This window comes from Variovorax sp. 10L426 (genome assembly GCF_056395305.1).
On record NZ_JBFTJF010000007.1, the window covers coordinates 1 to 57,077 of the forward strand.

General features: G+C 65.7%; 46 protein-coding genes (1 of these 46 running past the window's edge). 10 read left to right on the forward strand and 36 right to left on the reverse strand.

What is annotated here, in order from left to right; genetic code table 11:
- Positions 1-113: 113 nt before the first annotated feature.
- Positions 114-1,145: an L-idonate 5-dehydrogenase gene (locus tag AC1DHL_RS11835; protein ID WP_478162100.1), complete on the forward strand. Its 1,032-nt coding sequence runs from the start codon at positions 114-116 to the stop codon at positions 1,143-1,145.
- A 153-nt stretch (positions 1,146-1,298) separates the two neighbouring features.
- On the opposite strand, the gene AC1DHL_RS11840 is transcribed toward AC1DHL_RS11835, so the two are convergent.
- From AC1DHL_RS11840 to AC1DHL_RS11905, 14 genes are all read right to left on the reverse strand, one after another.
- Positions 1,299-2,441, reverse strand: a complete 1,143-nt coding sequence (locus AC1DHL_RS11840) for an acyl-CoA dehydrogenase family protein (RefSeq protein WP_478103203.1) — start codon at positions 2,439-2,441, stop codon at positions 1,299-1,301.
- Positions 2,442-2,526: 85 nt separating this feature from the next.
- A complete protein-coding gene (locus AC1DHL_RS11845) occupies positions 2,527-4,974 on the reverse strand; it encodes an efflux RND transporter permease subunit (RefSeq protein WP_478103209.1) in 2,448 nt (815 codons plus the stop codon).
- 16 nt (positions 4,975-4,990) lie between these two features.
- Entirely contained in the window at positions 4,991-6,085 is a 1,095-nt protein-coding gene (locus AC1DHL_RS11850; protein ID WP_478103201.1) for a WD40/YVTN/BNR-like repeat-containing protein, read from the reverse strand.
- Positions 6,086-6,183: 98 nt separating this feature from the next.
- Entirely contained in the window at positions 6,184-7,539 is a 1,356-nt protein-coding gene (locus AC1DHL_RS11855) for a DUF1329 domain-containing protein (protein WP_478103199.1), read from the reverse strand.
- Positions 7,540-7,555: 16 nt separating this feature from the next.
- Positions 7,556-9,235 carry a DUF1302 domain-containing protein gene (locus tag AC1DHL_RS11860; RefSeq protein ID WP_478103198.1) on the reverse strand — a complete coding sequence of 560 codons (1,680 nt, stop codon included), beginning with the start codon at positions 9,233-9,235 and terminating at the stop codon, positions 7,556-7,558.
- 99 nt (positions 9,236-9,334) lie between these two features.
- Positions 9,335-10,246 carry an SDR family NAD(P)-dependent oxidoreductase gene (locus AC1DHL_RS11865; RefSeq protein ID WP_478103197.1) on the reverse strand — a complete coding sequence of 304 codons (912 nt, stop codon included), beginning with the start codon at positions 10,244-10,246 and terminating at the stop codon, positions 9,335-9,337.
- A gap of 103 nt (positions 10,247-10,349) precedes the next feature.
- Positions 10,350-10,802, reverse strand: coding sequence for a MaoC family dehydratase (locus AC1DHL_RS11870; RefSeq protein WP_478103195.1), 453 nt, complete (start codon positions 10,800-10,802; stop codon positions 10,350-10,352).
- Positions 10,803-10,815: 13 nt separating this feature from the next.
- Positions 10,816-11,586 carry an enoyl-CoA hydratase/isomerase family protein gene (locus tag AC1DHL_RS11875; protein ID WP_478103194.1) on the reverse strand — a complete coding sequence of 257 codons (771 nt, stop codon included), beginning with the start codon at positions 11,584-11,586 and terminating at the stop codon, positions 10,816-10,818.
- Between the two features lie 107 nt (positions 11,587-11,693).
- Positions 11,694-14,402: a winged helix-turn-helix domain-containing protein gene (locus AC1DHL_RS11880; protein ID WP_478103192.1), complete on the reverse strand. Its 2,709-nt coding sequence runs from the start codon at positions 14,400-14,402 to the stop codon at positions 11,694-11,696.
- A 78-nt stretch (positions 14,403-14,480) separates the two neighbouring features.
- Positions 14,481-15,602, reverse strand: a complete 1,122-nt coding sequence (locus AC1DHL_RS11885; protein WP_478103191.1) for an acyl-CoA dehydrogenase family protein — start codon at positions 15,600-15,602, stop codon at positions 14,481-14,483.
- 10 nt (positions 15,603-15,612) lie between these two features.
- Positions 15,613-16,827, reverse strand: coding sequence for an acyl-CoA dehydrogenase family protein (locus tag AC1DHL_RS11890; protein WP_478103190.1), 1,215 nt, complete (start codon positions 16,825-16,827; stop codon positions 15,613-15,615).
- Positions 16,828-16,841: 14 nt separating this feature from the next.
- Positions 16,842-18,023 (reverse strand): lipid-transfer protein, encoded by a 1,182-nt coding sequence (locus tag AC1DHL_RS11895; RefSeq protein WP_478103188.1) that lies wholly within the window; start codon positions 18,021-18,023, stop codon positions 16,842-16,844.
- A gap of 34 nt (positions 18,024-18,057) precedes the next feature.
- The gene (locus AC1DHL_RS11900) at positions 18,058-19,299 is read right to left on the reverse strand and encodes a thiolase family protein (protein WP_478103187.1); all 1,242 of its coding nucleotides are present in this window, start codon (positions 19,297-19,299) and stop codon (positions 18,058-18,060) included.
- Positions 19,300-19,397: 98 nt separating this feature from the next.
- Positions 19,398-20,540 carry an acyl-CoA dehydrogenase family protein gene (locus AC1DHL_RS11905; RefSeq protein WP_478103185.1) on the reverse strand — a complete coding sequence of 381 codons (1,143 nt, stop codon included), beginning with the start codon at positions 20,538-20,540 and terminating at the stop codon, positions 19,398-19,400.
- A 220-nt stretch (positions 20,541-20,760) separates the two neighbouring features.
- On the opposite strand from AC1DHL_RS11905, the gene AC1DHL_RS11910 reads away from it, so the two are divergent.
- Positions 20,761-22,332, forward strand: a complete 1,572-nt coding sequence (locus AC1DHL_RS11910) for a class I adenylate-forming enzyme family protein (RefSeq protein WP_478103184.1) — start codon at positions 20,761-20,763, stop codon at positions 22,330-22,332.
- A 100-nt stretch (positions 22,333-22,432) separates the two neighbouring features.
- On the opposite strand, the gene AC1DHL_RS11915 is transcribed toward AC1DHL_RS11910, so the two are convergent.
- From AC1DHL_RS11915 to AC1DHL_RS11940, 6 genes are all read right to left on the reverse strand, one after another.
- The gene (locus tag AC1DHL_RS11915; protein WP_478103182.1) at positions 22,433-23,773 is read right to left on the reverse strand and encodes a DUF1214 domain-containing protein; all 1,341 of its coding nucleotides are present in this window, start codon (positions 23,771-23,773) and stop codon (positions 22,433-22,435) included.
- Positions 23,774-23,785: 12 nt separating this feature from the next.
- The gene (locus AC1DHL_RS11920) at positions 23,786-25,258 is read right to left on the reverse strand and encodes a DUF1254 domain-containing protein (RefSeq protein WP_478103181.1); all 1,473 of its coding nucleotides are present in this window, start codon (positions 25,256-25,258) and stop codon (positions 23,786-23,788) included.
- 149 nt (positions 25,259-25,407) lie between these two features.
- On the reverse strand, positions 25,408-26,256 hold the full coding sequence (locus tag AC1DHL_RS11925; protein ID WP_478162101.1) for an acid phosphatase: 849 nt from the start codon (positions 26,254-26,256) through the stop codon (positions 25,408-25,410).
- Positions 26,226-26,504, reverse strand: coding sequence for a hypothetical protein (locus AC1DHL_RS11930; protein ID WP_478103178.1), 279 nt, complete (start codon positions 26,502-26,504; stop codon positions 26,226-26,228). The genes AC1DHL_RS11925 and AC1DHL_RS11930 overlap by 31 nt, the downstream gene beginning before the upstream one ends.
- A 118-nt stretch (positions 26,505-26,622) precedes the next feature.
- On the reverse strand, positions 26,623-27,393 hold the full coding sequence (locus tag AC1DHL_RS11935) for an SDR family NAD(P)-dependent oxidoreductase (protein ID WP_478103177.1): 771 nt from the start codon (positions 27,391-27,393) through the stop codon (positions 26,623-26,625).
- A 14-nt stretch (positions 27,394-27,407) separates the two neighbouring features.
- Positions 27,408-29,018 carry a wax ester/triacylglycerol synthase family O-acyltransferase gene (locus tag AC1DHL_RS11940; protein ID WP_478103175.1) on the reverse strand — a complete coding sequence of 537 codons (1,611 nt, stop codon included), beginning with the start codon at positions 29,016-29,018 and terminating at the stop codon, positions 27,408-27,410.
- A 208-nt stretch (positions 29,019-29,226) separates the two neighbouring features.
- Between AC1DHL_RS11940 and AC1DHL_RS11945 the strand changes: the two genes are divergently transcribed.
- Entirely contained in the window at positions 29,227-30,408 is a 1,182-nt protein-coding gene (locus AC1DHL_RS11945) for an alpha/beta hydrolase family protein (protein WP_478103174.1), read from the forward strand.
- A 136-nt stretch (positions 30,409-30,544) separates the two neighbouring features.
- Positions 30,545-32,023: a patatin-like phospholipase family protein gene (locus AC1DHL_RS11950; RefSeq protein WP_478103173.1), complete on the forward strand. Its 1,479-nt coding sequence runs from the start codon at positions 30,545-30,547 to the stop codon at positions 32,021-32,023.
- A 157-nt stretch (positions 32,024-32,180) separates the two neighbouring features.
- On the opposite strand, the gene AC1DHL_RS11955 is transcribed toward AC1DHL_RS11950, so the two are convergent.
- The 10 genes from AC1DHL_RS11955 to AC1DHL_RS12000 all read right to left on the reverse strand — a co-directional run bounded on the left by AC1DHL_RS11955 (position 32,181) and on the right by AC1DHL_RS12000 (position 44,341).
- Positions 32,181-32,657, reverse strand: a complete 477-nt coding sequence (locus AC1DHL_RS11955) for a hypothetical protein (protein WP_478103171.1) — start codon at positions 32,655-32,657, stop codon at positions 32,181-32,183.
- A gap of 119 nt (positions 32,658-32,776) precedes the next feature.
- Complete coding sequence (locus tag AC1DHL_RS11960) at positions 32,777-33,838, reverse strand: NAD(P)-dependent alcohol dehydrogenase (RefSeq protein WP_478103170.1); 1,062 nt, start codon at positions 33,836-33,838, stop codon at positions 32,777-32,779.
- 24 nt (positions 33,839-33,862) lie between these two features.
- Positions 33,863-35,341, reverse strand: a complete 1,479-nt coding sequence (locus AC1DHL_RS11965; protein ID WP_478103169.1) for an acyl-CoA reductase — start codon at positions 35,339-35,341, stop codon at positions 33,863-33,865.
- Between the two features lie 5 nt (positions 35,342-35,346).
- Positions 35,347-36,786: a phenylacetate--CoA ligase family protein gene (locus AC1DHL_RS11970; protein ID WP_478103167.1), complete on the reverse strand. Its 1,440-nt coding sequence runs from the start codon at positions 36,784-36,786 to the stop codon at positions 35,347-35,349.
- 146 nt (positions 36,787-36,932) lie between these two features.
- Complete coding sequence (locus AC1DHL_RS11975; protein WP_478103166.1) at positions 36,933-37,625, reverse strand: TetR/AcrR family transcriptional regulator; 693 nt, start codon at positions 37,623-37,625, stop codon at positions 36,933-36,935.
- Positions 37,626-37,631: 6 nt separating this feature from the next.
- Positions 37,632-39,614 carry an alkyl/aryl-sulfatase gene (locus tag AC1DHL_RS11980; protein WP_478103164.1) on the reverse strand — a complete coding sequence of 661 codons (1,983 nt, stop codon included), beginning with the start codon at positions 39,612-39,614 and terminating at the stop codon, positions 37,632-37,634.
- A 7-nt stretch (positions 39,615-39,621) separates the two neighbouring features.
- On the reverse strand, positions 39,622-41,058 hold the full coding sequence (locus AC1DHL_RS11985) for a DUF1254 domain-containing protein (RefSeq protein ID WP_478103163.1): 1,437 nt from the start codon (positions 41,056-41,058) through the stop codon (positions 39,622-39,624).
- A 28-nt stretch (positions 41,059-41,086) separates the two neighbouring features.
- Entirely contained in the window at positions 41,087-42,145 is a 1,059-nt protein-coding gene (locus tag AC1DHL_RS11990; protein ID WP_478103161.1) for a DUF1214 domain-containing protein, read from the reverse strand.
- A gap of 149 nt (positions 42,146-42,294) precedes the next feature.
- Complete coding sequence (locus tag AC1DHL_RS11995; protein ID WP_478103160.1) at positions 42,295-43,473, reverse strand: lipid-transfer protein; 1,179 nt, start codon at positions 43,471-43,473, stop codon at positions 42,295-42,297.
- Between the two features lie 28 nt (positions 43,474-43,501).
- On the reverse strand, positions 43,502-44,341 hold the full coding sequence (locus AC1DHL_RS12000; RefSeq protein WP_478103159.1) for an enoyl-CoA hydratase/isomerase family protein: 840 nt from the start codon (positions 44,339-44,341) through the stop codon (positions 43,502-43,504).
- 242 nt (positions 44,342-44,583) lie between these two features.
- Between AC1DHL_RS12000 and AC1DHL_RS12005 the strand changes: the two genes are divergently transcribed.
- Positions 44,584-46,407: an acyl-CoA dehydrogenase gene (locus AC1DHL_RS12005; RefSeq protein ID WP_478103157.1), complete on the forward strand. Its 1,824-nt coding sequence runs from the start codon at positions 44,584-44,586 to the stop codon at positions 46,405-46,407.
- Between the two features lie 66 nt (positions 46,408-46,473).
- Here AC1DHL_RS12005 and glmS read toward each other — a convergent pair whose 3' ends face one another.
- The gene (gene glmS / locus AC1DHL_RS12010; RefSeq protein WP_478162102.1) at positions 46,474-48,354 is read right to left on the reverse strand and encodes a glutamine--fructose-6-phosphate transaminase (isomerizing); all 1,881 of its coding nucleotides are present in this window, start codon (positions 48,352-48,354) and stop codon (positions 46,474-46,476) included.
- Between the two features lie 139 nt (positions 48,355-48,493).
- Here glmS and AC1DHL_RS12015 point away from each other — a divergent pair, with 139 nt between their 5' ends.
- The gene (locus AC1DHL_RS12015) at positions 48,494-48,985 is read left to right on the forward strand and encodes an Lrp/AsnC family transcriptional regulator (protein WP_478103154.1); all 492 of its coding nucleotides are present in this window, start codon (positions 48,494-48,496) and stop codon (positions 48,983-48,985) included.
- 17 nt (positions 48,986-49,002) lie between these two features.
- Here the strand turns inward: AC1DHL_RS12015 and glmU are convergent, their stop codons facing one another.
- Positions 49,003-50,436 carry a bifunctional UDP-N-acetylglucosamine diphosphorylase/glucosamine-1-phosphate N-acetyltransferase GlmU gene (glmU, locus tag AC1DHL_RS12020; protein ID WP_478103152.1) on the reverse strand — a complete coding sequence of 478 codons (1,434 nt, stop codon included), beginning with the start codon at positions 50,434-50,436 and terminating at the stop codon, positions 49,003-49,005.
- 144 nt (positions 50,437-50,580) lie between these two features.
- On the opposite strand from glmU, the gene AC1DHL_RS12025 reads away from it, so the two are divergent.
- Positions 50,581-51,513: a glycosyltransferase family protein gene (locus tag AC1DHL_RS12025; protein ID WP_478103151.1), complete on the forward strand. Its 933-nt coding sequence runs from the start codon at positions 50,581-50,583 to the stop codon at positions 51,511-51,513.
- Here AC1DHL_RS12025 and AC1DHL_RS12030 read toward each other — a convergent pair.
- Both AC1DHL_RS12030 and AC1DHL_RS12035 read right to left on the reverse strand, forming a co-directional pair.
- Positions 51,498-52,787 (reverse strand): hypothetical protein, encoded by a 1,290-nt coding sequence (locus tag AC1DHL_RS12030; RefSeq protein ID WP_478103149.1) that lies wholly within the window; start codon positions 52,785-52,787, stop codon positions 51,498-51,500. The genes AC1DHL_RS12025 and AC1DHL_RS12030 overlap by 16 nt on opposite strands.
- A gap of 116 nt (positions 52,788-52,903) precedes the next feature.
- Positions 52,904-53,674: a Crp/Fnr family transcriptional regulator gene (locus tag AC1DHL_RS12035; RefSeq protein WP_478103148.1), complete on the reverse strand. Its 771-nt coding sequence runs from the start codon at positions 53,672-53,674 to the stop codon at positions 52,904-52,906.
- A 107-nt stretch (positions 53,675-53,781) separates the two neighbouring features.
- Here AC1DHL_RS12035 and AC1DHL_RS12040 point away from each other — a divergent pair, with 107 nt between their 5' ends.
- Positions 53,782-54,174 (forward strand): BLUF domain-containing protein, encoded by a 393-nt coding sequence (locus AC1DHL_RS12040; RefSeq protein WP_478162103.1) that lies wholly within the window; start codon positions 53,782-53,784, stop codon positions 54,172-54,174.
- A gap of 5 nt (positions 54,175-54,179) precedes the next feature.
- Here the strand turns inward: AC1DHL_RS12040 and AC1DHL_RS12045 are convergent, their stop codons facing one another.
- Positions 54,180-54,509 (reverse strand): DUF2917 domain-containing protein, encoded by a 330-nt coding sequence (locus AC1DHL_RS12045; RefSeq protein WP_478103146.1) that lies wholly within the window; start codon positions 54,507-54,509, stop codon positions 54,180-54,182.
- A gap of 144 nt (positions 54,510-54,653) precedes the next feature.
- Between AC1DHL_RS12045 and AC1DHL_RS12050 the strand changes: the two genes are divergently transcribed.
- Complete coding sequence (locus tag AC1DHL_RS12050; RefSeq protein ID WP_478162104.1) at positions 54,654-55,637, forward strand: LysR substrate-binding domain-containing protein; 984 nt, start codon at positions 54,654-54,656, stop codon at positions 55,635-55,637.
- A 16-nt stretch (positions 55,638-55,653) separates the two neighbouring features.
- Here the strand turns inward: AC1DHL_RS12050 and AC1DHL_RS12055 are convergent, their stop codons facing one another.
- Positions 55,654-56,271 carry a 5-formyltetrahydrofolate cyclo-ligase gene (locus AC1DHL_RS12055; protein WP_478103143.1) on the reverse strand — a complete coding sequence of 206 codons (618 nt, stop codon included), beginning with the start codon at positions 56,269-56,271 and terminating at the stop codon, positions 55,654-55,656.
- A gap of 9 nt (positions 56,272-56,280) precedes the next feature.
- Between AC1DHL_RS12055 and AC1DHL_RS12060 the strand changes: the two genes are divergently transcribed.
- Positions 56,281-57,077, forward strand: the start of a protein-coding gene (locus tag AC1DHL_RS12060) for a lytic transglycosylase domain-containing protein (protein WP_478162105.1). 1,222 nt of this gene lie beyond the right edge of the window; the window shows 797 of its 2,019 coding nt (coding positions 1-797); the start codon lies at positions 56,281-56,283; its stop codon lies beyond the right edge, outside the window.

Consider the following 57,077-nt stretch of genomic DNA (forward strand, 5'->3'; position numbering starts at 1 on the left):
CCGCCCACCCCCTTGCAGGGGGCAACACCAGCGGCCCGGCTGAGCCGGTTCCGCGGTGTTTCGCGAAGGGGTTCGTGAACTGTCATCAGATTGAGGAAGAAGGAGAAAAGCCCATGGAAGCCCTCGTCATTCATGCCCCCGGCGACTTGCGCGTCGAGGAAGTCCCGACGCCCGAACTCGAAGCCGGCCAACTGCTCGTGCGGGTGCGCTGCGGCGGCATCTGCGGTTCGGACCTGCACTACTACCAGCAYGGCGGYTTCGGCACGGTTCGCATCCAGGAGCCGATGGTGCTGGGCCATGAGGTGGCCGGAATGATCGAAACGGTCGGCCCCGGCACTTCGTTCAAGGCGGGCGAGCGCGTGGCGATCAGCCCGAGCCGGCCCTGCGGGCGCTGCCAGTACTGCCAGCAGGGCCTGCAGAACCATTGCCTGGACATGCGCTACTACGGCAGCGCGATGCGCACGCCGCACGTGCAGGGCGCGTTCMGGCAGCAGATCGTGGTCGAGCAATGGCAGGCCCACCGGCTGGCCGATTCGCTCAGCGATGGCGAAGGCGCGATGGCCGAGCCGCTGTCGGTCGCGCTGCATGCGGTGCGCCGCGCGGGCTCGCTGCTGGGCAAGCGCGTGCTGGTGACCGGCTGCGGGCCGATCGGCGCGCTCGCGATCATTGCGGCGCGGCGCGCGGGCGCGACGCATATCGTGGCGACCGATGTCGGCAACCACACGCTGGGCAAGGCGCTCAAGGTCGGTGCGGACGAGGTCATCAACGTGGCGGAGCAGCCCGACGGCCTCGCGCGCTTTGCGGCCGACAAGGGGAGCTTCGATGTGCTGTTCGAGGCCAGCGGCAACGAGCGTGCCCTGCGCGGCGCCTTTGATGCGATCAGGCCGCGCGGGATCATCGTGCAGTTGGGCCTGGGTGGAGAGATGAGCTTGCCGATCAATACCATCGTCGCCAAGGAGTTCGATCTGCGCGGGGCCTTCCGCTTCCATGAGGARTTCGCGATGGCGGTCGAGTTGCTCAACAAGGGGCTGGTGGACGTGAAGCCGCTGATTTCCGCGACGCTGTCATACCGCGATTCGGCCCGCGCCTTTGCGCTGGCGGCCGATCGGACGCAGGCGATGAAGGTGCTGCTGAACTTCGAGTGAACGCGGCACCCTGCGCCACCCGGCTGCCTCGGTGGAAACTTCTTGAACGTCTCCATGAACGCGCCGACGATGCCCTGCGCGGCGAAGAGCCGATAGCCTCGATGCGCTGGATCACCAACTCGGTGTCGATGGTTGGCGGGCGGGCGTCGCGGCTCAGAGGCTGCGCCCGATGATCAGCTTCTGGATGTGGCTCGTGCCCTCGTAGATCCTGGTCACGCGCACGTCCCGGTAATAGCGTTCCACCGGGAAATCGGTGAGGTAGCCGTAGCCGCCGTGGATCTGCAGCGCATCGGAACACACCTTCTCTGCCATCTCGCTGGCGAACAGCTTGGCCATCGAAGCCTCCTTCGCGCAAGGGATGCCGGTCTCGCACAGGCGCGCCGCATGCAGCACGAACTGATGCGCCACCTCGACCTTGGTCGCCATGTCCGCGAGGTCAAAGCTCACGCCCTGCAGTCTGATGATGGGCGCACCGTAGGCCTCGCGCTCCTTGGCGTACTTCACCGCCGCATCGAGCGCGGCGCGCGCGGTGCCGATGGCCACGGCCGCGATGGCCACACGCCCTTCCGAGAGCGAGGCCATGATGCGCCTGTAGCCCGAGCCCTCCTCGCCGAGAACGTCCTCCAGCGGGACGCGGCAGTCATCGAGCTGGATCTGCGCCACGTGCGCCGAGCGCTGGCCGAGCTTGTGCTCCACACGCGCTACCTTGTAGCCCGCGGCCTTGCCGTCGACGATCAACAGGCTGCTGCCGTTCTTGCCCGCGGCCTTGTCGGTCACGGCCAGCACCAGTCCCACCGCCGCCTCGCTGCCGTTGGAGATGAATTGCTTGCTGCCGTTGAGCACATAGTGCGACCCGTCCCGGCGCGCGAAGGTGCGGAAGGCTGCCGTGTCCGAGCCGGCATGCGGCTCGCTCAACAGGAACGCGCCGATGTGTTCGCCGCTCGCGAGCCTGGCGAGGTACTTGCGCTTCTGCGCCTCGGTTCCGGCCTTCGAGATCGTGAATCCGACCGAGTTGTGCACGTGCATCAGCGTCGCGAAGCCGGCATCGGCCGCCGCGAACTCCTCGATCGCCAGGCAGTACTCGACAAAGCTCGCGCCGGAGCCGCCATAGGCCTCGGGCGTGAGCATGCCCATGAAGCCGAGCTTGCCGACCGTCTTCAACTCATCGTGCGGCCACGCGCCGGTGCGGTCGCGCTCGGCGGCGGTCGCGGCCACGACTTCCTGCGCCACCTTGCGGGCGCTGTCGCGGATCATGGTTTCCTGTTCGCTCAAGAATGCGGTCGAGGTGTCTGTCATTGCAATGTTTCCGCTCGGATGGTGACGGTGGCGACCCTGTCGCGCACGTCGAGCAGGAGGTATTGGTATGTCATCTGGTTCGCTCTCATGGCTGCGCTGCCGTGGGGGCGCATGCTTCTGCGTGAAGGGTTCCCGGCCGTGCTGCGACATGACGATCGCGGTCGGCGTGCGCTCTCGCGCCGACATCTCGCAACAGGAAGTGCGACAGCGCCGGAATCAGCACCAGTGCGCCCAGCATGTTCCAGAGGAACATGAACGTCAGCAGGATCCCCATGTCCGCCTGGAACTTGATCGGCGACCATGCCCAGGTGACCACGCCCGCCGCCAAGGTCACGCCCACCAGCGCCACCACCTTGCCGGTGAAGCGCAGGGCCTCGCGGTAGGCCTCGGCCAGCGAGCCGCCCGCGCGCTGCCGCGCCAGCTGGATGCTCAACAGGTACAGCGCGTAGTCCACGCCGATGCCCACCCCCAGGGCGATCACCGGCAACGTGGCCACTTTCACACCCATGCCGAGCATGACCATCAGCGCCTCGCACAGGATGGACGTGACGGCCAGCGGCAGCACCGCGACCACCACCGCACGCCAGGACCGGAACGTGATGAAGCACAGCACGATCACGGCCGCATACACGTAGATCAGCATGCTCACGTTGGCCTGCTTGACCACGATGTTGGTCGCGGCCTCGATGCCGGCGCTGCCGGCCGCCAGCAGGAACTGGTGCTCGGGCGTGCTGTGCGCCTCGGCGAAGGTCGCGGCCGCTTTCACGACGCGCTCCAGCGTGTCGGCCTTGTGGTCGGCCAGGTAGGCGATCACCGGCATCACGGAGCATTCGGTGTTGAACAGCTCGGGGTTGCTCGTGATGGCGGTGCGTGCGGCGTAGTTCAGCACGTCCTGGTTGGGCGAGATGCTCAGCCACTTGGGATTGCCCTCGTACGAGCCGGCGGTGATCTTGCGCACCGCATCGGCCAGCGACACCGTGCTCTGCACACCCGGCACCTGCTGCAGCGCCCAGCCCAGGCGGTCGGATTCCATCAGCGTCTGGTAGGTGAGGCACCCTTCGGGCGGCGTCTTGACGATCACCGCGAACTGGTCGCTCGACAGGGAGTACTTGGCGTTGATGTAGGCGTTGTCGAGGTTGTAGCGCGAATGGGGGCGCAGCTCGGACGCACCTGGGTCGAGATCGCCCACGCGCAGCTGAGTGCTGACGGCAAATCCGGCCACGGCCAGCAAGGCGGTCACAGCCAGCGCCGCCGAGGCCCAGCGCCGCTGCGCAAAGCGCTCCAGCCAGCGCCACAGGCCGCCCGATTCGCGCTGCTCGGCACGCAGGCTGCGCGCGGCCGCCTTCGGGCTCACGCCGGTGTACGACAGCATCACGGGGAGCAGGACCAGGTTCGTGACCACCAGCAGCGCCACGCCGAGGCTGGCCGTGATCGCCAGCTCCTGGATCACGGGGATGTCGATCAGCATCAGCACCGCGAAGCCCACCGCATCGGCCACCAATGCCGTGAGGCCCGCGAGGAACAGGCGCCGGAAGGTGTAGCGCGCCGCCACCAGCCGGTGCGTGCCGCGCGCCACGTCCTGCATGATGCCGTTCATCTTCTGCGCGCCATGGCTCACGCCGATGGCAAACACGAGAAAGGGCACCAGGATCGAGTACGGGTCGAGCTCGTAGCCCAGCAGCGTGACCAGCCCGAGCTGCCACAGCACCGCCACCAGCGAGCAGCCCAGCACCAGCGCCGTGCTGCGCACGCAGCGCGTCCAGCCGTAGAGGATGGCTGCGGCGATCACGGCCGCCACGGCGAAGTAGCCCATCACCTCCGCGAGACCATCGAGCAGATCGCCCACGACCTTGGCGAAACCGACGATGCGGATGTCGACGTCGGCGCCGCCGGACTGCGCGAAGCGGTTGCGGATGTCCTCCAGGCGCTGCGAAAGCGCGTGGTAGTCCAGGGGCTCGCCGGTGCGCGGATCCTTGTCGAGCAGCGGCACGAAGATCATGCTGGAGCGCCAATCGGTCCCGACCAGGCTGCCCAGGATCTGCGCGCGCGCGATGTTCTGCCGCAGCTGCTCGGTGCTGGCCGGCGAGCCGTCGTAGCGGTCGGGCATCACGGGCGCACCGGTGAAGCCCTCCTCCGTCACCTCGTTCCAGCGCACCACCGGCATCCACAGCGACTTCACGTTGGCGCGGTCGACGCCCGGCGTGAGAAAGAGTTCGTCGTTGATCTGCTTGAGCGCCTGCAGGTAGGCGGGATCGAAGATGTCGCCACGCTTGTTCTCGACCACCACGCGCACCGCGTTGCCCAACCCCTTGAGCTCGGCGCGGTTGTCCAGGAAGTTGCGGATATAGGGCTGGTGATGGGGAATGGTCTTCTCGAAGGCCGCGTTGAGCGCGAGCCGGGTCGACTGCCAGCCCAGCAGCACCGTGGCCAGCACGCACAGCACGACCACCATCCGGCGGTGATTGAAGATGAGCCGCTCGAAGAGGCTCCCGCTGCGCGCGTCGAAGTCCTTCAGGTCCCGGATCACCGGCATGGCCTGGATGTTGTTGTCACTGAGCACGGTTTGCCTCCTTGTTTTTCAGCGATTCAATGCGCACGCCGTCCGGTCCGCCCAGGGCCACGGCCTGCGCGGTCGAAGCGGCGAGCGCGAACACCGGCGCCACGCGGCCCAGCGCCACGCGCTCGAAGCTGGCGCCCTCGTCCGTGCTGCGCAGCAGTTGCCCGGCCTGGCTGGCCAGGAGAATCGAGCCGTCGCTGCGCACCGTGCCGCCGGCCAGGCCCGCGTTCACGCCGGTGTTCGTTCGCGTCCAGCTCGCGCCGCCGTCGGTGCTGCGCCAGGCATTGCCGCGCAATCCATACGCCATCACCATCTGCGGCGTGCCGATGACGCCGAACAGCGTCCCCTTGTAGGGAAGCGCCACACGGACGAATTGGCGCCGCTCGCGATCCAGCTTGAGCACCAGGCCCTGCTCGCCCACCATGAAGAGCGTGCCCGCGGCGGGCCGCATCGCGTACAGGTGCAAGGCGTCGGGGTTGTCGACGCGGTCCAGCCACGGGGTCCAGCTTCGGCCCCCGTCCTCGGTATGCAGGATCAGGTTGAAGGCGCCGATGGCAAAGCCTTCGCGTTCGTTCTCGAAATACAGGTCCAGGAATGGCTTGTCCGCGCCCTGCGCGGCGAAGGTGGCCGCGTCGCGCGCCAGGCGTTGGGCCGCGGCGTTGGCGTGCTGCGAGGGTTGCCCGTACTGGCGCAGGATCAGCTGGGCAGCCTGCTGGCCGTCGAGTTGCAGCTGCCAGGTTGCGCCGCCGTCGGCGGTGTGAAGGATCACGCCTTCATGGCCGGCGGCCCAGCCCTGGCGGGCATCGACGAAGAAGACGGTCGTCAGGTCCGAGCTGACGGGTACCACGGCTTGCGTCCAGGTCTTGCCCTCGTCGTCGGAGAACAGGATGTGGCCGCGTTGGCCGGCGGACACCAGTCGCGTGCCGGCCACGGCCAATGCGTTGACAGGCGCGCGGCTGGCCAGGGCGCTGGGCGCCGAAGGCAGGGTCAAGGGCAACTGGAAGGCGGACTGGCCCAGGGCCGCGCCCGCGACCAGGACCATGCCGGCCAGCGGCCATCGAATCAGTTTGGGGATGTGCAACAACACGGGTTGCTCCGGGAAAGAGGGGGGCCGGAGCGCAGGTGGTCTGGCCGCGCCCCCCGGATGAAATCGGTAAGGGCACGGACGCGCCGTGCCCCGCGGGTTCAGCGGACCCCTTGCGACGCCAGGGCGTCGGAAGTCCACTGCGAATCGGACTGCATGGTGTCCAGCACCTTGATGCCGTAGGCACCCGGCCACTGGTTGATGTAGTAGGTACCTGCGTTCAGGTCATAGTGGCCCGACACCGCATTGCTCGGCACTGCCGCGTCATAGTGCTGCGTGAGATAGGCGAAGCCCGGGCGCCAGAGCTGGCCGCGGCCGTCGTACTGGTCGGAGGCCAGGATCATCCAGCTGTCCTCGTCCACATAGAAGGTGCGGCGCGAATAGATGTGGCGCGCGCCCTCCTTCAGCGTGGCTTCCACCACCCACATGCGGTGCAGCTCCCAGCGCACGAAGTCCGGGTTGATGAACTTCGGCTTGAACAGATCTTCCGGCTTGTCGTGGTAGACGAAGCGGTAGTCGTTGTAGGGAACGTAGATCTCCTTCTTGCCCACGAGCTTGAAGTTGAAGCGATCCTGATTGCCGTTGAACAGGTAGATGTCGTCGATGGTCGACATGCCCCCGGTGCTGGAGTTGGGCGTGTCGTAGGCCAAGTCGGGCGCCAGGCGCACTCGGCGCTGGCCGGGCAAGTACTGGTAGGCACGACGGCCCTTGCCTTCCTCGACGTAGTCGTTGGTCATCACCGCTTCCCCGGCCCGGCGCGCGGGCCCGGTGTAGTTGGCCTTGGCGCGCGTGATGAGGGTGGGATACGCGGCATTGCTGTCGTCGTAGAAGGGAAGCTCCACCGTCCACACGCCCTGCGTGCTCAACACCAGTTTGCCCGCCGCATCGACGTTGTAGGCCGAGTACTTGGGCATGACGGTGGACAGGCCCTGCCAGCGGGCGACGTGGTTGAACATCACCTCGTTGCCGTTCTTCGGAATGGGGAAGGGAATGCCGCCGCGCGCGCCGGTGATGCCCAGGCCGTTGTCCGAAAGCTTGCCGCGCGTGGCGTTCTTCAGCGTGTTGTCCAGCACGAACTTCGGGAATGCGACGGTGCGGTGCGTCGGAAAGACGTCGATACGGAAGTCGGCATTGGCCTTCATCAGCGCCTTGGTGCCTTCGGTCAGCTTGTCGGCGTACTTGTCGACGTTCTTCGCGTCGATCTGCACCACGGGCTTCTCGCCGGCGAACGGATCGGGGCGGACGCCCTTGTCCTTGTCGAAGCCGGCCGGCGGCGTGGTGAGCCCCCCCGTGTATGCGGGAATGGTGCCCTCCTTGTTGCCCGCCTTCTCGGCGCCGACCTCGGTGAGTTCGGTGCCCAGTTTCTTGGCTTCGTCCGCGGACACCGCCGCGAGCGCCGCACCCCATGGCGCGGACAGCAGCCCCGCGCAGAGCAATGCTGCAGTGAGTTTTTTCATGATGAATGTCTCCGTTCTAGAACGTGGTCTTGAAAGTGAAGAAGACGGCGCCGCGGTCCTTGAGCAAGGCCTGGGTGCCGTTGGCGGCCGAAACCACCGTGCCGGCAGGGTTGAGCGCGAGATCGCCGAAGTAGCCGACATACTTCAGGTCGAACCGGTACTTGCTGTACACATCCAGTCCGAGGCCCACGCCGAAACTGCCGGCGTTCTTGCTGCCACCCGTCGCCACGGCCGAGTTGCCGGACAGACCGAGCGAATAGCTCAGCGGCATCAACAGGTCCATGCCCGGGAAGACCTGGTACCAGGTGGGCGTGAAATTCAGCGCGAGTTGAGTGGCATTCTTGGAGACCCGATCGATGCCCACATAGCTGTCGCGTCCCTTGAAGTACTGGGCGCCCTGGGTCACCGAGAGCCATTGACTGAACGTCAACTCGGTGGACCACGTGGCGCTGCCGAAGAGCGGCGTTCTGCCGATGGAGCCGATCGCATTGAGCACGACGTGCGCCGTGTTGCCTCGCGCACCCAGCGTGTCGCCCTGGGCCGGCAACTGGCTCGCGGACCTGACCGACACGATGTCGCTGACCAGTGGCATGTTGCGGCGGTAGTTCACGTCCAGGCCGAAGCTGATGCCGGCAATCTGCTTCGACAGGCTCATGCCGTACATGTCGATGTCAGACGCGTAGTTGAAGAAGTACTGGCTCCTTGCACCGGGCAGCAAGATCACCTGCGGGATGGTGTCGGAGAAGTTACGGGCGTAGAAGCCCATCGTCCCGTCGAGCCACTGCGGACTCCAGCGCGACATCAAGCCCCAGTCGCCGGTTTCCTTTGGCGTGATGTCCGAGCCGCGATAGGCGCGTCCGCCGGGCAGCGCCGGGTTGATCAGCGACTGGCCGCCGGACAGGTAGAAGTCGGCAAAGCCCAGGTAGGTCCCCGACTCGGGGACGCGGGTGTTTCGCCACTCCAGGAAGTATTGCGCACCGAAGCTCAGTTCCGGCGTGGCCTGCAGCGTCGCGGAAAGCTGTTCGCGCGGCATGTACAGCTCCTTGGCCTCGACGCCGGGAACGGACAGTGCCTTGCCCTGATCGAGCGGGGCCTGACCATAGGAGATGCCGTGGATGGCGCCGAGGCCGAGCAACGATTCACCCCAGTTCACGGTCGTGCGGCCCAGGCGCGCGGTGAGCGGCATGGTGCCGAGGTCGACGGTCCCGAAGACGAATGCATCCAGGAATTCGCCGGACGGGCCTTCGTAGTAGCGCTTGGCGTAGTCGCTCAGGCCGAACGCAGGTTTGCCATCGACGAGGTGGTTCTGGGTGGCCAGGCTGGTGTTGGAAAAGGTACCCGAGTAGGCAGCGTCATACCACGAGGCGGCGCTCACGCGCGCGCCGAATTGCCTTTTATAGACAACATCGAATTCGGTCAGCAGATCGACGCGGTTGTTGATCGTGTTGCCCTGGGCGAAATTGCGGTTGCCGTCGTCGTAGTTGGGGTTGTTGATGATGACGCGGCTTTGCTCCTGGGTGCGCTGTCCGTAGTTGTAGCGGACCGTGTTGTCCAGGCGCATCTGGACATCGTCGTTCCCCGTGTCGATCTCGAACGCGCCGGCCGTGCCGCATGCCACTGCGCAGACGGTGAGCGCGGCGATGCTCAATGCGTGGCGACGCAAGCTCGGTCGGCCTGCCGGTGTGAAACGATCCATGTGTTTATCTCCTCGGTTGGTTTTTTGATGACGGGATCTGTTGACTGGGAATGCCATTGCTGCGCGAGTGCAGGGCCGCAGGCCGCGGCCCTGCGTCCATCAGGCCTTGAGGCCTTTCATGACTGCTTCCATCAGGGCCTGCACCTGCCCGTTCGAATGCTCGTAGGCGCGCTGCGTGTCCCAATCGGTGATGGCGGCGAAGTGCTCGGCAACGCCTTCGACCGAGCACTCGCTGCCCGCGAGGTACACCGGCTCGGTGTCCACGATGCGTGCCGAGGTGAAGGCGCCGCCGCCGGCGGACAGCGTGATCCGGGAGGGCGCGTCTTCGCTCACGAGGAACAGCGCCGCAGGCGTCACCTTCTCGGGCTGCACCGCGGCGAGCATCTCCGGCGGCATCACGTCCTCGGTCATGCGTGTCGCTCCGATCGGTGCGATGGTGTTGACCCGGATGTTGTTCTTGGCGCCCTCGACGTGCAGCATGTGCATCAGGCCCACCAGCGCCATCTTGGCGGCGCCATAGTTCGACTGCCCGAAGTTGCCGAACAGGCCCGAGGCCGAGGTCGTCATCAGGATGCGGCCGTAGTTCTGCTCGCGCATCGTCTCCCACACGGCCTTGGTGCAATTGGCCGAGCCCATGAGGTGCACGTCCACGACGGCCTGGAAGTCCGCCATCTCCATCTTCGAGAAGGTCTTGTCGCGCAGGATGCCGGCGTTGTTGACGAGCACGTCCACGCGGCCCCACTCGGCCTTGGTCTGCGCCACCATCGCCTGCACCTGCTCGAAGTCGCAGACGTTCGCACCGTTGGAAATGGCCTCTCCGCCCGCAGCGCGGATTTCCTCCACGACCTTCTGCGCGGCCTCGGAAGAGCCGCCCTTGCCGTCACGGCTGCCGCCGAAGTCGTTGATCACGACCTTGGCGCCGCGCCGGGCGAGTTCCAATGCATGCACGCGGCCCAGGCCGTTGCCGGCACCCGTCACGATGGCCACGCGGCCGTCAAATCGAATCGTCATTTCGTTACCCTCAAGAACTTGAAAAAAAGAAATCCCCTGCCGGCCGATCGATGCGATCGCCGGACAAACCGGAGGAAGGCGCAAGGCGCCTGGTGAAAGAAAACTAGTAGCGCCGGGTGATGGACTCGGCCACGCACACGGGCTTGTCCGAACCTTCCAGCTCCATCGACACCTCGATCGCGAGTTGAGCGCCGCCGTTGTCGATCGGCTCCCAGCCCACAAGCTTGAAATGGCCGCGCACGCGGCTGTTCACAGGCACCGGCTTGATGAAGCGAACCTTGTTGAGCCCGTAGTTCACGCCCATCTTGCTGTTGCGGATGTCGAAGGCCGTGCCCATGAAGGCCGACATCAGGCTCAGCGTCAGGAAGCCGTGCGCGATCGGTGTGCCGAACGGGCCGCTCTTCGCGCGCTCCGGATCGACGTGGATCCACTGCAGGTCGCCGGTGCATTCGGCGAACATGTTGATGCGCTGCTGGTCGACGACGATCCAGTCGCTGGTGCCGATGACCTCGCCCACCAGGGGCTTCAAGTCGGCAAGGGTTTCGTAGCTCTTCATTTTTCGGATCGCCTCAATAACCTTTGAACTGCGGCTCGCGCTTCTCCACGAAGGCGCGCAGGCCTTCCTGGATGTCCCATGAGCGCTGGTGGTCACGCAACTCGTGCAGCTCATGGCGCAGCGCATCGGCCGTGGACTTGTCGGCCGCTTCGTTGGCGACCTTCTTCATGCGGGCCAGCACGAGCGGGCTCTTCTTGGCGAACTTCTCGCCCAGCGCCTGCGCGCGATCGGCCAGCTCGGCGTCGGCAACAACTTCGTTGACGAGGCCGCAGGCCTTCATCTCGTCGGCGGAGATCGCGTCGCCGCTGAACAGCAGGTACTTGGCCACGTTGGCCGGCACCTTGCGAGGCAGGATCGCCGCGCCGCCGCCGCCGGGGAACACGCCGAAGTTGGAATGGCCGTCGCCCAGGCGCGCACTCTTGGCGGCCAGGACGATGTCGCAGGCCAGCACGGCTTCGAGGCCGCCGGCCAGGGTCAGGCCATTGACGGCCGCGATGGTCGGCTTGGGAAAGGCGCGCAGCGTGTCGAAGAAGATGACGATGTGGTCGAGGAAGTCCTTCTCACCGGGCGCCACGGCGGCGCTGGCCGTCTTCAGGTCGGCGCCGGCGCAGAACGCCGGACCGGTGCCGGTCATCACCACGGTGCGGACTTCGGGATCGTTCGTCCACGCCTGCAGGGTGGCGGTCATGCCTTCGATCATCTCGCGGCTCAAGGCGTTCATCGCCTTGGGACGCTCGAGCGTGATCCAGCCGACCATGCCCTTCTTTGCTTGCGAAAAGCTCATCTAGTACCTCCAAGTCTCTGTCGATTGCTTGGAGGTGAGATTAGGGGGTCGGGTCTTGCAAGCCCCCCTTACTTTGGAGTGGGTGAGTGGTGTGGGGCTCGTAAACCCTATTCGATCAATCCCTGCTTGCGCGCCCAGGTCATCGCGTCGTACCGGCTCGACAGGTCAAGCTTCGTCAGGATGTTGCGCACGTTCCACTTCACCGTGTCCACCGAGATGTTGAGCGTGAGTGCGATCCGCTTGTTCGACATCGCCTGCGCGACCAGGGCCAGGATCTCCAGCTCGCGCGGCGTGAGGTTGACACCTTCGGGCGCGCTGGTGCCGCTGCGGCTCGGCGCAGCCGTTCGCGAGCCGTCGGCCTTGCCGAATCGCGTGAGCAGGTCTTCGAGGTGGGCGGCGGCCGCCTTGTCCAGCCGTATGTCGTCCCTCACGGTCGCAAGCAGCGCACCGGCACGCGGGCCTTCGTCCAGCAGGGTCCGCAGCAGGCCGAAGCGCGATGCGATCTGCACCGCCTCCACGAGGCGGGTGGCCGTCTCGTCCACGCGCTTGAGTTCGTCCAGCGCGAATGCTGCCAGCAGGTTCTCCAGCACCTGCATGCGCGCACGCCCGTACTGCAGCGCAAGCTCGCGCGCGACCGGCAGGGCCGCCAAGGCCTCGTGGGGGTCGTTGCTCGCGAGCGCGACGCGGGCGCGTGCCAGCGCCGCCACGGCGGGAATCTCGGCGCGCACGCCGTCCGCGTTGCGATGGAGCGCGCCCAGCTCACTCAAGCGCGCCGAGACGCCTGCCGCTCGAGCCTTCTGCCCCAGTTTCAGCAGGATCCGCACCTGTTCCGCGTGCATGCAGGCCACCAGCCGATGCAGCCCCAGCCCCTGGTAGTGGGCCGCCTGCGACTCGAGGAAGCTCAGCACGGCCTCCGATGGAGCGTGCAGCGAGTCCAGCCGGGCCGTGACCAGTGCGGCGCTCAGCATCACCGGAGGCATGGAGGCCTGCATCACCAGACGCGCGCGGTTGGCGAGAAGTTCGCGCGCTTCGTCGATACGGTCGAGCTCGTAGTAGGAGTCACCGAGCGTAGTGGCAGTGACCGACGCGCTGACCGAGCGCCGCCCGTGCAGCGCCTCGGCCGCCGCGACCAACTCGTTGCCGATGCGCGCTGCCTCCCTGACCTTGCCCTCCGTCAGCAACAGCAGCCCGCGCGAACCCTCGGCGACCAGGGCGATGTCGTTCTTGCGCTCGGCGGGGTCGATGGGGTTGGCGTCCAGCAGCCGGTGCGCATCGGCATAGCGGCCGACCGAGGCGTAGGCGTACCCGAGCAGGCAGAGATAGAAGTGAAGCAGGTACGGGCTCTCGGACACGATGCCGTGCAAGGGCTCGAGCAAGTCGATGCAACGCTGGGTGTCGTCGCGCTGCATCGCCACCGCCGCATCCGCCAGCGGCAGCTTCGATGAGATCGCGGGGTTCTTCGCCGCCCCGCTCTCGCGGACCTGCGCGAGCCAGCGTTCCGCCTTGGCATACCGCGCTGTCATCGACAAGGTCAGGCAACCAAGGAAGAAGAGACGCGGATGCGCGAACAGCGTCTCCTGCGGCAGACGGTCCAGCAAATTCAGCATCAGGCTGATGAAGCTCAGGCTCCAGGTGTCCTTGGCCGCCTGGTCGATCGCCTCGGCGGCGAATTCGAGCTCACCGCCCCACACGGCATGGCGCACTGCCTCGACCAGCAGGCCATGCCCCGCGAACCACTGGCTGGCGCGCCGGTGCAGCGCGTTGACATCCGCCGTGCCTCGCCGCGCCACGCGCGTGGCGAGGAACTCGCCGAACAGCGGATGGAAGCGATACCAAGGCAGCCGGTCGTCCGACTCGACGCGGTACATCAGCAGGTTCTCGTCTTCCGCGCGCTGAAGCAGCGCCGCCGCATCGGCGCTGCCCGTGACTGCCGCCGCCAGCTCGACGTTGAAGCGCCGGCACACCGACACCTGCTCCATGAAGTCGATCATCTCCGTCGGCAGATGGGCCACGACTTCTTCCGCGAGGTAGGCCTGCAGGTCGGCCGAGCTCCAGCCGAGCTCGCGCAGGCGGGCGCGGGTTTCGGGCCGCGAGCGCAGCATGATCGCCATCAGCTCGAGGCTCGCCGGCCAGCCGCCGGTCTTGTCGTGGATCAGGCGCACCTCCTCGGCATTGAGCTTGACCGTGCCGAGGTTCTGCTCGAGGAAGCTGCGCGTTTCCTCCGCATTGAAGGGCAGTTCGCCAAAGCCGATCTCGGTGACGCGACCTAGCACACGCAGGCGGCTGATGAGCAGCGGCGGCGCCGCCCGCGAAGCGATGGCGATGTGCAGGTTGCCGGGGCAGTGGTCGATCAGCTTCTGCACCAGCAGGTGCGCCCGCTGGTCATCGACGTGGTGGTAGTCGTCGATGATCAGGTACAGATCCTTCGGAATGACGGCGGCCGCGTTCACGGTGGCGGCCACGACGTTGTCCATGGCCTTGGCGATTTCACCGTCGAGGCCGTCGAGCAGCATCTCGTCCTCGACCGGAATGCCCAGGCGACGCAAGGCGGCGGTCAGGTAGGTGGCGAAGCTGCCGAGCTGTTTGTCGTCATGGCTCAGGGACAGCCATGAAACCTCGTCGCCGGCCTTCATCAGCTCCAGGCGCCACTGGGCCAGCAGGATGGTCTTGCCGAAGCCGGCGCCGCCGGTCACCAGCACGAAGCCGCAGCGCTGCCCGTCGCGCAGCTGGTCGAGCAGGTGCATGCGCGGAATGAAGCGCGAGCCGATGTGCGGCGGCGCGAACTTCGTGGAGACGAGCAGCTTGTCGAAGTCCATGTCGAGCGATGTGCGGCTTGGGCACCGCCGAGTCAAGACTGCGGATTATCGGCCATGCCCCCGCTGCGCCGTGGCGTTTCAGGCCGCACACGCAGCCTCGTGCCGGTCGATGCTGCCCAGTTGCAGCTCGGCGACCACGGCACGCTTGAAGTAGTGGCCGACCTGGTACTCCTCGGTGACGCCGATGCCGCCGTGGAGCTGGATGCCCTGTCCGCACACGAACTTGGCCGCGCGCGCGATCAGCGCCTTGGCGGCCGACAGCGTGCGCTGCCGTGCCGCAGCGTCGTCGTTCTCCATCGAGGCCAGCGCCGCATACAGCATGGAGCGCGCGGTCTCCATCTCGGTCGCCATGTCGGCCATGCGATGCTGCAGCGCCTGGAAGCTGCCGATCGGGACGCCGAACTGCTGGCGCGTCTTGAGGTATTCGGCGCTCTGCTCGATCACCTTTTCCATGACGCCCACCAGCTCGGCGCCGAGCGCGATGATGCCGTGCGCGAGGCCAGACCGCAGCGCCGGCAGTCCCCTGCCCGGCTCGCCCAGCACGGCATCGGCCGCGACTTGCACGCCCTCCAGCACCAGCTCCTCGGCCCAGGTGCCATCGTGCAGCGGCAGCGCCTGGCGCTGCATGCCAACCGCATCGGCGTCGACGAGAAACAGGCTGATCTCGTCGGCCGGCGCGCCTTCGATGCGCGCGGAGACGATGTATTGCTGCGCGAGCAGCCCGCTCAGCACGAGCGTCTTGCGACCGCTCAGCAGATAGCCGCCGTTGCGCGGCTGCGCCGAGGCCGCCACGGGCAGGGGCATGCCGCGAGAGGCCGGCTCGCTGTAGGCGAGCGCGATGCGGAGCGACCCGTCGGCCAGCGCGGGTAACAGACGCTCCTTCTGCGTCGTGGTGCCGGCGGCTGCCAGCGTCTGCGCCGCCATCACGGCACAGCCGAGATACGGCTCCAGCACGAGGCCGCGTCCGAACTCATGCGCGATGAGCGCAGTGTCGACGAGGCCGCCGCCCAGGCCGCCGTGCGCCTCGGGCAGCGCAGCGGCCAGCCAGCCGTTGTCGGCAAAGGTGCCCCAATGATCCAGGCCGCCCCCCCGGCGCGCCTTCAACGTCGCCGTGCGAGCTTCGAATGCGTACGCCTTGTCGATGTAGCGGCGCATGCTGTCCTGCAGCATTTGCTGCTCCGAATTCAGTCTGAAATCCATGTACTCGTACTCACAGTCCGAAGAGCAGCTTGGCAACGATGCCGCGCTGCACTTCGCTCGTTCCGCCGTAGATGGTCGAGGCGCGGCGGAAGAACATCTCGTTGGCCAGTCCGCGCGCCAGGCCCTGCAGCGGGAGGGGCGCACCCGGCAGTTCGGCCGCCTCGGACGGATGCGGATAGGCCACCGCGCCGTGGTCGCCGAGCGCCTCCACGTGCGCTTCCGTGATGCGCTGCTGCAGTTCGGTGGCGCGCACCTTGAGCATCGAGCCCATGGGATGGGCCAGAGGGTTGTGCTCCATGTCCAGCGCCGCGACGCGCTGCACGAACATGCCGACGGCGGTGACCTCGGCTTCCAGGCGCCCCAGCTTCAGCGCGAACTCCGGCCGATCGCGCAGGCGCCCGCCGCCCATGAGGGGCGTATCGGCCAGCGCATGAAGCTGCCGCAGGTAGTGCTTGAGCATCGGCAGGTCGGCCGTGGTCGCGTGCTCGTTGTTGAGCAGGAACTTCGTGATCGCCCAGCCCTGCCCTGCCTCGCCGACGCGGTTGGCCACGGGCACGCGCACGTTGTCGAAGAAGGTCTCGTTCAGGTGGTGTGCATCGTCGATGCTGCGGATCGGCCGTACCGTGATGCCGGGCGTCTTCATGTCGACCAGCAGGAAGCTGATGCCGGCCTGCTTCTTGGCGCCGGCGTCGGTGCGCACCAGCATGAAGATCCAGTCGGACTCGTGGCCGTGGCTGGTCCAGATCTTCTGTCCGTTGACGACGTAGTGGTCGCCCTTCTCGTCATGCTTCAGCTCTGCGCGGGTGCGCAGCGAGGCCAGGTCCGAGCCCGAGCCGGGCTCCGAGAAGCCCTGGCACCACAGCCGCTCGCCGTTGAAGAAGGCCGGCAGGTGCTCTGCCTTCTGCTCCGGCGTCGCGAACTCGTTGAGCACCGGGCCAAGCAGCTTGTGCACCATGCCGTCCACCGTCGGCGCGCCGGCGGCCACACATTCCTCGTCGAACACGAGGATCTCCTGCATCGTCCAGCCGGTGCCTCCATGCGCCTTGGACCAGTAGGGCGCGCCCCAGCCGTGCGCGTGGAGAATCTTCTGCCAGCGCGCGACCGCCTCCGGCTTCGAGCGCGAGAACGTAGGCGTCACGCGGAGGTCGGCCGGCAGGCATTCCTTCAGGAAATGGCGGACCTCCTGACGGAATGCGTCGAGTCCGGGATCGGGACGAAAGTCCATGTCAATCTTGCTTTTCAGTTTCTGTACATCGTGACGACGGCGGCGCCGCCGATGCCGACGTTGTGCTGCAGGGCGATGCGTGCGCCCTCCACCTGGCGCTTGTGGGCCTGGCCACGGAGCTGCTGCACGAGCTCGAAGCACTGCGCGAGGCCCGTGGCGCCGATCGGGTGCCCCTTGGAAAGCAGCCCGCCGGAGGGATTGACCACGTAGCGCCCGCCGTAGGTGTTGTTGCCCGCATCGACGAGCTTCTGCCCGTCGCCCTCGGCGCAAAGCCCCAGCGATTCATAGGTCAGCAGCTCGTTGTGCGCGAAGCAGTCGTGCAGTTCGACGACATCCACCTCCTCCGCGCCGATGCCGGCCTGCTCATAGACCTTGCGGGCGGCGGCACGCGACATGGTGTAGCCGGCGCCGTCGCGCAGGTCGCCGGAATGGAAGCTCTCCGGGCCGTCGCTGGTCATGGCCTGCCCGGCGATCCACACCCGGGCGTCGAGGTCGTGCTTCTTCGCGTAGTCCTCGCTGCACAGCACGGCCGCGGCGGCACCGCAGGTCGGCGGGCAGGCCATCAGGCGCGTCATCACGCCGGGCCACACCGGCGTATCGGCCAGCACCTGTTGCGCAGTGACGACCTTGCGGAACACCGCCAGGGGGTTGTTCGCCGCATGGCGGCTGGCTTTGGCGCGGATCTTGGCGAAGGTCTCCAGCGGCGTGTCGAAGCGCTTCATGTGCTCGAGGCCGGCGGCCCCGAAGATGCGCACCGCGGGCAGGATGTCGGCGTCGCCAACCACGGGGTCGCACTGCGCGACGAAGCGCTCCAGGGGGCTGGGGCGGTCGGTGAACTGCGTCTGCGGCGCGCCGGCGCTCTTCTGCTCGAAGCCAAGCGCGAGCACGATGTCGGCCTCGCCGCTGGCGATGGCCTGGCGAGCCAGGTACAAGGCCGACGAACCACTCGCGCAGTTGTTGTGGGTGTTGAAGATCGGGATGCCCGTGAAGCCCAGGTCGTACAGCACGCGCTGGCCGGCCGTGGAGTCGCCGTAGACGTAGCTCACGAAGGCCTGCTGCACCGACTCGTAGCCGGCGCGCGCATCGGCCAGCGCAAGGCGCGCGGCCTGTGCGCCCATCACGGCGTAGCTGGCACCCGCCCCGGGCTTGCAGAACGGAATCATGCCGACCCCGGCCACCACGATCTTCCTCGTCATGATCCCCATGATCCCGCTTACCCCGGTCCGTCGATCAGGCGCTGGCAAAGATACCGATGTGCTCGGTCGCTTCTTCCACACGCCAGAGGCCGCCGCCATTGCCCTGAACGGCAAAGCGCGCGCCTTCCACCTGGCGCTGGCCGCATTCGCCGCGCAGCTGGCTCACCAGTTCGAAGATCTGGCCGATGCCGGTGGCGCCGATCGGGTGACCCTTCGACTCGAGGCCGCCGGACGGGTTGACCGGGATGGAGCCGCCGATGGTCGTCTCGCCGCGCTCGGCCAGGATGCCGCTCATGCCGGGCTCGCGCAGGCCGAGGCTTTCGAAGGTCAGCAGCTCGCCGATGGCGGTGGCGTCGTGCACCTCGACCACGTCGATCTCGCTCGGGGCGATGCCGGCCTGCTCGAAGGCGTCCTTCGCGGCCTGCTTGGTGCAGCCGTTGTCGTAGTCGAGTGCATCGCGTGCCGAGGCCGAGCGCACGACGGTGGCGAGCACCTTGACCGCGCGATGGCGGTCGAAGCCGTACTTCTTCAGGGCCGACTCGGTGCAGACGATGACCGCGGCAGCGCCGTCGGAGATCGGCGAGCACATCGGCATCGTGAGCGGATAGGTGATCGCGGGAGCGGCCAGGATCTCCTCGATGCTCATCGGCTTGCGGTACTGCGAGCGCTCGTTGTGCACCGAGTGGCCGTGGTTCTTCGAGGACACCGCAGCGAGTTGGCGCTGGGTGATGCCAAAGCGCTCCATCAGGCCGCGGCCGAGCGCGGCATACACGTCCATGAAGGGGCTGTAGGGCTTTTCGGACTGCGAGCCGGCGGGCGGCACGATGGTCTTGCCCATCGCGGAGAGGTAGCCCTTGTTGGCCTCGAAGGTCTCGATGTCCCAGGCCGACTCGAAGCACGAGAACATCTTGGCCTTGTCGTTCGTGTACATCTTCTCGGCGCCCACTGCGAGTGCCACGTCGGCGGCGCCAGCACGCAGCTGCATGACGGCGAGATTGAAGGCGTGGCTGGAGGATGCGCATGCGCCTTCGAGGTTGTAGATCGGGATGCCCTCGATGCCGAGCGGCAGCAGCGCGACCTGCCCGCGGATCATGTGCTGGCCGTCGAAATGGCCTTGCGTGGTGTTGCCGAAGAAGGCCGCGCGGATGGCCTTGCGGTCGCAGTTGGCGTCCTTGAGCGCGTCTTCGACCGCCCAGGCGGTGAGCTGCTTCACGCTCTTGTCCATGTGGCGGCCGAAGGGCGTCATGCCGGCGCCGACGATATAAATGTTTTCCATGACGGTCTCGATTTCCTTGTTGAGCAGGTGATGAGGTCGAACTTACGTGAGGCGAAACGGCGATTCCCCCCCACTTTGGGATGGGGGATTCGGCGGCTTCACAGGCTGCGGCCGATGATCAGCTGCTGGATGTGGCTGGTGCCTTCGTAAATCTTGGTAACGCGGGCGTCGCGGTAATAGCGCTCGACCGGGAAATCGGTGAGGTAGCCGTAGCCGCCGTGGATCTGTAGCGCGTCGGAACAGACCTTCTCGGCCATCTCGCTGGCGAACAGCTTGGCCATCGAGGCCTCCTTCGCGCAGGGGATGCCGGCCTGATGCAGGCGCGCGGCATGCACCACGAACTGGTGCGCCACTTCCACCTGCGTGGCCATGTCGGCCAGGTCGAAGCTCACGCCTTGCAGCTTGATGATGGGGGCGCCGTAGGCTTCGCGCTCCTTGGCGTACTTGACGGCAGCCTCGAGCGCGGCACGTGCCACGCCCACCGCCACGGCGGCGATGCCGATGCGGCCTTCCGACATGCCGGACAGCATGCGGGCATAGGCGCTGCCCTCTTCGCCGAGCAGGTTCTCGGCCGGCACGCGGTGATCCTCGAGCACGATCTGGGCGACGTGCGCGGAGCGCTGCCCCAGTTTCTCCTCAACGCGAGCGATCTTGTAGCCAGGCCCCTTGGGATCGACGATGAACAGGCTCGCGCCGCGCTTGCCCGCGTTCTTGTCGGTGATGGCCAGGGCGAAGGCGAAGCCGGCTTCGCTACCGTTGGAGATGAACTGCTTGGTGCCGTTGAGGATGTAGTCGGATCCCTCGCGGCGCGCCGTGGTGCGGAAGTTGCCCGTGTCGGAGCCGGCCTGGGGCTCGGTCAACAGGCCGCAGGCGATCGTCTCGCCGCTGGCGATGCCGGGCAGGTACCGGCGCTTCTGCGCCTCGGTACCGTAGCGGTTGACCCAGTCTCCCATGCCGTTGTGCACGTGCATGATGGTCGCGAAGCCGGCGTCCGCGGCGGCGAATTCCTCGATCGCGAGGCAGTACTCGACGAAGCCGAGCTTGCTGCCGCCGTATTCCTCGGGGATGTGCATCCCGAGGAAGCCGAGCTCGGCTACGGCCTTGAGCTCATTGCGCGGCCACGCGCCGGTGCGATCGCGCTCCGCGGCTGTCGCGGCGACCACTTCCTGCGCCACCTTGCGAGCCGAGTCGCGGATCATGTTTTCCTGTTCGCTCAGGAATGCGCCCGAGTTGTCTTGCATCGTCAGTCTCCTTGAAGCTTGTGAACGGGCGCCATCGGCATCGCCGGTGCGCCTTCTCTCGGGGACTGACTATGGCGGAGGGCATCTTCCGCGGGCCCCTCACTTTGGAGTGGGCACGAGCCGCCGGGATAAAACCCTCCCCATCCCGTTGGAGTGGGGCAGGCGGTGACAAGCGCCGAAATAATCCGGCATCCGCATAGCTCAAATTGGAGACAGAACGATGATGACGAATTTCGCGCGCGTGATGGGCCAGCTGGCCCTGCGCTTCACCGACCAGGAAGCCGTGGTCAACATCGAGCGCAAGCGCCGCTACACCTACCGCGAGCTGCACCTACTGACCAACCGCATCGTGAACATGATGCGCGAGCGCCTGCAGCTCGGGCGCGGCGACGTCTACATGTGCATCCTGGAGAACGACAACCTGTCTCTGCTGCACGCCTGGACGGCTTTCAAGGGCGAGGCCGCCGTGGCCTACACGAACTACCGGGACTCGATCGACGAGCACCGCTGGCAGGTCGAGTTCATCAAGCCCAAGGTCGTGTTCATCGAGAACGCGCTGCTGGACAGCCATTTCGACATGCTGCGCGAGCGCGGCACGACCGTCGTCTGCATGGACCGCCCGGCCACGCCGCGCGATGGCCTGCTCGCCTTCGAGGACCTGCTCGAGGGCATGTCCGATGCCAATCCCGAGGTCGAGAACGACACGATGAAGGACATCGTGATCTACCGCTTCACCGGAGGCACGACGGGCAAGAGCAAGTGCGCGCAGTACACCATGGACAACTGGCTGGCGCTGCGCGACTCGCTCTATACCGAAGCCGAGCAGATCTACGACGCCGACCAGCGCTACCTCCACATGGCGCCCTTGAGCCATGGTTCGGGGCTCGGCGTGCTGGCGACGCTGTTCCGCGGCGGCTGCACCGTCACGCAGAACGTGCCGGACCTCAAGACGTGGTGCCGAAACGTCGAGGCCGAGCGCGCCACGACCACCCTGATGCTGCCGACGCTGGTCTACCGACTTCTCGACCTGCCCGAGGCGAAGCAGCATGACCTCTCCAGCCTGCGCACCATCGTGTACGGCGGCGCGCCGATGAGCCCGTCCAAGCTGCGCCAGGCGCAGGAGCGCTTCGGCAACATCTTCGTGCAGGTCTACGGCGCGACCGAGTGCCTGACGACGGCGGCGATGCTGACCAAGGCCGACCACCTGGCGGCAGGCGATGAGAAGCACCTGTCTTCCGCCGGGCGCGTATCCACTGTCGTGGAGCTGAAGATCGTCGACGATGCAGGCAATGAAATGAAGCAGGGCGAGACCGGAGAAATCTGGCTGCGGTCACGCGGCACGATCACCGGCTATCTGAACAATCCCGACGGCACCGCAGCGGAGTTCCAGGACGGCTTCTGGAAATCCGGCGACCTCGGCTACCTCGACGATCGGGGCTTCCTGTACCTGGTGGACCGCAAGAAGGACATGATCATCACCGGCGGCTTCAATGTCTACGCCGTCGAGGTGGAAGCGGCGCTGAACTCGCATTCCGCCGTGGCGATCTCGGCCGTGGTGGGCGTGCCGCACCCGGAGTGGGGCGAGGCCGTGCACGCCGAGGTGGTGCTTAGGGAAGGCGTCGAAGTCACGGTCGAGGAACTGATCGACCATGTGAAGAGGCAGGTCGGCCGCTTCAAGGCGCCCAAGGCGGTGGTGTTCGTAGAGCAGCTCCCCGTCAGCGTGGTTGGCAAGGTGCTGCGCCGCCACGTGCGCGACAAGTACTGGAAGGACCAGACGCGACGGGTGTCGTAAGAGGCCATTGCCCAAAGCCGCCCTCGGGCGGCTTTTTGCTTGCCCAGCGGCATTCAGTCGCGCGTCCGGTTACCGCCAAGGAGAGCGGCCACCGACAGCCTCATTGTTTATCTAGTTTCGGCGGGAAATAGCTACGCTCGGCCACCGCCCCCTTCGGACGATAGAACCGGAAAGTCAGGCTGTACCGCTGACCCTTCGGCGTCGGCAGCCAGTTTGCCTGCGGTACATCAGCAGGCCTCTTGTCGCCGAAGTACAGCGTCAGCGAGCCATCGGGCCCGTACTGCAGCTTGGATTCCTTGTTGAGAAGATAGCGCTTCTGCGGATTGGGCAGCACACGCCGCTCGACCGCATCGACGGCGATGACCGACCAGAAATAGGTTGCGTACTGGGCCGGCAACTGCTCTTTCGTGAAGCGCAGTGTGTAGGAATGGTCGCCAGAAAGCGGCAAGCCATCCACGTCGGCAAAGGCCTTGAAGTAGATGACCTCCTCCGGCACGTTGGCCCAGATGCCGCCGTAGTTGATGAGCGTGCGCACAAGCCAGTTGTTGCCGTAGACACCTGATGTCGAAGGCAACACCCAGCCGTTCTCCACTTTGCTGCCGCCCACCGTGGGCAGCGCCTTCTTGATGTCTGCAAACGCCTTGCTGCGCACGACTTGGTCGATGCGTTTGCGCTCGACCGGGTCTTTCACCAACTTCGCAATCGCACGTGTGCTGGCTTGCAGCTTCTCCATGCCCGGGTTGATGTCCAATTCGCTGTCCAGCGCTGCGTCGGCGGAGTCGAAGGCCTCACCGCCGGGCAGCTTGTTCAAGTCGAACATCACCGTTTTGGGAATGGTGGGCACGACGGGCTCGCCTGTTGAGCGGATGGTGAACTTCTTCTGTAGCGCCACGGCTTGGTTCCAGTCGGCGCCAAGCTCTACACGCGAGAGCACGCGCATGTACTTCACCGGCACGTCGACGCGCTGGACTGTCGCCGGTAACTTGACGTCCGCGTCTTTCAGGCACACGGCGAACTGGCCGTCGGGATGCGCGGGAAAAATGCGTTCGTTGATGTTGGCTACGGTTTCACCCCAGCCATTCAGAAACTGTACGGTGTAGTACCGGCCGGTGATTTTCGGCACCGTCACCAGCGCGCAACTCTTTTCATCAACGGCTACCCAGGCTTCCGAATAGGCCACGTCGAGGTTCGGATTCGGCCAGGCGACCTCACCTGGCTTTCGGTGGACCAGCTGGTTCCACTTGAACCCCTCTTTGAAGTCCAGCTGCTGCTGGCGCAAGACCAGCAACCGGCCGAGCAGATAGATGTAGCTGTCGCTGATTTCCTGTTCGCTGGGCAAAGCCAAGGCAGGCGGCTGCTGCGCGAGACAACTCGCACTCGACAACATGGCCGTGAAAGTCAGGACACGCAGGGTGCGCGTGTGTACGGATAGCATGCTCATGGAGTTCCTTCGTTAGTTTGCCTGTTCTGCCGCAGGTGGAATCCAGCGCCCTTCCAGGATTTCCGCCTTCGGCCAGTAGGCGCGGATGTAGAGAGAGAACTCGTCGACCGGGGTCGGGACCCAGTTGCTCTCCTTGTCCTTGCCGGGCGACTGGTTCTGAAAGTAAAGCGTCAACGACCCGTCGGCGTTCTTCTTCAAGTCCTTGCTCTTGGTGCCCAAAGAGAACCGGTTGAGCACATTGGGCTCGAACAGATGCTCCTTGTTGTAGACGGTGAGCGACCAGAAGCCGTTGACCGGCGGCGTCTGTCCTGCAGCGAAGGTCACGCTGTAGCGCTTGCTGCCATGAAGCCGTTGCCCGGCCTTGTCGACGTCGGTGTAGATGTAGCGGGTTTCCTCCGGCGCGTTGTCGTACATGTTGGAGCGTGCGGTGGCGGCGCGCGAAAGGTAGTCATACCCCCAACGTGCACCATTCGGTGGCGAGTTCCAGCCATTGCCGATGGGCCGCCCGTTGTTGCGGAACTCGAAGAGCGGCTTGATGAGTTCTTCTTCGGCAGACACCGCCGTCTGCACGAGCACGGTCTTGAGGTCTGGATTCCTGGAAGCGGCCTCCAGCACCGAGCGAATCGTGGAATACAAGGCCTCCTCGCCGGGCAGCGGCGGGACCTCGTTCATCACGATGGGCAGTTCGTCCCAGAACTTCTCTGGCACGACCCACTTGGTCTCGCCCGCACCTTGGCCCGGCGGCACGGGAAAGGTTGGCGTCCTGCTCCAGTCCTTCGTCTTCATCTTGCCGGTGTACTCCGACAGGGGATAGACCATGACCTGGCTCAGAACCGCCTGTATCGCCTGTTTGTCCTGCGGCGTATCGTCTTGAAAGATGCGCGGCAATATCGCCGCCAGATCGGTCGGAGAGCGCAAGACCGCCTGAATGCCCTTGGGTGCCTGCCCCTTCCAGGCAGGCCCGACCACCAGATAGAGGCCCGGCTTGGTGCCGTACTGCTTGCCCAGCTTGCCGAAGGCATTGGTTCGCGCGTCCGCGAGTTGGTACACCCAGAAGCGCTGGCCGAAGTCCGGTACCTGCACGATGACTGGCTTGCTGTTCAATCGATGGAAGCCCGCGCCGTACACCGTGTCCTGGTTGGGACAGGTGACAAACCGCTCTCCTGCGTCGATGTAGTCCGTGAGCATGGAGACATAGCCCGGTGGTGATACCGGGACGATTCCGCCGAGGCGGCCTGGCTCGGGCACATCCTTCATGGCGATGGAGCGATTCAGGTTGTTGACCAACGGCCATCCCCACACATAGGCCATGCGTCCAACGGTTGCCACGTATTCCTTGCTCATCACGGTGCCTGCGGGCGTCCCCGCAATGCCTGAAGCCGGTACCGGCGCATTCGCCGGGCTTTGCGCGTAGGCTGCGCATCCGATGGCCAAGGCGGTCAGCAGGCCCACATGGCGGCTCAAAGGCCTCTTGCTGGATTTCATAGGTCTTTCCTCTCCGGATAGGGTTGAAGTCTGCGGGCACCACTTCCTCGGCTGGACGCCGGGTCAAGAAACTACTTTGCAGTCAAATTCTGCCTTTTCGCCGGACGGCGTCTCAGACCGATTGCTGCCAGCTTCCGCTCCCTTGGCGATCAGGGCGCGAATGAACTTGAAGCTGCGATGGTTGCGGATTCGGCGGCGCATGCTGGCGTAGGAGGGGAGCCGGCAGCACGCGCCTTGGCGACTTCGTCACGTGCGGCGACCATCTGTGCGTTGAATACCGGGTTGGCCTGTAGGCGCGCCACCGTCGCGGAACCGACCAGGCGGCCTGCCTCAATGTCGGTCTGCCAGTGAACGCCACAGATGGCGCGGCTTTGCGAGAACGCTCGGCCACGTTGCAGCAGCGCGTCAGCGCGATCGGGCGCGAGTTCGGTCAACACCAATGCCCAGCCCCAGCCGATGGCCGAGTGGCCAGACGGATAGGAGCCGTCCTTGGCCAGAGACGCTTCTTCCTTTGGTGTGCAACTTCCGGTCTTCAGCATGACGAAGGGACGGGTGCGAACGTACTTGTCCTTGGCCTTGTAGGTGGCCAGGGCGGAGTCGGTCAACGTTCGGCGCAGCAACATATTCAAGTTAGGCGTGGCCTGCTCGGAAATCTGCACGCCCAGGGCGCACGAGAAAACCGCAGCGGCGTCGGGAAAGCGCAGATTCGCATCCGACACGGCCATGGCGCCGCGCGGCGTCCCTTGAAGCTTCGTGAGGTTGTGGAAGGTGGCAATGTCGGCCGCCAGCGCAGGCGAGCCTTCAGCCGGCGGCGGTGGCAACAGGGCGAGGCTGTCGGGCAGTTCGGCGGGCGCGAGGTAGCCCTTCAGGATTCCGGTGCCGGCGCGCAATTCGCCCACTTCGGTCGGCGAGACGGGCGCGACAACGCGCGGTGCCAAGGTGCACGCGCTGACGACAAGCGAGACGGTCAGGGCTGCGGTGAGTGACTTGATTTCCATGGATGTTTCTCGTTCTGGCCGGCCCATCCAATGCTTGAACGTGCCGAATACATGCGCCACGGTGCATCGTCGCAAGGCCATACCCAGGCCATGCCCTGCGGACCACCGATGCCATTGCCGAGGATGATCGCGGGCCGCGCAGGCGCCGACACGACAACCCGTGATCCGAGTTCTCCACCGGCGAAGCCGATCGCCGCAGCCGCCGAGGCGGCGGCCACGGCCAGGAGCAGATCGCGGCGCTTCGTCATCGCCGGCGCTTCTGGTTCTGCAGAAAATCCTGCAAGAGGCTGGATCGCTCGAATGACTTGGCGGCTTGCACCAGCGGTTGGTCCGCCCCGGGTCCCGTGCATCTCTGTCTCTTGTCTCTTACAACGACGAGCAGAGGTGCCCGCCATCGACCGGCACGCACGCGCCCGTCATCCACGAGCCGGCATCGGTCGCCAGGAGGAGCAGCAAGCCGTCGAGCTCTTCGGGCTTGCCGAGCCTGCGCATCGGAATGCGCTGGATCATCGCCCTGCCCTGCTCGCTCTCCCACATTCCGTCTGTCATCTCGGTGCCGATGTAGCCCGGCTCGATCGCGTTGACGCGGATGCCGTAGCGAGCCCATTCGACCGCGAGGCTCTTGGTCATGTGAACGACCGCGGCCTTGGAGACCGAATACGGTGTGATGCCCGGCATCACGCGCTCGCCCTGGATCGAGGCGATGTTGACGATCGAGCCCCCGCGGCGCGCTTCCTTCCAGCGCCGCGCGGCTTGCACGGCGACCAGCCAGACGCCGCGTACATTGGTCGCCATCACTGCGTCGAAGTCATGGCTCGGCAACGTGAGCGCCGGACCCTCGCCGGCGACGCCGGCGTTGTTGACGACCACATCCAGGAGGTCGCCCGAGGCGTCGATATCGGCAAACGCGCGATCGATCGATGACTCGGAAGCAACGTCCATCTCGACGACCGTGACCTGTGGCGATCCGAGGCTGCCGAGCTCTTCGGCGAGGGCGTCGAGCCTGGCCTTGCGCCGCGCCGCAATCACCACCTTGGCCCCGCAGCGGGCAGCCAGCCGCGCGAAGTTGTCGCCGAGGCCCGACGAAGCCCCCGTGATCAGAACCCGCTTGCCCGCGAGCATTGCACCCATGTCCATGACGACTCCTGTCTTCATTGTTGAGCCACCGCAGACCCGGTGGCTTTCGTGACCCGCGTCTTCTTCGTCGCGGCAGCGGTTTTCCTCGCCGGCGCCTGCTTCATCGTGACCTTCTTCGTCGGACCCTTCTTCGCGGGCGCCTTCTTCGCCACGGCCACCTTCCCGCTATGCGGTGCCTTCGCGGCGACAGCCGCTGCCGCTTCCTTCATCTCGTCGAACGATTCCCTCACGCAGTCCGCCAGGAACTCGGGATCGGGCACCACGTTGGGCGAGCTCGTGAGCGAGATGAACACCTTTCCACAGTAGCTCGACGGGTTCCAGATCAGCGACATGCCATCGGTCACCGGCCCGACGCCGCCCCAATGCACCAGCTTGGCACCGAGCATGTACAAGGGTGTGGCGGGCCCCGGAATGTTGGTCACGAGGCAGTTGTGAATCGGCATCGGCCCCTTGCCGCCGGAGCCGGTCAGCGCCGCGAGCTTGCCTGCCAGTCCCAGCGTCGCAGGCGGAGCGAACTTCTGCAGGTCGGTGAGATGCTTCGCACCGATGGCGTTCTGGATCCCCTTCGATTCCGCAGTGGCAGCACGCACTGCCTCGAGGCGGGCGATGGGATCCTCGATGTCGGTGCCCATCGCAAAGCGCAGCATCGAGATGGTGTTGCCGCTGGCGGTTTCCTTTGTACCCTCCGGCCGCGTGTTCACCGGCGCGAGCGTCACCAGCGACTTCGCGGGAAGTTCCTTCTTCGCCTGCAAGTAGCGGCGCATCGCGCCGCCGATCAGTGCGATCAGTGCATCGTTGACGGTAGCGCCCGGCACGACGCTCTTGATCTGCTTGACCTCTGCCAGGTCGAGCGTCACCGAGTCCCAGACGCGGCGTGCCAGCACGTCGCCGTTGAAGCGCGTGCGCGGCGCGGTCAGGTCGACCCCGCTGCGCGTCCGCTGCAGAAGGCGCAGGCCGGCCGTGGTCAGGCCCGGCAGGGCCTGGGCCAGCGGCAGCGCCATGCGAGCCGTCGCCAGCAGGTTTTCGGTGAAGGCGTTGGAGAGCGTGTCGAAGGACCGAAGGCTCAAGGTCTGCGGTGGCGCCGGACGCGCCGCGTCGACGACCGGCTCGGCCCGGCCCGCTGCGCGCTGTACATCATGCAGGGCCCAGGTCAGTTCGGTGGCCGCGGTGCCGTCCATGGCCGCATGGTGGATCTTGCTGAGGACTGCGAAGCTGCCCTTCGGAATGCCCTCGATATTGTCCAGGCCCTCGATGACATACATCTCCCACGGTGCCCGCGCGAGGTCGAGGGTGCGCGCATGGATGCGCGACACCAGGATGCAGAACTGCCGCCAGTCGCCGGGCTTTGGCAATGCGAAATGGCGCACGTGGAAGTCGATGTCGAACAGTTCGTCCTCGACCCAGAAGGGATAACCCAGGCCGTAGGGTACCTGCACGATCTTGCGTCGCAGCACGGGCGATGCATCGAGGCGGCTCTCCATGTGGCGGACGATCTCGCGAAAGCCGAGCGTCTTGCCGCCGAGGGTGGATTGGTCGTAGATATAGATCATCGTGCCGTGCGAAGCGGCATGCGGAAGATCTGCGTGCAGGAACATGGCGTCCTGGCCCGTGAGTCGATTGGTCATGGCATTGTGGGTGGATGGGATGTCTGGACTCATCGTAGGAGCGGGCGGCTCGTGCGGGCCCGCCCGTTTGGGATGGGCTGCCTGTGGTCTCCGCCACACTCCCGGCACTACTTCACGCCGCCCCACCCCAAAAGGATGGGCGTGGCTCGCGGCCTTGCTCCTATGGTCGACGCATGCATAACCAAACTAACAATACGTGCGCAAGCCGATGAGACCCGCACGCGCATGGAACCGCGCATCGGATACCTCCTGGTGGGAGCAACTGCCGGACGACTTTCGCCCCCGCGCCGACCACACCTCCCTCGAAGCACGCCATTGGCTGCAGGTGCAGAGCGTCTCTGCCCTCGAATGGGTCGCGCGCGTGCCGCTGGCCAGCGCGGTTGCCATGGCGATGGCTGCGTCGCTGACGGAGCCCGGCAAAGCGGCCCGGGAGTTCGAGGCGCTGCGCTTCTACGAGCCGCTGGCGCGGGCGGGCGATGCCTCGCGCGTTTTCGTCGCGCCACCGAAGGACATCCGCATCGAGGAGCTCCCTCTGGCTTCGATCGAATCGGACGGCACGCCGATCAAGCGCAGCAGGTTGCGCTTCACGAGCCCCTTCGTACCGCTGAACCCGGCCGCTGCGCCGGGCTTCGCGCGCATGAGACGCGGTGCCGTCTCCTATGCCGAGCACTGGTGCCATGGCGACGGGCCGCGGCCGACCCTGATCGTCGTGCATGGCTTCGGGGCCGACATGCCGTGGCTCAATGCGCACGCGCTGTCGCTCCAGACGCTCTATCACGCCGGCCATGACATCCTCTTCTTCACATTCCCGCATCACGGGCCGCGCGCCGAGTCGTGCCTGCCCTTCAACGGCTACGGCGTGTTCGGCAACGGGCTGTTGCATTTCAACGAGGTGACGCTGCTCGCCATCCATGATCTGCGCGTGTTCATCGACCACCTTCGCGCGCGCGGGGTCGAGCGAATCGGCGTCGCCGGGATCTCGCTCGGCGGCTACACGGCGGCCCTGCTGGCGACGGTCGACGAGCGGCTCGACTACTGCATCCCGGTGGTGCCCGCGGTGAGCCCGATCGACGCCTTTCTGGACTGGCAGCCCACCGGCCTGCTGCTGTCGAGCCTGATGCGAAGCCATGGCGTCGGCGTGGCCGAGATGCGCGGCCTGGTCGCAGTGCACAACCCGCTCAGCTATGTGTCACCGATGGCCGGGGAGCGGGTGTTGATCATCGGCGGCGCCGGTGACCGCGTGACCGAGCCGCACCATGTCGAGCTGCTGCACCGCCATTGGCGCGGCAGCACGATGCACTGGTTTGCGGGCAATCACCTTCTGCACTTCGGGCGCCGCGCCTACTTGCAACTCATGCGCGAGCATATCGATCGATGGGGCGGCCTGTAGCCCAGCTTTGCGGCTGCCCCAAAGGGCAAGATGTCATGCCCGTTGGTTCAATGGAACATTGACGACCTTGCCCGTTAAGCTGGCGCATCAGTTGCCCACCTTGACGGCAGTGCAACTCAGCCCAGGGGGAACGCAGATGAACCTGTTTCCGGCATCGTCCTGGCACCGTTGGGACAGGTGGACGGCCGCTTGTGCCGCTGTGCTGCTGGCCGGCTGCAACTCCATGGCGCCGATCAATCCGCCGATCGATCACGTGGACAAGGACGGCGGCTACCGCGTGGGCAATTTGCTCAAGCGCAAGAAGGCCACGACCAATGACAGCCAGACACTCTTCATCCTGACCTTCTCGGGGGGCGGAACGCGCGCTGCCGCGTTCTCCTACGGCGTGCTGGAGGAACTGCGGCGGACGAACGTGACGGTCAATGGCACACCGCGCAATCTGCTTTCGGAGGTGGACCTGATGGCGGGCGTTTCCGGTGGCAGCTTCACTGCGCTGGCCTATGCCCTGTACGGCGAGAAGCTCTTTTCCGAGTACGAGTCGCGCTTTCTCAAGCGCGATGTGCAGGGTGTTCTCACCTCCCGCGCGCTGAACCCGGTCAACTGGTTCAAGCTGGCCAGCCCCGACTACGGCAGGTCGGAGCTGGCAGCGGACTACTACGACGAGATTCTCTTCGGCGGCGCCACCTTCGACGACCTGCTCGACAAGCCGACGCCGGCCGCAGCCGTGACCGGGACCGACCTCTCGACCGGCGCGCGCTTCCAGTTCTCACAGGACCACTTCGACCTGCTGTGCTCGGACCTCGGCAAGGTGCGGCTGGCACGAGCGGCCGCCACCTCGTCGGCCGTGCCTGTGGTGCTTTCGCCGGTGACCTACCGAAACTACGGCGGTCACTGCGGTGCCGAGATGCCCGCGTGGGTCAAGGATGTCACCAACCCGGATGCCCAGGCTCGCCCCTCGGGTCGGGCACTGCTGCGCTACCGGGACATGCTGGCCTTCGAGGACAGCGCGAACCGGCCCTATCTTCACATCGTCGATGGCGGCGTCGCGGACAATCTGGGCCTGCGCGGCGTGATCGAGGCGCTCGAAGAGGTCGAGGCCAGTCAGGCCTTCCAGAAGGAGATCAATTTCAGGAGCATCCGGCGCATCGTCGTGGTGGTAGTCAACTCGCGATCGGCGCCGGCCACCAACTGGGATCGCAGTCCCCGGGCACCCGGCGTCATGTCCCAGCTACTGCAATCGTCGAGCGTTCCGATCGATCACTTTTCCTACGAGTCGGTCGAACTGCTGAAGGACATCGCGCAGCGCTGGGCTGACGAGCGGCGTTTCGAGGTCGCCGAGAAGCGGCTGGCCGGCATGTCCAAGGCGCAGGCCGAAGCCGAAGTGCCGGACCTTCGCTTCGACGCGATCGACGTGAGCTTTGATTCGATCAGGGACCCCGAGGAGCGCCGCTACTTCATGGAGCTTCCGACGAGCTTCGTGCTGTCCGAGCAAGAGGTCGACAAGCTTCGCGCACTTGCCGGCCGGCTGCTGCGAGAGGCGCCCGGCTACCGCGATCTGCTCGACAGTCTGGAACGGTCGCCCGCACCCGCGCAGCGCGCGGCGCAACAGCAGTAGCGGCGCGCGCCTCGACGATCGTGGATGCGCGGAGCCCTGGTTGGCACGCGACAAGGCCTGGAAGTGCCGAGGCAGGTCCGGTCGCCCTTTCCCGGCTCGATGCCGGCACGTCGTAGCTCTGGGCTTTCAGATCAACTCGTCGCCTCGAAACGCGAGGCTAAGCGCGAGGCAGTTCGCCGCAAAAGATCACCTGACCGCCGTCCTCCGGCGCAGAGCGCAGCGCGATCGAGTATCGACCGCTCAAGAGCTCGTTCATTTGCACCGGCGACATGTGAGCGAGGCTCTCGGGGGCACCGCCTACCCAGAAACTGGAGACGAGCACCCTCTCGTTCAGGGCATACGTGGGCTTGGCCGGCAGCGCGCTACAGGCAGCAGCCTCGTAGATGTATGTGTAGACATGCAGCGGCAAGGTGGTGTTGTTCGGAACACCGGTGAAGTACAGCTGGATGTTCGTCTTTCCGGCCACCGGGAGCAGGGTCGCGCGCCCCACCTGGCCGGCATTGATGGACGTCGCCTGAAGCGGCATCACGACCGCATCGGCCGCCGCACTTTGCCTCCCCGGCGAGCCCGTGCCCGCACAACCGCTGATGACCAATGGAGCAATGGCAATCGTCGCCAGAAAGCGCAGGTTCATAGCGCCTCCGAATCTGCAGAGTTGGGGCGCCAGAGGATACGCCGACCGGAGAGGCGGTCAAGCTGCGCCGCAGCACGGCCGCCCGCTCGCTTCAGGCATCAGGGAGCCGTGGTCGGCCGCTACATCACCTGCGCGTTCTTCATCGAAGCCATGTCGATCACGAAGCGGTACTTCACGTCGTTGGCCTGCAGGCGCGTGTAGGCCTCGTTGATGTTCCGGATGTCGATCAGCTCGCACTGAGGCAGCAACTGATGCTCGGCGCAGAAGTCGAGCAGTTCCTGCGTCGCGGGCAGCCCACCGATCAGCGAACCTGCAAGCCTGCGGTTGTTGCGGATCAGCAGGCCGCCGTGCACCGGTTCGAGCAGGTCGATCGCGCCGACCACGGCCAGCACGCCATTGCGGCCCAGCAGCATCAGGTAGGGGTTGACGTCGTGGCGCTTCGGAATCGTGTCGAGGATGAAATCGAAGGCATTGAGCGAAGCCATCATCGACTTCGGGTCGGTGGACAACAGCACCTTGTGCGCACCGAGCGCGCGGGCGTCATCGGCCTTGGCGGGCGAAGTGGTGATGACCGTGACCTCGGCGCCCAGCGCGACGGCGAGCTTCACGCCCATGTGGCCCAGGCCGCCCAGCCCCACGATCGCTACCTTCGTTCCCCTGCCCACGCCGTGCTCGCGCATCGGCGTCCACACGGTGATGCCGGCGCACAGCAGCGGCGATGCGTGCTTGAAGTCGAGCGCATCGGGCACGCGCAGCACGAATTTCTCGCGCACCACGATCTTGTCGGCGTAGCCGCCCAGGGTGTTCTCGCCGGACACGCGATCCTTGCCGTTGTAGGTGGCGGTCACGCCGCCCGCACAGTGCTGCTCCTGCCCTTGCAGGCAGGGTTCGCATTGGCCGCAACTGTCGACGAAGCAGCCGACCGCGACGCGATCGCCCGCCTTGTGCCGCGTGACCTCCGGCCCGACCGCGGTGACGTGGCCCACGATTTCATGGCCCGGCACGCACGGGTAGACGGTGTTCTTCCAGTCGTTGTGCACCTGGTGCAGATCGGAGTGGCAGACGCCGCAGTAGGCGATCTCGATCGCGACATCGTCGGCTCGCAGCGCGCGCCGCTCGAACAGCTTCGGCACCAGCTGGGCGCGCGCTTCGCAGGCGCAATAGGCGGTGAAAGTGGTCATCTCAAAAGTCCTTGCAGAAATGGATCAGTGATCGGCCGGCAGTGGGGGCCTCAGCCACGCTGCCGGCGTCTTGTCGGGAGAGGCGATCTGGTTGGAAATCCATTTGCCCATTCGGCGCATCGGCTCGATGGCATCCTGCGGCGCGGCCATCTTCATCGCGCCCGCATAGCCGAGCGAGACGATGCGCTGCGCGCCGTGCAGCGGCAGCAGGTCCTTCAACTCGTCCTTGAGCGATTCGGGATAGATGCCCACCGTCTGCGTATAGGCATCGACAGCGTTCATCACTTCGTCGAGCGAATCGACCGGCACGAGATTGGCGGTGCGGTCGTCGAGCATCGCCGAGAAAGACACCGCCTCGCAAATCTTCGACACGATCACGGCGCCCTCCCCGTCCCGTCCGCCGATCACTTCGTACCACTCGTCATCGAGGCGCAGCGCGTCGACTTCCGCCTTGAGGCCCGGGTCATAGCGCTTGGCCGCGGTGCTGACGGAGTTGGGCAGCTTCAGGAGCGCCTCATGCACCATGCGTCCGAAGGCACTGAGCTTCGCCACACCGTCTTCATCAGTGCCGCTCTGCGCATACACCACGCGCGCGCAGACGCAGCCCTTCTGGTTCAGCACGCCGATATCCGTGGCCAGACGCACCGCGACCTCGCGCATCGAGCCGTCGCTTTCGAAGGTCTCGCGGCCGATGATGCTAGCGCTGCGCTTGGGGTCCAGCGAGATCAATTCCAGCCCGGGCTGGATGTAGCGCGTGACGTGCTTCAGCGAGGCGAAGCCGCCCCAGGCGACGATCTTCTCGATGTTCTGCGGCTGGTACAGCCGCTCCTCGAAGGCCGTGTCGCCGCCCTTCCAGTAGGCCACGCTCACGTGCTTCGTGAGCGGATGGTCCGGCGCCATCTCGATCATCGTGCGGGCGATCGCCAGCGCCGTGAACGGGTCGTTGGAGGGCGCCTTGATGATCGCGTCGCTGCGCAGCACCATGTTGCGCAGGATGGTCCACAACGACAGCGCCGGCGCATTGCCGGCCACGATGTGCAGCGCGCGCGCGCCGAAGCAACGCACCTCCAGCTCCGTGCCGTCGAGCAGCTTCTGCGGCACCCAGCCTTCGAGGTACTTAATGCCGACGCTGGCCTCGACCGCCTCGATGATGTTGTCGCGTTCGAGCACGCGGTTCAGCCCCATGTAGCTCGTCTTCACGAGCGTGGGCGTGGTCGGTGCCGTGAGGTAGGAGAGCTCGCAGGCTTCCTGCAGATGACGGTTGTCCGCGAGGTTGAGCCTTTGCCCGAGCTCGACCGCGTAGTCGAGGATGTCGTCGAAGCTGAGCTTGTACAGGTCGGCCAGCTTCGTCGGATTGCCCAGCGGCAGCTTGTCGAGGTAGCGGTTCCAGTCGGGCGTGAGGAAAGCTAGATCGCCGCCGCGACCACCCACTTCAACGAGGTGATCGGTGATGATCTGCCCGCGAATGATCATCGGGGCGATGGGTTTGTCGATGGTGCTCATTGGAATCAGCCTTCGAGAGTGGTGAGGAAGTCCATCGCTTCGCGGTGCGAGGCTTCGGTCGCGGCGCAGGTGATCTTGTCGTCCCCGCCGTTCTTGTCGCTGTAGCGCTGGATCGGGCCGACGACGTAGGCGCTCGAGCGGCCGCATGCGCAAGGCTTGTCCCACTCGACAGCGATTTCGTCGCCCGTGATGAAGCCGCCCCAGCGCGTGTCGGCGCCCAAGTCGAAGAAGGCGGCACGGCCCGTCTGCCGGCCGGTGCGCGGCAGCGGCTTGCTGGTCTCGGGGTCGAGCAGGAAGGGGATGACCGTGTGCGCGAAGTGGTAGTGGCCGTGTTCGCAGCGGACGTGCGAGCCCGAAACCAGCTCCGACATGGCATAGGTCTCGTTGAGCACGCGGGCACCCGTGAAGCGCAGGATGTCCTCGCGCCATCCCTCGGGTTGGGGCATGCCTTTGGCGCCGCCGGTGGTCGTGATGTACGAGTCCGCGGCGAACACGCCCTCCAAGCCTCGCTCCAGGCCGGCCTTGGCCATGGCATGCAGCAGATTCCAGGTGGCGCCGATGTACACCTGCTTGCCGCGCAGTTCGTGGGTCATGCGCTCGAAGAAGGCCGCGAGATGCTGCGGCATTTCGGCCTGCAGCTTGTCGAAGGCCAGCTTCTTCGCTTTCATGGCCGGAGTGATCTCGAGCCGGTCCAGCGTGCCCTTGGCGTGGGCTGCGCGGATCTTCGCGCCGAGGTGCAGGACGTCGCTGGAGAGCGTCGACGGGTAGGCGGCATGGAAGTTGGCCTCGCCGGGCAGCAGCGCCTCGATCAGGAAATCGTTCGCGCGCACATGGCTGAGGAAGCCGGCGCGGTAGTAGGGATAGGCCGTGTGCAGATCGGGATCGGGCGTGTCGGGGCCCTCCATGCCCCAGATGAACATCTTGCGCACCTGGCAGGCCTTGCGCCATTCGATCACGCTCTGCGGCAGGAACGAGACCGTGCCGGAGGTGCCGGAGGTGTGGCTCATGCGCAGCTCGGGCACGGCCTGGTCCATGCGCGGGAACCAGTCGTCCAGGCCTTCGCAGCCTTGAACGTCAGCGGCAGCGAGCTTTTCCGCGATCTCGGGCGTGACGAGCTTGCCGAGCCATTTGTTGATCTGAGCGAAGTTGCGCTTCTCCAGCAACGAGGGCGGGTAGGACTTGTAGACCGTGTGCTCGAACATCAGCGGCACGATGTCGTCGAGCTGTTCGACGACATCGACACCTTCGGCATCGGCCAACTTCTTCAGCATCGGGATGCGGTCGCGCAATTCGGCGAAGCGCTGCTTCAGGGCCGCGAGTTGCAGCGCGTCGATCTCGGCGCGCGGCATCTGCCCCCAGGCATGGAGCGAGTAGTTCGCCAAGGCTGCCGGCTCGTTCAGCAGCGTTCGGGTCTTGTCTTCGAGGGAGGCTTGTGAAATTGACATCGTCGGCTCATGGGTTCGGCGTTGAAATCGGGTCAGTGTAGGAAGCGCGAAGGCATTTCCCAATCCGGATTCCGGCGCCATCCGTCGCTACGCAAGTCCTTGTCGCGCAAGGAGAATTCACCGAATTCACGAAACCCGAAAACCCTTCACTCCGGCTTCGGATCCGGCGCTTCGCCAGGCGTGGTCATGAGCGCGTAGAGCATGCGCGCGATGAGCAGCGGCGTGTCCTCGTCGCCGAGATATCGCGGCCGGCCGAGCACGATCGCGCGCGGGAGGGCCAGCAGCACATGGTGGGCGAGGAAGGCCGCCTTCTCGCGGTCGCGCACCAGCACTTCGTCGGTGAACTTCTCCATCAGCGCCGGCATCGCGACGGCCGACCAGAAGTGTTCCGACTTGACGAGTTCCAGCCGCACCAGCTCTTCGTAGTAGGTGGCCTTGAGATTGAACTCCGGATCGACCTGCGCCCACCGCTCCAGGGCCGCCATGCCGAAGCGCAGCAGCGAGAGGATGCCCTCGAACAGCCCCGCCGAGGGCGGTAGCGCTGCAATGTGTTCGACCACCTCGCGCCGCGCCTCGCTGCGGTAGTCGTTGAAGATCGCGGCGATCAGCGACTCCATCGTCGGGTAGTACTCGTAGATCGAGCTGACCGCGACACCCGAGCGCTCGGAGAGGTTCTGCACGGTCAGCGCATCGCGGCCCTCGCGATCGAGGATCTCGCGACCGGTCTCCTTGAGCGCCTCCACCAGTACGATGGACCGCGTCTGGCGCGGCCGCTTGCGCGGCTGCGCCGGCACCTCGATGCGGACGACGTCGCTTCCCGAGGCGTTTGGACGTGTCATGTCAACTCATGGGGTGACGATGTTGAAGCTGGGCTTGAACGCGTCCAGCATGCCGAGCAGTTCGGTGAGCTTGCCCGCATTGCCCTCGACGCGGATGTCGCCCTGCTTGAGCGCCGTGGCGAAGTCGAGCTGTCGCAAGCTGATGCGGTCGAGCACGGCCTTGTTCATGCGCACCGTGGCGTCGGCCTTCGCATGCTTCGTGCCTTCGCGATGCGTGAGCACGCCGTTGCGCAAGGTCAGCGCAAAGGACTGGCGCACGTCGTCGAAGCTCCAGTTCAGCGTCATGTCGTGGCCCTGCGCTTTGTCGGAATCGACCCGGACGGCCAGGAAGTCGAAGAACATCGCCGGCGTCGCCGCCTTGACGAGATCTTGCGTGGCGCGGCTCGCCAGCTCGGGGACGCCGTTGCGCAGGTCGGCCGCGCCGGACAGGTAGATGTTGCGCCAGACCGCCGATTCGCTCTGGTAGCCGAGCTGCTCGAGCGCATCGGCCTGCGCATCGCGCGCCTCCTTGTTGTCGGGCTCGGCGAAGACGAGGTGGTTGCCGATCTGCACCGCCCAGCGGTAGTCGCCGCGGCCCATGGCCTCGCGCATCTGCGCGAGCACCGCGCTCGCACCGCCCATCGCAGCGACATAGTGCTTGCCGGACTCCACCGGCGGCAGCGGGTCGAGGTTGGCGGGGTTGCCGTCATAGAAGCCCATGTAGCGCTGGTAGACCGCACGCACGTTGAAGCTCAGCACGCCATAGTAGCCGCGCGCGTACCACTTCTTGTCGAGGTCGCCCGGCAGCTTCTTGATGGCCTCGGCGATCTCGTTCGGCGTCAGCCCCTGGTTCAGCAGATGCAGTGTGCGGTCGTTCATGAAGGCGTACATGTCGCGCTGGTCGGCCAGCAAGGTGCGGATGTTCTCGCCGCCCCAGGTGGGCCAGCTGTGCTGCGTGAACATCACCTCGGCCCTGTCGCCATAGCGCACCAGGCTGTCGTCGAGGTATTTCGACCAACCCTTGGCATCGCGCACCAAAGCGCCACGCGGCGTGAGCAGGTTGTGCATCATGCGCGTCGCGTTCTCGGCCATGCACAGTGCATGCTGCTTCGGCAGGTACATGTGCATTTCCGAGGGCGCCTCGGTGTCGGGCGTGAGCTGGAACTCGATGGGCACGCCGTCGATGACGTGCGATTCGAATTCCTTCGTGATCAGGTGGGTCGGCGGAATCAGCGTGATCGTCGCGCTGCGCGGCGTGCCCTTGCCCAAGCCCGTGTCGACCTGTGCGCGCTCTCCGCGCGGCAACGCGGAGCCGGCCTGGTACATGCCGCGCCGGAACATCGCATTGCCGGCCAGCAGGTTTTCGCTGATCGCCTCCTCCATGAAGCCAGCGGGCGCGAAGATCTTCACCTTGCCCGCCTTCACGTCCGCTTCGTCAATCACGCCTCGCACGCCGCCGAAGTGATCGACGTGGCTGTGCGAGTAGATCACCGCGACCACTGGCTTGGCTGGGCGATGCTGGCGGTACAAGGCCAGCGCGGCGCGGGCCGTCTCGGAACTCAGCAGCGGGTCGATGATGATCAGTCCGTGGTCGCCTTCGATCACCGTCATGTTGGCGAGATCCATGCCGCGCAACTGGTAGACCCGGTCGGTCACCTTGAAGAGGCCGGCGCGCGAATTGAGTTGCGCATGGCGCCACAGGCTCGGGTTCACGGTGGCTGGCGCCTGGTCCTGAAGCAGGAAGTCGTAGCTGTGCGAGTCCCACACGACCTGCCCCGCGTCGTTCTTGATCTGCCCCTCGAAGGGCGCGACCAGACCGCGGCCAGCCGCTTCGAAGTCGGCGCGGTCGTCGAAAGGCAGTTGCTTGAGCACCGCGGCGTTGCGCGCCGCCGTGGCCTCGCTGGCAGCCTTGGCGGGTCCGGCGGGTGCCGCATCGGCCGGTGCGGCATGGATCGAATTGAAAGCCAGCGCGAGGGCCAGCCCGATCGTCTTTGCGTGGACGTGCTTCATCTCTCTATCAATCGCTTTTGGTGCGCAGGGCTGTTGCCACCGGCTGCAGCGCCGGCCTTTTCCATTCGCCGTTCAATGCTTCGGGCTTGGGCCAGTACAGGCGCAGCGCCGCGAAGAATGGCCCCTCCGGCGCAGGCAGCCAGTTCGCCTCCTTGTCCTTGCCCGGCGAGTCGTGCTGAAGGTAGATCGTGATTGCGCCATCGGCGTCGCGCTTCAGCCCGGGCAGCATCGGCGAGTTGATCAGGTAGCGACCGATCGGATTGCCGACCAGCGTGCGCGATGGCAGCTCGTACATCGTCAGGGACCAGAAGGCGTTCACAGGCGGCAGTTGGCCGGGCGCGAATCGCATCGTGTAGCGCTGGCCCGCGCCGTCGAGCTTGCCGCCGGTGGCATCGACGTAGTAGACCGGGTAGAGGGCCTCTTCCTGGTCCATGCCATAGATGCCGCCGACCGCACCGCGCATGCGGTAGAGGTAGTTGTTGCGCAGGCGCTCGCGCGAGCCGAACAGGTCGCGGCTGGTGATCTCGCCGGAGGCCAACTGCTTGTCGAGGACGGCAAGTGCCTGCCAGGCGTCGGCCATGCCGGCTTCGATGGCGGTCTTCATTGCGGGCGACAGCGCCTGGACATCGATGTGCCGCCGCGCCCCCACGCCGAGCCGGGACAGCCGCTGCATCAGCGCCTGCTCGCTGGGATGCGGGGGGCAGAACTGCAGCACGAAGTTCAGCAGATTGAAGAACTCCAGCGAGCTGCGCTGTTCGGCGACGGACAGCGGGCGCGGAAAGTCGACGGCGGCCGCCGACGCCGCAGGTCGCCCCATGTAGGACGACAGCGTCTGCACGCGATAGCCCGCCTGCACCTTCTTCACGGCGTCGATGTCCTGCGGACCGAAGAGCTGGGTGCGAATCATGATGAAGGCGAAATCGGTCTCGGAGCGAATCACCGAGGCAACGCCCTCGGGCTTCTCGCCCGACCACCCGGGCCTCGCCAGCAGGAAGCGGCCGGCAGCGTTGCCGGTGGTGCGACTGCCCACGTAGGCGAAGTTGTGGGTGTAGGCATCGACGAACTGCAGCGAGTAGTAGCGGCCCGGCTCGACCTGCGGCACGCTAATCACCAGCGGCTCGGCGCGCAGGTCCGCACCGATGAACGAATACGGCGTGTCGGAGTTGGGCGACTGGATCGCGCGGTCGTCCGGCGTGTACACCCGCGCGGTGTTGTGGACCTGGTTCCAAGGCCCCTTGTATTCGGGACCGGCGCGCTCGACGAAGTACGAGTGCTGGATGCGGTAATGGTCCACCATCGGATAGCCATAGATGTAGGCCTCTTTCGCGATGGCGCGGGCCTCGTCGGTGGAAAGCGCCGTGGACTGCGCGCACGCGATGGCGGGCAGCAGCAGGCCGCCGATGAGCGACACGACGAACGCTGCGATCCTGTGGAGAGTCGGCATGGTCTTGATTCGAAAGATCGAAGGGGCTTCAGCGAGGCACGGCCTGCGCCTGGGGGAAGATCCAGTCACCGCTCAGGATCTCGGTTCGCGCGCGGTACAGCCGCACCATGTAGTTCCAGCCCGGCATGGTCGGCAGGCAATTGGGGAGCTTGCCGTCGCAACCGCCGAACTGGATGTCGATCGAGCCGTCGGCACTCCGCCTGGCCGTGATGTTGTTGAGGGCGTAGGCCTCGTAGGGGTTGGGCTTGAAGAAGCCGTGCTCGTCGTACACGCTCACCGACCAGAAGCCATCCACCGGCACGTCCTTCACCCGCATGCGATAGACGGTGGCTCCATCGTTGCGGCTGGGCGTCACATTGAGATAGAGCGCGTCCTTCTCGTTGTTGCCGCCCCATGCGATGGCGGAGCCGATCAGGCGCCGCACCGGTGCCACCTGATCACGGCTGCCGAACATGCCTCGCGAATCGGGCACTGTCTTGCCCAGTTCGAACAGGGCTTCGCGCATGTGTTTCAGGCTTGCCGGGTCCCAGGCCGGCACCTCGAAGCGGCCGTTGCCTTCCTGGCGCGTGCCGATGGCATCCTGCAGCGCATGGACCTGCCTGCGGTCGGCCGCGTCGGCCGGATCGAACAGGATGCGAATCCCGAGCATCGCGTAACGGGTGCCCAGCTGCTCGCGGGTGAAGGTGTAGGTGCCCGGCTTGTAGATCGCGGGCGACGCGTAGTGGTCTTCGTTGTAGGCCACCAGCGAGATGTAGCGCTTGCCGGCGTCGGGCAGCGTCACCGTCACCGGCCCGGCGTCGAGGTCGAATACCCCCACCGAGTAGAGCGTGTCGCGATTCACCCGCACGACGGCCACCTTGTCGAGCGGCACGAAGTCGCGGTAGTGCATGAGCTTGCCGAACGCGTACGACGCGATGTTGCCGAAATAGCGATCGGTTTCGGCGCGCACGAAGTTGTCGGGCGTGACGGCCAGGGCGGGCTCTTTCGCCACACCAGGCTCGGCCGATGCCGCGGTCATCGTGGCCAGGCAGGCCATCACGGCGAAGATGGGAAATACGGGAAATGCGCGGTGCAGATGCTTTTTCATGGCGATGTCTCTCTCGTTGGCTTTCTTGTCCTGCGGCACTTCAACAGGGTCGATGCATCCTGATCGAGGGCTTGTCCCGGTTGATGACGGCGTGGCGGCCGAGGTCGCGCTGCTCCGGCCCCACGTTCGCGCGGCCATTCATGTCGAACTCAGATGCAGTACATCGTGACGACAGCGGCGCCGCCGATGCCGACGTTGTGCTGCAACGCCACGCGCGCGCCTTCGACCTGGCGCTTGTCGGCCCTGCCGCGCAGCTGCGATACCAGTTCGTAACACTGCGCGAGACCGGTCGCGCCAATGGGATGACCCTTGGAGAGCAGGCCGCCCGAGGGGTTGACCACGTAGCGGCCCCCGTAGGTGTTGTCGCCATCGTCGATGAACTTCTGCGCGCCGCCTTCGGGACACAGACCCAGCGCTTCATAGGTCAGCAACTCGTTCTGCGCGAAGCAGTCGTGCAGCTCGACCACGTCGACGTCCTCGGCACCGATGCCGGCCAACTCGTACACGCGCCTTGCCGCCGCGCGCGACATGCCGAAGCCTGCAAGGTGGCGCATGTCGCCGGAGTTGAAGGTCTCGGGGCCGTCCGTGGCCAGCGCCTGGCCGGCGATCCACACACGCGCGTCGAGGCCGTGCTTCTTCGCATAGTCCTCGCTGCACAGCACCGCGGCGGCCGCGCCGCAGGTCGGCGGGCAGGCCATCAGGCGCGTCATCACGCCGGGCCACATCACCTGGTCAGCCATTACCTCATCGGTGCTGACCACCTTGCGGAACACCGCGAACGGGTTGTTGGCCGCATGGCGGCTGGCCTTGGCGCGAACCTTGGCGAAGCTCTCCAGCGGTGTGCCGAAACGCTTCATGTGCTCCTGGCCGGCCGCGCCGAACAGGCGGAGCGCCGGCGCCACCCCTTCGGGAACCACGCTGGCGCAGGTCTGCTGGAACAGCTCCAGCGGCGAGGGCCGGTCGGTGTACATGTCGCCCAACGCGCCCGGATTCATCTGCTCGAAGCCGAAAGCCAGCACGACGTCGGCCTCGCCGCCGGCGATGGCCTGGCGCGCGAGATAGAGCGCGGACGATCCGCTCGCGCAGTTGTTATGCACATTGATGACCGGAATGCCGGTCATGCCCACGTCGTACAGCACGCGCTGCCCGCCGGTGGAGTCGCCGAAGATGTAGCTGGCATAGGCCTGCTGCACGGCCTCGTAGCCCACGCCGGCATCCGCCAGCGCGAGCCGCACGGCCTCGGCGCCCATCACCGGGTAGGTCTCGCTCTGGCCCGGCTTCTTGAAGGGAATCATGCCGACACCGGCCACCACTACTTTGCTTGTCATGTATTTCTCCTTTTGAACGTTTGAAAACTCACAGGCCGGAGGCATCGAAGCGAGGCGCACCAGCGTAGGCGGGTGCCTCGCGCGAGAGGAAGCGCGTGAGCGCCTCGGCGTGATAGTTGCTGCCGGCCAGAATCCCCTGCAGGGCGGCCTCCCATTGCGCCAGTCCATACCGGTCCGTCTCGAAGGACCGGTTCAGGATGTTCTTCGTCAGGCCGAGCACGTGCGTGGGCGCGTCGTCGAAGCGGCGCGCGAAGGCGAGCGCCGTCTCGAGCAGGCGCTCGGCCGGAACCACGGCCTGAACCAGGCCCATCTGCAGCGCCTCGTCGGCGGGAATGTCGCGCGCGCTGAAGGCGATCTCCTTGGCGCGCGCCAGGCCCACGAGGCGCGGCAGCACATGCAGCAGCGACAGGTCGGGCACGAAGCCCACGCGCGCGAAGCTGGCCGCGAACTTGGCGCGTTCGGATGCGATGACGAAATCCGCCCCGAGCGCGAGCGAGAAGCCCGCGCCCACCGCGAAGCCGTCGACCGCGGAGATCACCGGCTTTTCGAGATCGGCCAGTTCCGCGAACCATCGATGGGCGTCGATGAGCAGGTCCCGAACGGCGAAGGGCTTTTCGGTCTCGTCCCCGCCGTTCGACAGTTGCGCGCCCGAGCAGAAACTGCCGCCGGCTCCCGTCAGCACCACCGAGGCGACCGACGGATCCTGGCGCGCGGCGCGAATGGCCGCAGGCATCGCCGCCCGCAGCGACTCATCGAGCGCGTTCTTGTACTTGGGCCGGTTCAGCGTCATGACCGCCGTCTTGCCCACCTTCTCGTAGACCAGGACTTCTTCGCTCATCTGAATGTTGATCGGCTGCTGGATAGACATGCCTTCAGGTTAAGGAGCGCCATCGCGGAATTCCCCACCCTTTGGGGATGGGGGGCGCCTTCGGCGCCGCCACGCAAAACCTTCAACGAGCGGGTGGTGTTGAACGTGAAATCCTGCATCCGGGCAGCCTACGTGGACGCCCGCTTCTGCGGCCCCTCACTTTGGGGTGGGGCCGAGGCCCAGCCTTCTGTGGTCTCCTTGCCGGCTACCTGAAGCCCGCGACCGCAGGTCGCCCCGCCCGCATGACCCAAGAACTCATCCTCTCCCGCAGCGACCTCGACTTCCTCCTCTTCGACTGGCTCAAGGTCGATGCTCTCGCCCGGCGCCCCCGCTTTGCCGGGCAGGACCGTTTCGACTACGCATCGGTCCTGGACACCTACGCCAGGATCGCCACCGAGTTGTTCGCCACGCACAACAAGAAGAGCGACAGCCAGGAACCTTCGTTCGATGGCGAGGCGGTGACCGTCATCGACGAAGTCGGCGTGGCCATGCGCGCGTTCTCGGAGGCCGGGCTCATGGCCGCGGCCTTTCCCGAAGAATGGGGCGGCATGGGCCTGCCCTCGGTGGTAGAGCGCGCCGGGATGGCCTACCTCATGGGCGCCAACGTCGCCACTGCGGGCTATGCCTATCTGACGATCGGCAACGCCAACCTGCTGATGGCGCATGGCAAAGCAGAGCAAGTGGCGAAGTACGTGCCCGCGATGGCGCAAGGTCGCTTCTTCGGCACCATGTGCCTCTCCGAGCCGCAGGCCGGATCGAGCCTTGCCGACATCCGCACAAAAGCGGTGCCCCAACCCGACGGCCGCTATCGCCTCTTCGGCAACAAGATGTGGATCTCGGGCGGCGAGCATGAGGTGTCGGAGAACATCGTGCACCTCGTGCTGGCCAAGATCCCCGATGCGAACGGGCAGATCCCGCCCGGCGTGCAGGGCATCTCGCTGTTCACTGCGCCGCGCCGACTGGTGAACGAGGATGGCAGCCTGGGCGAGCGCAACGACGTCGTACCGGCCGGCGTGAACCACAAGATGGGCCAGCGCGGACTGGTCAACTGCCTGCTCAACTTCGGTGAAGGAAAGTTCAGGCCGGGAGGCGAGGCCGGCGCCATCGGCGAGATCGTCGGCGAGCCCGGCAAAGGCCTCGCTTACATGTTCCACATGATGAACGAAGCCCGCATCAGCGTGGGTCTGACCGCCGCCGCCCTCGCCTGCACGGGCTACCAGCACGCACTGGACTACGCGAAGACGCGCACCCAAGGCCGCACGCGCAGCCAGCGCGATCCGGCATCGCCGCCGGTGCCCATCATCCAACACACCGACGTGCGCCGCATGCTGCTTGCGCAAAAGGCCTACGCCTCCGGCGCGCTGGCGCTGTGCCTGTACGCGGCGCGCCTCAACGACGACGTCCATTCGCTGGAAGATCCGGCAGAGCGCGACGACGCCCATCTTCTGCTCGAGCTGCTGACACCGATCGCCAAGAGCTGGCCCGCGCAATGGGGGCTGGTCGCCAACGAGCTGGCCATCCAGGTGCACGGCGGCTATGGCTACACCCGTGAATACAACGTCGAGCAGTTCTATCGGGACAACCGCATCAATCCCATCCACGAAGGCACCTTCGGCATCCAGGCCCTCGACCTGCTGGGCCGCAAGACCCGTGTCGCGCAGGGACGGGCCATGCAGCTCCTGTCGGCGCGCCTCGCGCCCACCGTCAACGCCGCGGCACACGTGACTTCCCTCCAGGACCACGCTCTCGCACTCGAGGCGGCGTGGGTGAAGCTGTGGACCATCACTCGCCAGCTCCACGCGCTGGAAGACGCCGAACTGCAACTCGCCAATGCGGGCCCCTACCTCGAAGCATTCGGCCATGTCGTGGTCGGCTGGCTGTGGCTGGATCAGGCCGTCGCAGCGAGCAAGCTGCTCAAGGGCTCCCAGGCCAGCGACTTCCATCGCGGCAAGCTCGCCGCCTGCGACTACTTCTTCGGCTGGGAGATGCCCAAGGTCGACGCGTGGCTCGCCGTGCTCGATCCGATCGAGCGCACGCCGCTGGAGACGCCTGCGCACTGGCTGTGAGCGGAGGACATCTCCCACCTCCTCCTCTCTCTCCCTCCCTCCCCCCCGATGCGGACCTGAGCGGACCTACTCCACGGTCACGCTCTTGGCCAGGTTGCGTGGCTTGTCGACATCCGTCCCCCGCGCACATGCCGTGTGATACGCCAGCAACTGCAACGGCACCACGTGCAGCATCGGCGACAACGCGCCGTAGTGCTCGGGCATGCGGATCACATGAACGCCTTCGCTGCTCTCGATGCGCGTGTCGCCGTCGGCCAGCACATACAGCACGCCCCCGCGTGCGCGCACTTCCTGCAGGTTGCTCTTGAGCTTCTCCAGCAGCGCGTCGTTGGGCGCGACAGTGACCACCGGCATCTCGCTGGTGACCAGCGCGAGGGGGCCGTGCTTGAGTTCACCGGCCGCGTAGGCTTCCGCATGGATGTAGGTCACTTCCTTGAGCTTGAGCGCGCCTTCGAGCGCGATCGGGTAGTGCAGGCCCCGGCCGAGGAACAACGCGTTTTCCTTGCGCGCGAAGTCCTCCGCCCAGCTGATGATCTGCGGCTCCAACGCGAGCACCGACTGCAGTGCAACCGGCAGATGCCGCATTTCTTTCAGGTAGCGCACTTCATCCACTGCGGACAACCGGCCCTTCGATTGCGCGAGCGCCAGCGTGAGCAGGAAGAGGCCCGCCAATTGCGTCGTGAAGGCCTTGGTCGAAGCCACCCCGATCTCGACGCCCGCGCGCGTGATGTAGGCCAGCTTGCACTCGCGCACCATGGCGCTGGTCGCGACGTTGCAGACGGTGAGTGTCTGCGTCATGCCCAGTGAGCGCGCGTGCTTCAACGCGGCCAGCGTGTCGGCCGTTTCGCCCGACTGGCTGATCGTCACGACGAGCGTCTTCGGGTCTGGCACGGAGTCGCGGTAGCGGTATTCGCTCGCGATCTCGACCTGGGTGGGGATCTTGGCGATGCCTTCGAGCCAGTACTTTGCCGTGCAGCCGCTGTAGTAGCTGGTGCCGCAGGCCAGGATCAGGACCTTGTCGATTTCCCTGAAGACGCGCCATGCGGCGGCGCCGGGCTCGCCGTCGATCGCTACACCGTCGAAGAGCTCGGGCACGATGCCTTCCACGCCTTCGAGCGTGTCGGCAATGGCGCGCGGCTGCTCGAAGATTTCCTTCTGCATGTAGTGGCGATACGGACCGAGTTCGGCCGCGCCGCTGTGTGCCTGCACGGTACGCACCAACCGGGTCACGGGCTTGTGCGCGCGATCGACGATCCAGTACTTGCCGGGCTGGATGTCGACCACGTCGCCTTCTTCGAGGTAGACGATCTGGTCGGTCACACCGGCGAGCGCCATCGCATCGCTGGCGAGGAAGTTCTCGCCCTCCTCCGCGCCCACGCCGAGGATCAGCGGCGACCCGGCGCGCGCGCCGACCACGCGGTGCGGCTCGTCGCGGCAGATCACTGCAATGGCGTAGGCGCCCTGCAGTTGCCTGACGCTCGCCTTCACGGCTTCGAAGAGGTCTCCGTCGTAGTGGCTGTCGACGAGGTGTGCGATGACTTCGGTATCGGTCTGGCTGGCGAATGCATAGCCCTTGCCCTGCAGGGCGACGCGCAGGGGCTCGTGGTTCTCGATGATGCCGTTGTGCACGATCGCGATGCGTCCGGGCCGCGCCGCCTCGGCGTCCGCGCCGGGACCATGGCTGAAATGAGGGTGGGCATTGTGGACCGCAGGCGCGCCATGCGTGGCCCAGCGTGTGTGGGCGATGCCGGTGGTGCCTTCCACATGATCGTTTCGCACTTGAGCCAGCAAGTCGGCCACGCGCGACGTGGTGCGAGCGCGCTGCAGACCATCGGCATGGACGGCCACGCCACAGGAGTCATAGCCGCGGTATTCCAGACGCTGCAGGCCCTGCACGAGGATGGGAACGATGTCGCGACCGGAAACAGCGCCGACGATGCCACACATGAAATTGCTCCTGGGGATTGGAAAGTTGAGCAATCCTATGGCGCGTCGATTGAAATTTCTCTTCTCATTTCTTCCATATATGGAATCAAATTACTTGCGACGTGATTGGTGAATTTTTATTTCACTATGATCCATAGAAATGAAAATAACAGATCTCGATGACATCGACCTGCGTCTTCTCGACGCGCTGCAACGCGATGCCTCCCAAAGCAACCAGTCGCTGGCCGAACGCTTCAGCATTTCGCCACCCACGTGCCTGCGGCGCCTGCGTCGCTTGCGCGAATCAGGATGGATCGAGAGCGAGGTCGCGATCCTGCGCGCCGACCGGATCGCTCCGCTGCTCACCGCGGTGGTGGAGATTTCGCTGGATCGGCAGGACGCATCCGCGCTCGACGCCTTCGAGCAACGCATTGCGTCCGACGAAGCGGTCCAGCAGTGCTATCGCGTCTCACCGGGACCGGATTTCGTATTGATCGTCACTGTGCGCGACATGCCCGGCTACCAAGCCTTGGCGCAGAGGCTCTTCACGAGCGATGCCAATGTCCGCAACGTGAAGGCCTTCTTCAGCGTCAAGCGGGCGAAGTTCGCGCCGCAGTTGCCGTTGCCGTTGCCGCTGTCCCGCCGCGGATGACGCCTTGACCGGGCGCTTCAGTCTTTGGGCACCTTCTTCGGACGCTGCCAGTTCGCGAAGCTGGTCTGCCGCGCGCGCGAGATCGTCAGCGCACCCGGCTCGGTGCTCTTGGTGACGGTCGAGCCGCCGCCGATCGTGCCGCCCGCACCGATCGTGACCGGTGCGACCAGCACGCAATTGCTGCCCACGTGCACGTCGTCGCCGATAACGGTGCGGTGCTTGTTGGCGCCGTCGTAGTTGGCCGTGATGCTCCCGGCGCCGTAGTTGACGCGCTGGCCCACCGTGGCGTCACCCAGATAGGCAAGGTGATTGGCCTTCGCGCCCGCCGCGAGCGTCGAATTCTTGACTTCCACGAAGTTGCCGATGTGCACTTCCGCGCCCAGGCGCGCCCCGGGCCGCAGGCGCGCGAACGGCCCGACCAGCGAGCCCGCGCCCACCGTCACGCCGGCCTTTTCGCCATCGATGTGGGTGAAGGGATGGATCACCGATCCGGTCTCGATGCGCGCATTGGCGATGACGCAGTTGGCGCCGATGCGCACGCCCGCACCCAGTGAGACTGCCCCCTCGAACACGCAGTTGACGTCGATCTCGACGTCCGCTTCGCAAGCCAGCGTGCCGCGCAAGTCGAAGCGCGCAGGGTCGGCCAGCCGAACACCCTGCGCCATCAGCGCATCGGCCTGGCGCAGTTGGTAGGCGCGCTCCAGCGCGGCCAGCTGCGCGGGGCTGTTCACGCCGGCCACCTGCAGGGCATCGTCAGTGCGATGCGCGACCACCGGCACGCCGTCGACCGTAGCAAAGCCGACGACGTCGGTCAGGTAGTACTCGCCCTGCGCGTTCTTGTTGTCGAGCCGCGTGAGCCAGGTTTTCAGGAGCCGGGCGGGCACCGCCATGACGCCGCTGTAGATCTCGTTGATGGCGCGCTGGCCTTCATTCGCATCCTTTTCCTCGACGATGGCGAGCACTTCGCCCTCCGTCTCCTGGCCCAGCGCCCGCACGATGCGGCCATAGCCGGTCGGCTTGTCGACCTGGATGGTCAGCAGCGCCAGCCGTCGCCCTGCGCTTTCCGCGACCAGCGCGCGCAAAGTGGACTCGCCGATGAGCGGAACGTCACCGGAGAGCACCACCACCGTGCCGTCGTCTGGCAGCAGCGGCATCGCCTGCTGCATCGCATGGCCGGTGCCCAACTGCGGAATCTGGCGCGCGAAAAGAGGCGTCACGCCCGGCACGGCGCCGTCGAGGGCCGATTCGACATCGGCCGCGCCGTGCCCGGTCACGACGACGATGTTGCGCGCGCCAACGCGGGTGGCGGTGTCGATCACATGCGCCACGAGCGACCGGCCACCCAGGCGGTGCAGCACCTTGGGCAGGCTGCTCTTCATGCGCGTGCCTTTGCCGGCAGCCATGATGACGATGTCGAGAGGTTCCTGGTTGTGCTGCGGAGTCTGATTCATGCCACTTTTCCGAATGCTTCGCGCGAACTGGCGCGATTGGCGCGGATTATCGACGCGTCCGCACTCGGCAATGCGCTGCGAAATGCACCGATCGCCGGCGTACGACATCTGTTTACACTCGAACGCGCCTTACCTCCACTACCCATGAACATCACGCTCTGCACGCTCTTCGAAGGCAACTACCATTTCGGGGTTGCAGCGCTGTCGAATTCGCTGATCGCCGCCGGCTACGAGGGCGACCTCTGGGTCGGCTATCGCGGTGCGCTGCCGAGCTGGATCACGCAATCGCCATCCTTCGATCGTTCCACGGGCCGGCTGCAGGTCGCGCAGACGCTCGCCCTATGCATGGTCGAACTCGACACGCCGCTGCATTTCGCCTACTACAAACCCACTTTCATTCGCGAAGTATTCGAGCGGCATGCACCGGCATCGACCGTCGTTGCCTATCTCGATCCCGATATCGTCGTGAAGTACGACTGGTCCTCGTTCACGGGATGGTTCACCGAAGACGGCATTTCGCTTACCGAGGACATCAACTGGAGCTTCCCGGCGCGACATCCCAAGCGCCTGCTGTGGAACCGTTTCTTCGAGCCGCACGGCATCACGCCCCGGCGCGCGCTCGAGCGCTACTACAACTCCGGTTTCATTGCCGTTTCGCGCGAGCACTTCGAGTTCCTGGCCCTGTGGCGCCATCTGTGCGAGATCGTCCTGGCCTACAACGCCGGCATCAAGCACCTCAAGGCAGGAGGCCCGGCCGCACTCTTCCATTCGACGGACCAGGATGCCATGAACTTCGCCCTCACGGTATGCGACGCGCCGCTGAACACGGCGGGGCCTGAGGCAATGGATTTCGCGCCCGGCGGGTATTACCTCTCGCACGCCATCGGTTCGGTGAAACCATGGCACGGCGGGCATATCCGCCAAGCGCTGCGGGGCAAGCCGCCATCGATGGCCAGCAAGTGGTACTACCGCTTCGCCAATGCGCCCATCAAGGTGTATTCCGACGGCGATCTCGCGAAACGGCAAATCTCGCTCAAGATTGCCTCGGCCATCGGACGAATCTACAAGCGAGCCTGAGCCGGCCCCATCCGCCACTGCCTCCAGCGCATCGTGAGGAGCGCGTACTGGTAGCCGAAATTGGCCACGCTGGTCGCGATGCCGAACCCGAGGACCGAGCGAAGATCGGTCACACCAATCACTGCCAGATAGAGAACCTGGATGGTCAGCGTCACCAGGATGCTGTAGCTCTGCCCCGACGTCGCCCCACGCACCGTCAGCGAACGGAAGGCGAAGCCTGATGCGCTCTGCAGCATCGATGAGAGGAACACCATCCATACCAGCGGCGTCAGGCTGCTGTATTTCGAGCCCAGCAGCAGGATCCAGTACTGGGGAAAGTAGATCGAGGTCAACAGCGCCAGTCCCATCGTGCAAAGATAAGCCAGATGCGCCCTGAGCACGATGGACTGCAGCCGCGTGCCCGTGGGCGAGCGGGCAATGGCCGGAAACAGAAGGATGCCGGTGACACGATCGACGACGATCAGCACCATGCTCAGGCGCCCGAAGGCACCCACTTCCGCCATCATGTTCGACGTGCCGAAGAGCGACACCAGGAACACCGTCACGACGCCCTGCACCTGGTAGAAGATCGCCGGGAGTACCAGGGGCTTGGCAATCTGGATCACCTGGGCATCGACGCGCCGGGCATCGTCGGCATCCAGCCTTGAATCGCCGATTTCGTGCACCCTGAACTCGTGGCGAAAGAACATGACGCTCACGATGCTCGTCGCGGCCGTGGCCGCCACGACACCGGCCACGGTCCATGAGGTCGTCGGAAGCAACAGGACGGTGCCGACAAACGTGATCCGCACGAGGCTCGAAGTGAAGCCGATGCGATTCAGGCTGGGGATGTGCCCAAGAATCACCAGGATGGTGCCGCCGTAGTGCTCCCGCAGCGCCAGAAGAACGACCGTGAGCATCAGCGCTGACGCAAGGAAATAAGCCGGCCCGAACCAGCCGTGCTGGCGGGAGGTGAGGAACCAGTAGGGCACCACCAGCAACAGACCCAGGCCCAGCAGCAGCCAGCGCTTGCGGAACACCTGCTGACACGCGCCGACCACCCACGGAACCTCATTCGAACGCTGCCCGACCACCGGCATGCAGCAGTGAGCCAGCCCCAGATCGGTCACTCCCAGAACCAGCATCATGCAAGCGGCCAGAAAGGTGTAGGCGGCGTACTGGTCCTTGGGCAGCACGTTGACGATGAGCAGTCCGGAGACGCCGCCGACGGCCACGCCAAGCGATTCGACGCCGCCAACCGTGGCGATCTGGCGCAGCCGGGAGAGCAGGTTCATCAGATGAGGCGATGCAATAGTGTCAGGAAGGGACCTGACGATAAGCGATATCGATGACGCAGGCGCATCGATATTGCCGGGCGGCGTGCGCTCCTGCGCAAAGACCGCCAGAGCCGTCAGATCAGCGGCACCGGACGCAGCGGCCGCTCGAAGTAGTCGCCCAGCGATTCCAGCGCCTTCGGATCGAGGATGCGCAGCCAGCCGCCTTCGAGGCGATGCAGGTTCAGGTGCCGCAGTCGCCGCAAGGTCTTGTTGGTGTGGACGAGAGACAACCCGAGCGCGTCGGCGATGTGCTGCTGGTTGAACGGGAATTCGACCCAGCCGTCGCGCACCATGCCGACCCGCTGCGCACGGCGATAGAGATGCATCAGCAGCATCGCGACTCTTTCGTTCGCGTTGCGCCTGCCGGCGGTGACGAGGTTGTCGTCCACCATCTTCTCCTCCCGCGCGGCGAGCCAAGTGATTTCGTAGCCCAGCTTTGGATGCGCATGGAACAGGTCCCAGAGCTCGTCGCGGTCGAACATGCAAAGGGTGACGTCGGTCACGGCCTCGACGCCGTGCGTATAACCGTCGGCAAATTCGTCCTGCAGTCCGATGAAATCGCCCGGCAGCAGAAAGCTCAATATCTGCCGGCGGCCGTCGCTGAGCGTCTTGAAGCGAAAGGCCCAGCCGCCGTAGAGCGTGAAGAGATGGGGACCGGGGCGGTACTCCTCGATGATGGGTCTTCCGGCTTCGACAAGGCGCGAACCGCGTCGGAACGCCTCGATGGCGCGCACTTCGGCCGGGGATACCTGGAGGAAGGCGGGATTCGCGCGCAGGCCGCACTGATCGCAGGGGTGGTCACCGCAAGGGGGAACGGCGGGCGCCGGATAGTCCTCGAATTTCACGTCGGCACTATAGGCCCGCGAAACTGCCGCTGTCCTGAGTGTCTTTTGACATTTCGCCGTTCGAGTCCGGCTCCTACACTCCGCTCGCCTTCTCTCCCCGACAGCCGATGGAACTTCAGGAAATCCTCTATTGCAGCCGACTCGCCCCCGATCAGTCGACCACCGTGGTGGGCCACATCGTGACCCTGGCCCGCGCCCGGAACGCCCAGGAAGGGATCACCGGCCTGCTGGTATTTGACGGATTGCGCTTCTGCCAGCATCTCGAGGGGCCGCCGGAGCCAGTGATTTCGCTGATGCGCCGCCTGGCAGCCGACCGGCGGCATTCGGATGTGCGCATCCTGTATGAGGGCACGCTGCTGAAACGCCGCTACCAGCGCTTCGAGATGGGCCTGGCGGAAGTGGAAGACCACGAAGATCTGGCGGACCTTCATGATCTCCACGGCAGGGAGGCGCTCGAGCGCTTCATCGCGCTGCGCTCCCGCTTCGATATCGCCGGCTGAGGCGCTCAGCCCCTGGGTGCGGCCTGGACGGCGTCCCAGCTGTAGGTCGCGCCGTTGCCGTCCCAGGGCTCCATGACGATGCGCTGGCCCGCCGCCACGGTGATCGACTCACCCGGTGCCAGCACCAGGTCTTCGCTTCCCCATTGGGCGGTGGCGTCGCGCGTGACCCACACCCGGCCTTGCCGGACGCGCAGCACGCTGGCGCTCGTTGCCTTCAGACTCATCGCATGGCCGGCCTCGAGTTGCCATGCCCCACGGCGCACGGCCGAAGGCACGGTGGCCGGACGGCCCAATGCAATGGAAGACGGCGAGGTGGAGGTGCAGACGGCAGACATGTTCGACTCCTTGATATTGAGCACGCAAATGGCGCGCTTCGGGAATGAATGATCTGCCCTCCGTCGTTGGCGGTCCAATGAAAACGCGGTAGCCTACTGATTCCGGATTCGCATCAATCCACCCATCGTCGAAGGCCGACAGACATGCTCCATTCGCAAACCCATCTGCGGTCCAGACCGATTTCGGCCGGCCACCTTCGCGCCTTCGAGGCGGTCGCCCGCCACCTGAACTTTCGGGCCGCGGCCGAGGAAATGGCGTTGACCCAGTCGGCCGTGAGCCGTCAGATCCAGTCACTGGAGGAGGAGGTCGGCGTGGGTCTCTTCCTGCGGCACACGCGGGCGGTCGAATTGACGAGCGCCGGTGCGCAATTGCTGCTGGCGGTTCAGCAGTCGTTGCCGCGCATCGACGGTACAGTGCGTCAGATCCGTCAGAACGCCGGGCGCAAGAGCGTGTCGCTCACGACCTTCGCATCGTTCGCCTCGATGTGGCTGATTCCGCGCCTGGAGGCGTTTCAGCGCGACAACCCCGAGATCGACATCCGCATCGACGCCAGCGACGCGGCGCTCGACCTGGACATCGCCGATGTCGACATCGCCCTGCGCTACGGCCCGCGCGAGAACATGCCGGCCGGCGCCCTGCGCCTGTTCGGCGAGAACATCACGCCGGTGGCAAGCCCCTGGCTCATCAAGACCAATCCGCCGATCAAGTCGCCGGCGGACATCGCCGGCTTCACGCTCATCGAAGCGGGAGACGCGCACCGCACCCACCTCGAATGGCTCACCTGGCGCCGCTGGTTCGAGGTCAACAGCATGCCGCGCGCGCAGCCGCGGCGCTGGCTGTACTTCAACTATGCCTACCAGATGGTGCAGGCCGCGTTGACCGGCCAGGGCGTGGTTCTGGCGCGAAGCTCGCTCATCGCGGAAAGCCTGGCCAACGGCGACCTCGTGGAAGTGCTCCCGCAGCACCGCATGGATTCACCGATGGGCTACTGGCTGATCACCGGGCCGCGCAGCGCGCCAAGGCCTGAAATCCAGGCTTTCAACGAATGGCTGCAGGCCCAGGCTGCGATCACCCGGGAAACGATCGGCGAGGTGCCAGACCCCGACACGATCGATCAGATGGATTGACTCGTCGCGTGCCCGGTCAACCTATCGGCCAGACGACGCCGTTGTCGTTCAGGATTGCATCGAGTGGCAGGTCGTGCGCCTCCGGTTCGAAGTTCTCCAGGAAGCCGTTGGTGAAACCCAAACCGACCGTGAACGGTCTCGGCTCCAGCGCCGCGAGCGTGCGGTCATAAAAGCCGCCACCGTAACCCAAGCGATAGCCGCCAGCGCTGTACCCCAGGCAGGGCACGAAGAGCAGCGTGGGCACGATCAGCTCGGTTTCCTTCGGCTTCGGGATGTCGAAGGCATCGTTTTCCATCGGGCAGCCCGGATACCACGCGTGGAAGCCCAGCGTCTTGTGGACCCGGTTGACGACCGGCAGGCCGATGCGCCTGCGCTGCGGCTCGTCCAGGAGTTCGCCGTCTTCCTTCCAGCGGTGCAGCGCCGGCAACGGATCGAATTCACCCTTGATCGGCCAATAGGCGCCGATCACGGTATCCGGCCGCCCGACGAGCCAGATCCGCATCACGCGCTGCAGAAGATCGGAGCGCGCGAGGCGGTCCGGCATGCCGAGGCGCTGTTCGATCAGCGCCGCACGCAACTGAGACTTGAGAAATGTGGCAGTTGCCGAGGTGTCGGCACCCTTTGACTTGTCCATAATCCCCCGATGCAATTCGCAAGCATTTTGGCATCCGTCCGCCGCCGCCGACGCGGTGCTCTTTCAACTCTTGCTTTTTCGTTCCTTGTGATTGCCGCGACGACCCGGCCGGCCGACGCGCAAAACAGCAACGACGACGTCCTCCTCCAGATGAAACAGGCCGCCCAGCGCGGCGACAAGGCGCGCCTCACGGCGCTGCTGCCGCAGGCACGCGGCCATGTGCTCGAACCGTGGGCCGCCTACTGGGAAATGAAGGCTCGCCTGCAGGATGTCAGCCTGCCGGAGATCCAGGAGTTCCTCGCACGGTACGCCGGCACCTACCAGGAGGACCGCCTGCGCAATGACTGGCTGCTGCTCGCCGGCCAGCGCCGCGACTGGGAAGGCTTCACCTCGCTGAACCCGGCATTCCGCATGAACGACGATGCCCAGGTGCGCTGCTACGCCGTCCTGGTCGAGACCTTGCAGTCTGGCACCGCCACCCGCGGCCAGTTGGAGGAAATACGCCGCAACTGGTTCGGCCAGCGCGACCTCGATGACGGCTGCCTGACGGCGGCGGACCGCATGATCAGCGCAGGCCTGATGTCGCCCAACGATGCCTGGAAGAAGGCGCGCCTCGCCATCGAGGCGAACCGGCCGCAGGCGGCTCGCGCCGCGGTGATGCTGGTGGCGCCCGATGCGATCCCGCTGTTCGACGAAATGAACGCCAACGTCGGCAAGTTCCTGGCCGGCCGGGCCGTCGTCGCGGCCAAGTCGCGCCGCGAACTGGTGGTGCTCGCGCTGATCAAGATGGCGAATGCCGACCCCGA

What these genes read in the sequence shown, in the direction of transcription:
- AC1DHL_RS11840 (WP_478103203.1), bottom strand. Translation starts at nt 2,441, where the DNA reads ATGACAGACACCTCGACCGCATTCTTGAGCGAACAGGAAACCATGATC.
- AC1DHL_RS11845 (WP_478103209.1), bottom strand. Translation starts at nt 4,974, where the DNA reads ATGCCGGTGATCCGGGACCTGAAGGACTTCGACGCGCGCAGCGGGAGC.
- AC1DHL_RS11855 (WP_478103199.1), bottom strand. Translation starts at nt 7,539, where the DNA reads ATGAAAAAACTCACTGCAGCATTGCTCTGCGCGGGGCTGCTGTCCGCG.
- AC1DHL_RS11860 (WP_478103198.1), bottom strand. Translation starts at nt 9,235, where the DNA reads ATGGATCGTTTCACACCGGCAGGCCGACCGAGCTTGCGTCGCCACGCA.
- AC1DHL_RS11865 (WP_478103197.1), bottom strand. Translation starts at nt 10,246, where the DNA reads ATGACGATTCGATTTGACGGCCGCGTGGCCATCGTGACGGGTGCCGGC.
- AC1DHL_RS11870 (WP_478103195.1), bottom strand. Translation starts at nt 10,802, where the DNA reads ATGAAGAGCTACGAAACCCTTGCCGACTTGAAGCCCCTGGTGGGCGAG.
- AC1DHL_RS11875 (WP_478103194.1), bottom strand. Translation starts at nt 11,586, where the DNA reads ATGAGCTTTTCGCAAGCAAAGAAGGGCATGGTCGGCTGGATCACGCTC.
- AC1DHL_RS11880 (WP_478103192.1), bottom strand. Translation starts at nt 14,402, where the DNA reads ATGGACTTCGACAAGCTGCTCGTCTCCACGAAGTTCGCGCCGCCGCAC.
- AC1DHL_RS11885 (WP_478103191.1), bottom strand. Translation starts at nt 15,602, where the DNA reads ATGGATTTCAGACTGAATTCGGAGCAGCAAATGCTGCAGGACAGCATG.
- AC1DHL_RS11890 (WP_478103190.1), bottom strand. Translation starts at nt 16,827, where the DNA reads ATGGACTTTCGTCCCGATCCCGGACTCGACGCATTCCGTCAGGAGGTC.
- AC1DHL_RS11895 (WP_478103188.1), bottom strand. Translation starts at nt 18,023, where the DNA reads ATGACGAGGAAGATCGTGGTGGCCGGGGTCGGCATGATTCCGTTCTGC.
- AC1DHL_RS11900 (WP_478103187.1), bottom strand. Translation starts at nt 19,299, where the DNA reads ATGGAAAACATTTATATCGTCGGCGCCGGCATGACGCCCTTCGGCCGC.
- AC1DHL_RS11905 (WP_478103185.1), bottom strand. Translation starts at nt 20,540, where the DNA reads ATGCAAGACAACTCGGGCGCATTCCTGAGCGAACAGGAAAACATGATC.
- AC1DHL_RS11910 (WP_478103184.1), top strand. Translation starts at nt 20,761, where the DNA reads ATGATGACGAATTTCGCGCGCGTGATGGGCCAGCTGGCCCTGCGCTTC.
- AC1DHL_RS11915 (WP_478103182.1), bottom strand. Translation starts at nt 23,773, where the DNA reads ATGAGCATGCTATCCGTACACACGCGCACCCTGCGTGTCCTGACTTTC.
- AC1DHL_RS11920 (WP_478103181.1), bottom strand. Translation starts at nt 25,258, where the DNA reads ATGAAATCCAGCAAGAGGCCTTTGAGCCGCCATGTGGGCCTGCTGACC.
- AC1DHL_RS11925 (WP_478162101.1), bottom strand. Translation starts at nt 26,256, where the DNA reads ATGGAAATCAAGTCACTCACCGCAGCCCTGACCGTCTCGCTTGTCGTC.
- AC1DHL_RS11930 (WP_478103178.1), bottom strand. Translation starts at nt 26,504, where the DNA reads ATGACGAAGCGCCGCGATCTGCTCCTGGCCGTGGCCGCCGCCTCGGCG.
- AC1DHL_RS11935 (WP_478103177.1), bottom strand. Translation starts at nt 27,393, where the DNA reads ATGGACATGGGTGCAATGCTCGCGGGCAAGCGGGTTCTGATCACGGGG.
- AC1DHL_RS11940 (WP_478103175.1), bottom strand. Translation starts at nt 29,018, where the DNA reads ATGACCAATCGACTCACGGGCCAGGACGCCATGTTCCTGCACGCAGAT.
- AC1DHL_RS11945 (WP_478103174.1), top strand. Translation starts at nt 29,227, where the DNA reads ATGAGACCCGCACGCGCATGGAACCGCGCATCGGATACCTCCTGGTGG.
- AC1DHL_RS11950 (WP_478103173.1), top strand. Translation starts at nt 30,545, where the DNA reads ATGAACCTGTTTCCGGCATCGTCCTGGCACCGTTGGGACAGGTGGACG.
- AC1DHL_RS11955 (WP_478103171.1), bottom strand. Translation starts at nt 32,657, where the DNA reads ATGAACCTGCGCTTTCTGGCGACGATTGCCATTGCTCCATTGGTCATC.
- AC1DHL_RS11960 (WP_478103170.1), bottom strand. Translation starts at nt 33,838, where the DNA reads ATGACCACTTTCACCGCCTATTGCGCCTGCGAAGCGCGCGCCCAGCTG.
- AC1DHL_RS11965 (WP_478103169.1), bottom strand. Translation starts at nt 35,341, where the DNA reads ATGAGCACCATCGACAAACCCATCGCCCCGATGATCATTCGCGGGCAG.
- AC1DHL_RS11970 (WP_478103167.1), bottom strand. Translation starts at nt 36,786, where the DNA reads ATGTCAATTTCACAAGCCTCCCTCGAAGACAAGACCCGAACGCTGCTG.
- AC1DHL_RS11975 (WP_478103166.1), bottom strand. Translation starts at nt 37,625, where the DNA reads ATGACACGTCCAAACGCCTCGGGAAGCGACGTCGTCCGCATCGAGGTG.
- AC1DHL_RS11980 (WP_478103164.1), bottom strand. Translation starts at nt 39,614, where the DNA reads ATGAAGCACGTCCACGCAAAGACGATCGGGCTGGCCCTCGCGCTGGCT.
- AC1DHL_RS11985 (WP_478103163.1), bottom strand. Translation starts at nt 41,058, where the DNA reads ATGCCGACTCTCCACAGGATCGCAGCGTTCGTCGTGTCGCTCATCGGC.
- AC1DHL_RS11990 (WP_478103161.1), bottom strand. Translation starts at nt 42,145, where the DNA reads ATGAAAAAGCATCTGCACCGCGCATTTCCCGTATTTCCCATCTTCGCC.
- AC1DHL_RS11995 (WP_478103160.1), bottom strand. Translation starts at nt 43,473, where the DNA reads ATGACAAGCAAAGTAGTGGTGGCCGGTGTCGGCATGATTCCCTTCAAG.
- AC1DHL_RS12000 (WP_478103159.1), bottom strand. Translation starts at nt 44,341, where the DNA reads ATGTCTATCCAGCAGCCGATCAACATTCAGATGAGCGAAGAAGTCCTG.
- AC1DHL_RS12005 (WP_478103157.1), top strand. Translation starts at nt 44,584, where the DNA reads ATGACCCAAGAACTCATCCTCTCCCGCAGCGACCTCGACTTCCTCCTC.
- glmS (WP_478162102.1), bottom strand. Translation starts at nt 48,354, where the DNA reads ATGTGTGGCATCGTCGGCGCTGTTTCCGGTCGCGACATCGTTCCCATC.
- AC1DHL_RS12015 (WP_478103154.1), top strand. Translation starts at nt 48,494, where the DNA reads ATGAAAATAACAGATCTCGATGACATCGACCTGCGTCTTCTCGACGCG.
- glmU (WP_478103152.1), bottom strand. Translation starts at nt 50,436, where the DNA reads ATGAATCAGACTCCGCAGCACAACCAGGAACCTCTCGACATCGTCATC.
- AC1DHL_RS12025 (WP_478103151.1), top strand. Translation starts at nt 50,581, where the DNA reads ATGAACATCACGCTCTGCACGCTCTTCGAAGGCAACTACCATTTCGGG.
- AC1DHL_RS12030 (WP_478103149.1), bottom strand. Translation starts at nt 52,787, where the DNA reads ATGAACCTGCTCTCCCGGCTGCGCCAGATCGCCACGGTTGGCGGCGTC.
- AC1DHL_RS12040 (WP_478162103.1), top strand. Translation starts at nt 53,782, where the DNA reads ATGGAACTTCAGGAAATCCTCTATTGCAGCCGACTCGCCCCCGATCAG.
- AC1DHL_RS12045 (WP_478103146.1), bottom strand. Translation starts at nt 54,509, where the DNA reads ATGTCTGCCGTCTGCACCTCCACCTCGCCGTCTTCCATTGCATTGGGC.
- AC1DHL_RS12050 (WP_478162104.1), top strand. Translation starts at nt 54,654, where the DNA reads ATGCTCCATTCGCAAACCCATCTGCGGTCCAGACCGATTTCGGCCGGC.
- AC1DHL_RS12055 (WP_478103143.1), bottom strand. Translation starts at nt 56,271, where the DNA reads ATGGACAAGTCAAAGGGTGCCGACACCTCGGCAACTGCCACATTTCTC.